We start from the raw sequence: 54,292 nt of genomic DNA on the forward strand, positions 1-54,292 counted from the left end.
GTTTGAGGCCGAAAGACCCCACGCCGGGGGCAAATACGGAATCGCCGTCGTTGGCGTCGACCAAGGCGTCGACCGACCATGTTCCCGCGTTGGTTGCCGGGCCTGCCGCGGACCGGGGCCGCTTGTGCGTCAGTTCCGCAGGGAGGGGTCGCCCAGCAGCTCGTCCACACGCGCCGTGGCACGCTGCTGGGCCGTGCGGGTCGGCGGGACCGGGTCCCTGACCCCGTCGCGCGCGAGACCCTCGGCCTCGACGGCGGCGGAGACCGGGTCATGGTTCGGATCCACTGCGGCCCCGGCCTTCGCCGACTTCGCCCGGGACGGGTGGGGTACGGTCACGGCCACCAGCAGACCGAGCGCGAGCGCCGCGATCCCGATGAGTCCGATACCGACACCCGACTCCGTGTCGGAGAGCAGCAGCATGGCGAGGGTCGAGAAGACGACGGTGACCGAACCGTAGGCGAGCTGTGCAGCAGTGATGCGCGGCATGTCGGTATCCGTCCTCGGGACATCGGATGGGCAGTCACTCGACCCAGTCGCACTGTCGAGCGACTCTATGACGGTGGATGCCCGAGAGGAACGAGCGGTAAGCGTCGCCTAACCCTCAATACCGGTGCACGGGGGGCGCACGGAGTCATCCGGTACCTCGCCCATGAGGCATGACGCGCCGTCACTTGCTCCGTGAGTGTCCGAATATCGGAATCTGACTCCTGCATAGTGCACTTGGCCTGTGCAAGTCAAGGTCTGTCTTTTTTCGTTTAACTCCGATCGAATGGCGTCACTTGTGACGCGTACCGCGCGCGGCCCCTCCTTACCATCCCCCGGCCGCAGCCGCGGGCGCCGGGGAGGACTGCATCACGTGACCACGAAGAGACAGGCGCTTCGCGCCGCGGCGGTTGTCGCGGCCATGGCAGCCACGGCCGCCACGGCGTCGGCATTCGCCACCGCGCAGGCGGATGAACATACATCAGGTACGAAGGCCTCGGTAGTGGAGCGCCGCGACCCGGGCTCGGCCAAGGGCGACTCGCACAACCTGGAGGGTCCCTTCAGCGAGCAGCAGGACGCCCAGCGTCAGGCCGCTCTGGAGCAGGTCGTCGCCGGCGACAAGAAGGTGTCGACGCGCAACGGCTCCAAGGTCGTCAAGCTCGACGACAAGAAGTACGTCGAACTCGGCCGCGAGAAGACCGACAAGATCTTCACGGTCCTCGTCGAGTTCGGCGACCAGGTCGACAACACGACCATGTACGACCCGGACGGCAGCGGCCCCGAGCCGGCCGAGGTGAAGTACGGCGGCACGGCCGGCCCGCAGCACAACCAGATAGCCAAGCCGGACCCGGCGAAGGACAACAGCACCGCCTGGAAGGCCGATTACAACCAGGCGCACTTCCAGGAGCTCTACTTCGGTACGGGCACCGGCACGAACTCGCTGAAGACGTACTACGAGAAGACGTCCTCCGGGCGCTACTCGGTCGACGGCGAGGTCTCCGACTGGGTCAAGGTGCCGTACAACGAGGCCCGTTACGGGTCCAACTACTGCGGTGCGACCAACTGCTCCAACGCCTGGGACATGATCCGGGACGGCGTGAACGCCTGGACCGCGGACCAGAAGGCCAAGGGCCGGACCACCGAGCAGATCAAGACGGACCTCGCTCAGTACGACCAGTGGGACCGTTACGACTACGACAACGACGGCGACTTCAACGAGCCCGACGGCTACATCGACCACTTCCAGATCGTCCACGCCGGTGAGGACGAGTCCGCGGGTGGCGGCGTCCAGGGCACGGACGCCATCTGGGCGCACCGCTGGTACGCCTACGGCACCAACGTCGGCGCGACCGGCCCGGCCGAGAACAAGGCCGGCGGCACCGAGATCGGCGACACCGGTCTCTGGGTCGGCGACTACACGGCGCAGCCCGAGAACGGCGGCCTGGGTGTCTTCGCCCACGAGTACGCCCACGACCTGGGTCTGCCCGACCTGTACGACACCACCAACCGCGCCGAGAACTCGGTCGGTTTCTGGTCCCTGATGTCGGCCGGCTCCTGGCTCGGCACCGGCAAGGACGAGATCGGTGACATGCCCGGCGACATGACCGCCTGGGACAAGCTGCAGCTGGGCTGGCTCAACTACGCCGAGGCCAAGGCGGCGACGAAGTCCACCCACAAGCTGGGCGTGTCCGAGTACAACACCAAGGACAAGCAGGCGCTCGTCGTCACGCTGCCCGACAAGGCCGTCACCACCTCTGTCACGAAGCCCGCCGAGGGCTCCAAGCAGTGGTGGAGCGACATGGGTGACGACCTGAACAACACCCTGACCCGCTCGGTCGACCTGACCGGCAAGTCCACGGCCTCCCTCGACCTCTCGGGCTGGTGGGAGATCGAGAAGGACTACGACTTCCTCTACACCGAGGTGTCGGAGAACGGCGGCGCCAGCTGGACCGCCATCGACGGCACGGTCGACGGCCAGGAGATCCCGCGCGACGCCAGTGACAAGCCGGCCCTGAGCGGCAACTCCGGCGCGTACAAGTCCCTCTCCTACTCGCTGGACGCCTACGCGGGTAAGAAGATCGACATCCGCTTCCGTTACACCACCGACGGTGGCCTGGCCTACACCGGCTTCGCCGCGGACTCCCTCACGATCAACGCCGACGGTGCCGTGCTCTTCTCGGACGACGCCGAGGGCGACGACAACGGCTGGACCGCCAAGGGCTTCACCCGCGTCGGCGAGTCGTTCACCAAGGACTACCCGCAGTTCTACATCGCGGAGAACCGTCAGTACGTCAGCTACGACAAGACCCTCGAGGTCGGCCCGTACAACTTCGGCTTCTCCACGACCCGTCCGGACTGGGTCGAGCACTACTCGTACCAGACCGGTCTGCTCATCTGGCTCTGGGACACCTCCCAGAAGGACAACAACGTCTCGACCCACCCGGGTCAGGGCCTGATCCTGCCGATCGACGCGCACGCCACGCCGCTGAAGTGGGCGAACGGCACCGTCATCCGCAACAAGATCCAGCCCTTCGACGCGCCCTTCAGCCTGCACGCGACCGACAGCTTCACGCTGCACAACGCCGACGTGCCGGTGCAGATCAAGTCGCAGCCCGGCGTCCCGGTCTTCGACGACCACAAGGGCACGTACTGGTACGAGGAGAACAAGACCGGAAGTGTTCAGGTCGCTGACACGAACACCCGGATCTCGATCGTCAACGAGGCCCGTGATGGCTCGTCGATGATCGTCAAGGTGGGGGCCTCGCAGAAGTAACCCCGTAACACCGCAGGTCAGAGCGTGATCGGCCGTCGCCCTCTAGCGGGCGGCGGCCGATCGTGTTTAGGTGCGTCTTATTCGGATGCTTATGGACACGACGTCTCACGGGGGAGCGCGGAACATGGCAGGCGGAGGGTTCAGCACGTTGCCGAACGGCCGGGTGGTGGTGGCGATCACCCTGACCGGCCCGGTGGACGGCCCGGGGCCGGGCATGCCCGTCCGGGTCCTGGTGCACGCGGCCAACCGGGCCCGCGCGCTGACCCGGCTGCGCAATCTGGGACTGCGCGCCGTCTACCTGCGCGGCAACGCGGAGCCACCCACCCCGGACGAGATCACCGCCGTGCTGCACCACCCGGACGGGGTGCTCTGGCGGGCGAGACCGGAGCGGGCCCAGGAGCTCTGGCACCCCATCCGGGCCCTGTTCCGCCCACCGGTACCCGCCTCCCGCCCGGCCTGATCCGACAAAGCGGACGAGAGGCCCTAGACCACGGGCGTACCGGAAAGGTGCGCGCCGGCCCCGCGGAGCTCCTCCAGGGCCCGCTCCGTGGTCTCCTTGGCGACTCCGGCGGTCAGGTCGAGCAGCACATACGTGGTGAAGCCTTCCCGGACCGCGTCCAGCGCCGTCGCCCGCACGCAGTGGTCGGTCGCGATGCCGACCACGTCGACCTCGGTGACGCCGCGGTCCCGCAGCCAGTCGGCCAGACCCACGCCGTTCTCGTCGAGGCCCTCGAAGCCGCTGTACGCCGCGGCGTGGGCGCCCTTGTCGAACACCGCGTTGACCGCCCCCGAGACGACCGCAGGGGCGAAATTGGGGTGGAAGCCCGCCCCCTCGGTGCCGGCGACACAGTGCGCGGGCCAGGAGTGCTCGAAGTCCGGGTGCTCGGAGAAGTGGTCGCCCGGGTCGATGTGGTGGTCACGGGTGGCCACCACATGGCGGTAGCCGGCCTGGGCCGCTCCGATCAGGTCGGTGATGGCGGCGGCGACGTCCGCGCCCCCTGCCACGGCGAGGCTGCCGCCCTCGCAGAAGTCGTTCTGAACGTCCACGACGATCAAGGCGCGATGCATGACGGGTGTCCTTCGGTGAGGGACGGTCGGTGGTCGAGGGGGGCTTCTTCGGGTCCGGGTTCTTGGAAGCGGTTCGCGGGAGGGGGCGCGGCCGGGTCCACCCTCGGGTGGCCCCGGCCCGGCGCCGGTCACGCCTCCCTCACATGTACTCCGTGGGGATCACGGGCTCCCCGCGGGACAGCTGGATCGCCGACATCGGCAGCGCCGCCCGTGCCGCGATGTGCCGCTCACGGGCCGTGTCCAGTGGTTCACGGGCGACCGCCACACCATCCCGGACCAGTTCGACCAGCAGCTGCAGGTCGGCCAGCTCCGGCGGTACGGGGCCGGTGCCGACCACCTCCGCCTCGGCCACCCCGTGCTCGTCCAGCCGGCGCGCGGCCCACTTGCGACCGCCCACCGAGCTCTTCGCGCCGAGCGACTTCTTGGCGACCGGACGCAGCGGTTCCGTGGGGTCGGCGGACCCGGCGCGGGCGACCAGCTTGTAGACCATGGAGCAGGTGGGGTGCCCACTGCCGGTCACCAGCTGCGTGCCGACCCCGTACGCGTCGACCGGCGCCGCGGCCAGCGACGCGATCGCGTACTCGTCGAGGTCAGACGTCACCACGATCTTCGTCTCGGTGGCGCCCAGCGCGTCCAGCTGCTGCCGGACCCGGTGCGCGACCAGCAGCAGGTCCCCGGAGTCGATCCGTACCGCCCCCAGGTCGGTCCCGGCGATCTCCACCGCCGTGCGGACCGCCTCGGTGACGTCGTACGTGTCGACCAGCAGGGTCGTGTCCCGGCCCAGCGAGTCGACCTGGGCCCGGAACGCGTCGCGCTCGGTGTCGTGGAGCAGGGTGAAGGCGTGGGCGCTCGTGCCCACGGTCGGGATGTTGTAGCGGAAGCCCGCGGCCAGGTCGGAGGTGGCGTCGAAGCCGCCGATGTACGCGGCACGTGCCGACGCCACCGCGGACAGTTCATGGGTACGCCGTGCACCCATCTCCATCAGTCCGCGGCCGGCCGCCGCGGCGGACATCCGCGATGCGGCGGCGGCGATCGCCGAGTCGTGGTTGAGGATCGACAGGATCACCGTCTCCAGCAGCACGCATTCGGCGAAGGAGCCCTCGACCCGCAGGATCGGCGAGCCGGGGAAGTACACCTCGCCCTCCGGGTAGCCCCAGATGCTGCCGCTGAACCGATAGTCGGCCAGCCAGGCGAGCGTGGGCCCGTCCACGATGTTCTGTTCGCGCAGGAAGGTGAGCATCTCGTCGTCGAAGTGGAAGTTCTCCACCGCGTCCAGCAGCCGTCCGACGCCTGCGACGACGCCGTAGCGCCGCCCCTCCGGCAGTCGACGGGTGAACACCTCGAAGACCGAGTTCCGGTCGGCCGTACCGGCCTTCAGTGCGGCCTGCACCATCGTGAGCTCGTAGTGGTCGGTGAAGAGCGCGGTCGACGGCACACCGACCCGTCGCCCAAGGTCCGAAGAGTTCATGCTCTGGATGCTACCCCTATTTCGTCAGAGTGACGAGATCTCGGGTCGCTTGTGCACCGCCCCCTGTCGAGTGGCAGCATGGGGTGGGTGAGCGTCGCCCCCACAGAGATCGAGCGTCCCGAATCGGCCGAGGAGAGTGTCGTCGTCCCCGAGCCCGATGTTCCCTGGGTGACGCTGGTGCACAACGACCCGGTCAATCTCATGAGCTATGTGACCTATGTCTTCCAGGCCTACTTCGGCTACACCAAGGACAAGGCGCACAAGCTGATGCTGGACGTCCACCAGAAGGGCCGCGCCGTCGTCTCCAGTGGCACCCGCGAGGAGATGGAACGCGACGTCCAGGCCATGCACGGCTACGGGCTGTGGGCCACCCTCACACAGGACCGCGGCTAGGGGATGGCCTGTGGATCGCGGGACGCGCACATCGTGACCCGGCCGAATCCACCGGACGCCCTCCTGGTGCCCCGGCACCGGTCCGCCCTTCCCCGACCCGCCCGACCCACCATCGGAGAAAACCCATGGCCGGCCACTTCGAGGCCACTCCCGGCGGCGGCGCGGCCGTCGCGCTCGACGAGGTCGAGATCGCCATCCTGCGGTCCCTCGCCGTCCAGCTGCTGGAACTGATCGGACCCGGCGACGAACCCGACGAGGGCGCGGACCCGCTTGCCGCGCTCTTCGCCGAGGGGCCCAGCGAACCGCCCACCGACCCCGCCCTGGCCCGCCTCTTCCCCGAGGCCTACGGCGACGAGGACGGTGAACTGCGCGCCGCGTCCGCCGAGTTCCGCCGCTTCACCGAGAACGACCTGCGCGCCCGCAAGCGCGACGACGCCCTCACGGTCGTGCGCACCCTGGACGCCCTCACCATCTCCGGGGACGGCGGCGCCGTGCTGGAGCTCACCGGGGACGAATGCCGCAAATGGCTCGGTGCGCTCAACGACCTCCGGCTCACCATCGGCACCCGGCTGGAGGTGTCCGAGGAGGACGAGGGGCAGGAGGGCTCGCTCTACCGGCTCCCCGACAGTGATCCGCGCAAGCCGATGGTCATGGCCTACCTCTGGCTCGGTGCGCTGCAGGAAACCCTCGTGGAAACCCTGATGCCGTAGGGCGTGTTTCGAAAGTCCCGCCTGCTCGGCGACGCCTGGCACGCACGCGCTGGCCGCGGCACCCGCCTGCCCGGTCGCCCGCGTACCGGTCCACCCGGTCGCCTGCCTCGCACGTCCGGTCCGCTCCGAAGAGGGTGAAGACCGTCTCACCTGAACGGTGCCTGTCGTGGCGACAGGAGGCCGCTGCCCGCTTTCTCTGATTCCGAGGGCGCAAGGGCCTTTCGTTCGGATCGGGCCGGATCGGGGCCCGATCCCCGGCCCCGAAGGCGCGGACCGGCGTGGAGAAAGGCGCAGCACATGACATCGGCGCAGGTCGACAACGGGCAGGACGACCGCCGAGCCGCAGTGGCCGCGGAAGGCGGCACGGCGGGCGAGGGATACCGGAGGGCGCTCGGCGCCCGCCAGATCCAGATGATCGCCATCGGCGGGGCGATCGGAACCGGTCTCTTCCTCGGTGCGGGAAAGGCGATCGCCAAGGCCGGACCGAGCCTCGTCCTGGCGTACGCCGTGGCCGGCCTGGTGATCTTCTTCATCATGCGCGCCCTGGGCGAACTCCTGATGTACCGCCCGGTGTCCGGCTCCTTCTCGGAGTACGCGCGCGAGTTCGTCGGCCCCTTCGCCGGATTCGTCACCGGCTGGACGTACTGGCTGTTCTGGGTCGTCACCGGAATCACCGAAGTCACCGCGGCAGCCCAGTACATGACGTACTGGTTCGCCATCCCGCAATGGGTGTCGGCACTGGCCTTCACGGTCATCCTGTACGGCGTGAACCTGATCTCCGTGAAGCTCTTCGGAGAACTCGAATTCTGGTTCGCGATGGTCAAGGTGACCGCCATCGTCGGCATGATCCTCATCTGCGCCGGAATCCTGACCCTCGGCTTCTCCGACGCCGGGGACACCGGCTCCGTCACCCATCTCTGGGGCAACGGCGGCTTCTTCCCGCACGGCATCACCGGCACCCTGATGACCCTGCAGATCGTGATGTTCGCCTTCCTCGCGGTGGAACTCGTCGGGGTCACCGCGGGGGAGTCCAAGGATCCGCACACCGTCCTGCCGAAGGCCATCAACACCGTGCCGTGGCGCATCGCGGTCTTCTACGTCGGCGCCCTCGTCATGATCCTCTCCGTGGTTCCGTGGACCGAGTTCCAGCCCGGCGTCTCGCCGTTCGTCGCGGCCTTCCAGAAGATGGGCCTCGGCATCGGCGCCGGCATCGTGAACTTCGTCGTACTGTCCGCCGCGCTGTCCTCCTGCAACTCCGGCATGTACTCCACCGGCCGCATGCTCCGCGACCTCGCCCTCAACGGCCAGGGCCCGCGGCTCTTCACCCGGCTCACCACGAACGGCACCCCGATCGCCGGAACCACCTTCTCCGGTGCCCTGATGCTCGTCGGGGTCTGGGTCAACTACCAGTGGCCCGGCGACGCCTTCACCTACGTCGTCTCCTTCGCCACCATCTCCGGCATGTGGGCCTGGATCATGATCCTCGTCTGCCAGCTCCGCTACCGGGACCTCGCGGACCGCGGCATCCTCCCGCAGTCCCCCTTCCGCGCCCCCGGCGCCCCGTTCACCAGCGTCTTCGCCCTGGCCTTCATCGGGCTGGTCGTCGTGATGATGGGGATCGACGAGGACACCCGGATCTCGCTGTACTGCGCTCCGCTCTGGGCGGCCCTCCTCGGCGTCTCGTTCCTGGTGCTCAGGGCCCGCAACCCCGGGAACAGGGCCTTCGCCAGGAACTGACGGGCCCGGGGCTGCCCCGGTCAGCCCCGGAGGCCGAAGTGTCCACCATGTGGTCCGCCCCGTACCACGCCTCGGTACGGGAGGGGCGCATGCCTATCCTGGCGCCATGCTGACCATCACCCAGGCACTCCACGACCAGATCGTCGCGCACGCCCGCGCCGACCACCCCGACGAGGCGTGCGGCGTGGTCGCGGGACCGGTCGGAACCGGCCGCGCCGAACGGTTCATCCCGATGCTGAACGCCGCCCGCTCGCCCACGTTCTACGAATTCGACTCGGGCGACCTGCTCAAGCTGTACCGGGAGATGGACGACCGGGACGAGGAACCGGTGATCATCTACCACTCCCACACCGCGACCGAGGCCTACCCCTCCCGCACCGACGTCACGTACGCCAACGAACCCGCCGCGCACTACGTCCTCGTCTCCACCGCCGACGCCGAGGAGGCGGGCCCCTTCCAGTTCCGTTCCTTCCGGATCGTCGACGGCGAGATCACCGAGGAAGAGGTCGAAATCGTCGAGGCGTACGAGCCCGCCTGACCCCCTCGGGCGCGGGCGACCGGCCGGACGGGACCGTGACCACCGCGGTCCCGTCCACCTGCCGAACGCCAACCATCCAGCAACTGAGATCACACTCCGGGTCACCAACCGGGAATCGATACGATGACCGCATGGTTCCCCATGACGTGAGCGAGAAGACGCCGGGCACGCTGCTCGTCGCGCGGCTGCACGTCGACCTGTGCAGGCTCTCCAGCGCGATCTGTAGGAGCCGCCTGCGCACCGGCCGCCAGGCCTAGAGCCGGGCCCGTGGCCCGATCGTCCGTTCGTCATGCACCACCCCCGCGCGGGGGCAGAGCCGCGCGCCCCACGCCACCTCTCCGCTTTCGACAGGAGCGCACACCATGGCCATCGAGGTCCGCATCCCGACCATCCTCCGCACCTACACCGACGGCGCCAAGGCCGTGGAGGGCAACGGAGAGACCCTCGCCGACCTCTTCACGGACCTGGACAGCCGCCACAACGGCATCCGTGAGCGCATCGTCGACGGCGACCAGCTCCGCCGCTTCGTGAACGTCTATCTCAACGACGAGGACGTCCGCTTCCTCGACGGCATCTCCACCAAACTCAACGACGGCGACAGCGTCACCATCCTCCCGGCCGTCGCGGGCGGCATGCACTGATGAGGTACGACAGCCCGCTCGCCGCGGTCGGCAACACCCCGCTCGTACGACTGCCCCGGCTGTCGCCGTCCGAGGACGTCCGTATCTGGGCCAAGCTGGAGGACCGCAACCCCACCGGCTCGGTCAAGGACCGCCCCGCGCTCCACATGGTGGAACAGGCGGAGAAGGACGGCCGGTTGACGCCCGGCTGCACCATCCTGGAGCCCACCAGCGGAAACACCGGCATCTCGCTCGCCATGGCGGCCAAGCTCAAGGGCTACCGCATGGTGTGCGTCATGCCGGAGAACACCTCCCAGGAGCGGCGGGACCTGCTCGCCATGTGGGGCGCCGAGATCATCTCCTCGCCGGCCGCGGGCGGGTCCAACACCGCCGTCCGCGTCGCCAAGGAACTGGCCGCCGAGCACCCCGACTGGGTCATGCTCTACCAGTACGGCAACCCGGACAACGCGGGCGCCCACTACGCCACCACCGGCCCGGAGATCCTCGCCGACCTGCCGTCCGTCACCCACTTCGTGGCGGGTCTGGGCACCACCGGCACGCTCATGGGTGTGGGCCGCTACCTGCGCGAGCACAAGCCCGACGTCAGGATCGTCGCCGCCGAGCCGCGCTACGACGACCTGGTCTACGGGCTCCGCAACCTCGACGAGGGCTTCGTGCCCGAGCTCTACGACGCCTCGGTGCTCACCACCCGTTTCTCCGTCGGCTCGGCGGACGCCGTCACCCGCACCCGCGAACTCCTCCAGCAGGAGGGCATCTTCGCGGGCGTCTCCACCGGCGCCGCACTCCACGCCGCGATCGGCGTGGGGAACAAGGCCGTCAAGGCGGGGGAGACGGCCGACATCGTCTTCATCGTCGCCGACGGCGGCTGGAAGTACCTCTCCACGGGCGTCTACACGGCCCCGACGACCGAGGCGGCCATCGAGACCCTGCACGGCCAGCTCTGGGCGTAGCAACCGCATCGCCGGGCGGGCCGCGCGCCCGCCCGGCGCCCGGGGGAGCCGGGCCGGGGACGCCCCCTCACCCCAGCTTCCGCACCTGCTCCCACACCCCCGGGTCCACCGCCCCCACCCGACGCCGGAACAGCCGCACGGTGACCTCGCGCAGCTCGTCCGTCTCCAGGAAGCTCGCCCGCCCCCGCGCGTCCCCCACCGCCCCCGCGGGCAGCGCGATCACCCCGGGCCGACCCTCGTGGTACTTGCTGGTGATCTTCGCCACGCGAGCCGAGTCCCCCCGCACCGACAGCACCAGACAGGGCCGGTCCTTCGCCCCGGGCCCGTCCTCGTACGGCACCTCGGCCCACCAGATCTCACCGGGCCGCGGCTTCTGCCCCGCACCACGGCCCTCACCGCGCCCCGGCCCCGCCGGCGGACGCGTCCGCCCACCCGGACGTGCACCGACGAGCGACCCCGCCGACCCGCCGGAACGGCCCTTCGGCCGCCGCCCGCCCCGCCCCCGCCCATCGGAAACCGCCGCCACGAGTGCGAGCAGCACGACAACGGCGAACGCGATCCACCACGGCATGTCCATGCCCCGACCGTACCGGGGCCCCCGCCTCTTCCGTCGAACCGGTGACAGAGCAGGTGAGTTCCCCCACAACGGACGGCCACGGAGGAGCGACCGGCTGTTTCGCCCCTTACGCTCGACGAACCGCTCAACAGCCCGCACGAACCCTCCCCGTTCCCATGTCCCGGAGGTTCACGCTCCATGAAGCTCACCGTCGTCGGCAGCTCCGGCTCGTTCCCCTCCGTGGGATCAGCCTGTTCGAGCTACCTCGTGGAGGCCGACGGCTTCAGCCTGCTCCTCGACATGGGCAACGGCGCCCTCGGCGAGCTGCAGCGCCATGTGGGTCTCTACGACCTCGACGCCATCTTCCTCAGCCACCTCCATGCCGATCACTGCATCGACATGTGCGCGTACTTCGTCGTCCGCTACTACCGGCACGACGGCGGACGTCCCAGCCCGATCCCGGTCTACGGTCCCGACGGCACCGAGCAGCGGCTGATCACCGCACACGCCGACCTTCCGTCCGAGCACGCGATGAGCGAAGTCTTCGACTTCCACACCCTGAAGCCCGGTTCGTTCGAGATCGGCCCCTTCTCGGTCCGCACGGAGAAGGTCCGTCACCCGGTCGACTCGTACGCCATCCGCATCGAGCACGGCGGCCGCTCGCTGACGTACTCCAGCGACACGGGCGTGTGCGAGGCCCTGAGCGATCTGGCCGAGGGCACCGACCTGTTCCTCTGCGAAGCCTCGTTCGTCCACGGCAAGGAGGACATCCCCGACCTCCACCTCAACGGCCGCGAAGCCGGCGAGATCGCCGCCCGTGCCGGGGTGGGACGGCTCGTCCTCACCCACATCCCGCCGTGGACCGACGCCGACCGCAACCTCGCCGACGCCCGCCTGCTCTACGACGGCCCGGTGACCGTCGCGGTACCGGGCGCCGTCTACGAGATCTGACCGACGACAAAGCCCTCGCCTCCCGGCCACCGGGAGGCGAGGGCTTCGTGCGGTACCGCTACTTCGTCAGGTCCTCCTCCAGCTCGTCGGGCTCCCGGCCCGGCGTCTGGAGGTTGAACCTGGTGATCGCGAACCGGAAGATCACGTAGTACACGGCGGCGAAGACCAGACCGATCGGGATGATCAGCCAGGGTTTGGTCGCCAGGTTCCAGTTGATGACGTAGTCGATCAGACCCGCGGAGAAGCTGAAGCCGTCCTTGACCCCCAGCGCCCAGGTCACCGCCATCGAGACACCGGTGAGCACCGCGTGGATCGCGTAGAGCAGCGGGGCGACGAAGAGGAACGAGTACTCGATCGGTTCGGTGATGCCGGTCACGAACGAGGTCAGGCCGACCGAGAGCATCATGCCGCCGACCGCCTTGCGGCGATGCGGCTTGGCGCAGTGGTAGATGGCCAGCGCCGCCGCCGGGAGCGCGAACATCATGATCGGGAAGAAGCCCGAGGTGAACTGACCGGCCGTCGGGTCGCCCGCCAGGAACCGGCTGATGTCACCGTGCACGACCGTCCCGTCCGGCTTGGTGAAGTCACCGAACTGGAACCAGACGAAGGTGTTCAGGAACTGGTGCAGACCGATGACCAGGAGCGCGCGGTTGGCGATACCGAAGATTCCGGAGCCCGCCCAGCCCAGGTCCGCCAGCCACTCCGAGAAGCTGGTCAGACCGTCACCGATCGGCTGCCAGAGCCAGGCGCAGAGCGCCGCGAAGCACAGGCCGACGAACGCCATGATGATCGGGACGAGCCTGCGGCCGTTGAAGAAGCCCAGCCAGTCCACCAGCTTGACCCGGTGGTACCGCTGCCAGAACCAGGCGGACAGCAGACCCATCACGATGCCGCCGAAGACTCCGGGGTTCTGGTAGGCCGCGGGGGTGACCACCGCGTCGGTGGTGACACAGGTACCGGACCAGATGCCGCCCGGAGTGAACGTCGAACCCGGCGCACAGTCCACCGGGAAGGCGTGCAGCACCGCGTAGTAGACGAGGAAGCCGGCCACCGCGGCGAGTGCGGTCGAACCGTCCGACTTCTTCGCCATCCCGATGGCGACCCCGACGCAGAACAGCAGCGGAAGGCCGAGCCCCGAGTCGAGCAGCACGCCGCCCGCCGCGGCGAAGACCTTGGCGACGTTGGTCCAGCCCAGCCCCTCGTCGCCGAATACATCCGGTTGGCCCAGCCGGTTGAGGATGCCTGCCGCCGGCAGGACGGCAATCGGGAGCTGGAGGCTGCGCCCCATCTTCTGAAGACCCTGGAAGAAGCCGTTCCACCAGGTCTTGCGCGGTACTGCGGTACTGCTCGAACTCATCGGCGTCCTCCCCGGAACTGGGTGCTTTCGGTGGTGGTGCGCAGTGGCGTCGGCCAGTCGGGTACGGGGTGTAACCCGCCTGGCCGACAGAGCACTGATGATCGTCATCATTGGGGAGGAAGCGAACACTCGCCCGTGAAGCTGGGCCAAACGTGCGTTACGGTGACGAAACGGACCCGTGGTGGGCCGTCACATCCAGGGGAACAACCAGGGAGAAGGCCATGGCCAGCAAGGCTGAGAAGATCGTCGCCGGGCTCGGCGGTATCGAGAACATCGACGAGATCGAAGGGTGCATCACGCGCCTGCGCACCGAGGTCCACGACCCCGCCAAGGTCGACGAAGTCGCCCTCAAAGCGGCCGGAGCCCACGGAGTCGTCAAGATGGGCACCGCGATCCAGGTCGTCATCGGCACCGACGCCGACCCCATCGCCGCCGACATCGAAGACATGATGTGACCAGCCGCCCCACCCCTCGCTGAGCCACCCCGCTCAGCCACGCCGCACAGGCCCCGCCCCTCGCGCCGGGGCCTGTGCCGCCCTCGGCCGGCAGCCGCACCGGCAACCAGGCCGCCGAGCCGGCTGCCGGCCGCCCGGCACCGCACGAAAGCCGCACCCCGACGCCGCCGAGCACCCGAACGGCCGCCGCCCCCACACCCGATACAGTCGACGCCATGTCTCGTATCGACGGCCGCACCCCCGAACAACTCCGTCCCGTCACCATCGAACGCGGATGGAGCAAGCACGCCGAAGGATCCGTACTCATCTCCTTCGGCGACACCAAGGTCTTCTGCACCGCCTCCGTCACCGAGGGCGTCCCCCGCTGGCGCAAGGGCAGCGGCGAAGGCTGGGTCACCGCCGAATACTCCATGCTGCCCCGCTCCACCAACACCCGCGGCGACCGCGAGTCCGTCCGCGGCAAGATCGGCGGCCGCACCCACGAGATCAGCCGGCTCATCGGCCGCTCCCTGCGCGCCGTCGTCGACTACAAGGCCCTCGGCGAGAACACCATCGTCCTCGACTGCGACGTCCTCCAGGCCGACGGCGGCACCCGCACCGCCGCCATCACCGGCGCCTACGTCGCCCTCGCCGACGCCATCACCTGGGCCCAGGGCAAGAAGCTCGTCAAGCACGGCCGCAAGCCGCTCACCGACACCGTCTCCGCGATCAGCGTCGGCATCGTCGACGGCACCCCCCTCCTCGACCTCTGCTACGAGGAGGACGTCCGCGCCGAGACCGACATGAACGTCGTCTGCACCGGCGACGGCCGCTTCGTCGAGGTCCAGGGCACCGCCGAGGCCACCCCCTTCGACCGCAAGGAACTCGGCGCCCTCCTCGACCTCGCCACCGCGGGCTGCGCGGAGCTCACCGTCCTCCAGACGAACGCCCTGGCCCGCACCCTCGGCGCATAGCCCCCACACCCGGCGTTGGTGCTGGTGGGCTCGCGTATTCACCCGTCGCGAGTTGACCCCTCTCGCTCCGGCACTGCTACTGAGCGTGAGAGCTTGGGGGGATTCTGGGTGTCAGGGGCATCCGGTGGGATGAGCGCGTGACTGTCTATGACGTAGCTCGCCGGCTCCCTTCCGGCCGGCGAGCGCCACCCCACCCCGCTGGGGCAGGCGTTCGCCGAGTACGGGCGGATCGCCAAGACCCTCGCGCGACCCGGACGCCGCGGCGCTCGACGACGAAGACGACGGTGTAGCGGAGTGAGCGTCCCGGTCAGCCCTCCGCAGCCGCAGCCGGTCGCAGACTTCGCTTCGGCGGCTGCCGCCGAAGGGTCGGCGGCCTACTCGTGGTCAGTGCAGAGGTGGGCAATCAGGGCCGCGCAGGCCCACTCCTCCCAGGCGTCGGGGGACCAGCCCCGGTTGCGGACAAAGATCAGGTACAGCTCCGGGCTGAGAAGCCCGTACAGCAGGTCGGCGGCGCGGGCGGTGTCGACGTCGGGGCGGGCGTCGGGCTTGGAGGCCAGTGCCTTCGCTGCGGCGTGCTGGACGGTGTAGCGCGGATCGGGGCCGGCGGGCCACTGCGCGGCGATCTCCGGGTCCGTGGCCGCGGCAGCCGCGATCAACGGCATGATCGGGGCGACACGGCCGAGGATGTCGCGTACACCCCGTACGTGGGCGCGCAGCTGCCCGGCTGCGGTGGGCTCGGCGCACGCGGCGCGGAACCAGTCGCGGTCCATCGTGGCGACCGGTTCGACGTCGCCCGCGATGGACGTGTCGACGACGTCTTTGAACAGCGCGCGCTTGTTGCGGAACACGAAATACACGGTCTGGACGGCCACACCCGCGCGATCCGCAACCTCCTGAAGGCTTGTCGCGCCGTACCCCTGTGCGACGAACAGCTCCCGCGCCGCCGCAATGATCTTCTCGCGGGTGCGCCGCGAGCGCTCGGCCCGCTTGTCGGGGCGCTTGGCGTTCTGTCCGTCGGATCCCTTGACTGCATCCATGCCGGGAGTTTATCTCTAGAGTCAATCATTAGAGATGGACTCTAATTTCTTGGAGGGGCAGCGATGAGTGAGACTCGAACGGCTGTTGAGCTCGACCAAGAGGCTGCTGTGCGCCGCGAGTTGGAGGACTTCTACCGGGCCGGCAGGCCGCCGTGGGACTGCGGTGTCACCCCGCCCGAGCTGGTAGCCCTGGTAGACGGGCCTGACGCACTGATGCCGGGCCAGGTCCTCGAACTCGGCTGCGGCACCGGGACCAACGCGGTGTACCTGGCCCGGCACGGCTGGCGGGTGGCGGCCGTCGACCTGGTAGACCGCGCGGTCCGGCAGGCGAGGGAGAAGGCCGCTGCGGCCGGAGTGGACGTCACGGTGCTGTGCGGGGACGCCACCCGACTCGACGAGGTGGGCGTGCCCGGCCCGTACGACCTGTTCTTCGACCTGAGCTGCTACTGCGGGATTCCACCGCACCGCCGCGACGCCTACGCGGCCGGCCTCACGAAGCGTGCCGCCCCCGGCGCACGACTGCTGATGTTCGGCTACGGGCCCGAGGCTTTCGACGACCCAATCTCCGGCGTCACCGCCGACGAACTCAGCGCCAGGTTCGCTGGGTGGCAGCTGGCCGACGTGACGCCCGGCACGAACCCGGTCCCGACTTTCTGGTTCACGCTGCACCGCGCCGCCGCCGCGGCGTGAGCTTCAGTCGCACCGGGCAGCTTCGGGCCGCGGACGTCGCGCGCGGCGTGCCGGCATCTACGACCCCAACGGCATGGGTGCCATGTTCTTCGCCGTGCTCGCCGTCGTGGGGCAGATAAAGCGCTACTCCATCCGGGAGAAGCCCCTCGAAGGGCAGGTCGTCGCTGCGTTCGAGGGCAACCACGGTGGGCGGCCGAAGGCCATCGACGGCGACATGCTGACCTCCGCCGTCGCGCTTAAGGACAAGGGCGTCCTCGTCCCCGACACCACCCCCGCGAAGACGCAACCGCACCGGCACGGCCACGCGTCGTCACGAGTACGGGCGCACGGGTCGAACCGTGCGCCCGTCCGCGTATCCGCACCCGGGGAGGAACCCGCGCCATGACCGAGGCCGCCCGCCGTCGCCGCAGCACCGTCGTCCCGACGCTCGCCCTGGCCTCGCTCGCCCTCACCGCCGTGGTCGGCTGCGGCAGCATCGACAAGGCGCTCGACTGCGTCCGCACCGCTGACGCCATCGCCACCAGCGTCGACAACCTCCAACAGGCCGTCTCGAACGCTTCCAACGACCCCACCCAGGCATCCGAAGCCCTCGACGAGATCGACCGGGAACTCGGCAACCTCGGCGACCGGACGGACGACGCCGACCTGTCCAAGGCCGTCGACCACCTCCGGACCGGCGCCCAGAACGTCCGTGACTCCATCGACCGGGGCGACAGCACCCCCGACCTCTCCCCGGTCACCGAAGCCGCCCAGGAGATCGGCCGGGTCTGCACACCCTGACCACCCCCGATACTGGGGGCATGACCCGCTTGATTCTCGCCACCCGCAACGCCGGGAAGATCACCGAACTCCACGCGATCCTCGCCGCCGCGGGCCTCGACCACGAACTCGTCGGCGCGGACGCATACCCCCACGTCCCCGACGTCAAGGAAACCGGCGTCACCTTCGCCGAGAACGCCCTCCTCAAGGCCCACGCCCTCGCGAAGGCCACCGGCCACCCCGCCGTCGCCGACGACTCCGGCCTCTGCGTGGACGTGCTCGGCGGCGCCCCCGGCATCTTCTCCGCCCGCTGGGCCGGCACCCACGGCGACGACCGGGCCAACCTGGACCTGCTCCTGGCCCAACTCTCCGACATCGACGCCCCCCACCGCGGCGCCCACTTCGCCTGCGCCGCGGCCCTGGTCCTTCCCGACGGCACGGAACACGTGGTCGAGGGCCGACTGAGCGGCACCCTGCGCCACACGCCGGCCGGCACCAACGGTTTCGGCTACGACCCGATCCTTCAGCCGGAGGGCGAGACGCGCACCTGCGCGGAGCTGACCGCCGAGGAGAAGAACGCGATCAGCCACCGGGGCAAGGCGTTCCGCGCGCTGGTGCCGGTGGTGCGGGAGCTGGTGGGGTGACAGCACGATGCCGGGCACCTCGGAGGTGCCCGGCATCGGTTTCGCATGGTGCGCCCGGTCGGACTCGAACCGACACAAACACGACTACCTAAAAGTCGCCGCTCACCAGTTGGCGTACGGGCGCAAACCAAAGCAATGCTACTGCTTCCTGAGGGATGAACGGGAGCGATTGGCGAAGGTCTCCGTCTGGCTGTGGCAGGACGGACACAGGTACCGCAGGTTCTCGCGGCGGTTGCCCAGCCGGTCGCGGCCAGTGAAGTGCTCGGTGAAATGCTGTGGCTTCGATGCTGCACTTCAGGAGAGCGCGACCGGCGTCGTTGTCGATGCGGCCGCCTGCCTCGGCACCGTATCGGGCAGGGCGCCGAGTGTGAGAGCGGGTTTGTCCACGTTGCGGCGGCGGCCTCCTCGGCACCAGGTATCGGTGATGGCGTGGCAGTTCGGGCACAGCAGGCGAAGGTTCTTGGCGCGGTCGTCGCTCCAGTCGCCGTTGATGTGGTCCACCTCCAGAGTCAGGGTTTTCCCTTGCCAGTGCGAACTGGTTCCACACTCCGCGCACCTCTCGGGTACGCCGATCTCGGCGAGTGCCCGGCGCAGCATCGTGGTTCTCGTGCGACGCGTGCCGTCGTGCTTCACCAATACCTCTTCGGGGCGCTTGGTGGGTGTCGTGCCCGGCAGGCCACGCTGGTGGGCCTGCCCCAGAAAGTGTGTGGTGGTGAGTCGTTCTGCGCTGATCCACTTGCGCAGCAGGGCTCGTTGGCGTCGGTTGTCAGGGCGGTCGAGCTTGCGGAGCAGTTCGGCAACGGAACGAGAGCCCGCTACAGCCTCGCGGAGAGCCCTTGACGAGGGGCGATCTCCGGCAGTGTCCGAGTCGCGCCTGCGGAAGTGAGAGATGTCGATGTCGAAATGAGTGAAACGTCGTAGCAGGTACGTCCTGAGCTGGGCATAGGGGCGCGTCCCGAAGAAGGCGATGACGGAGTCGATGTCGGAGCACTGTTCCGCCGCCTCGATCAGCCGCTCACGTGTGTACTCGCGCCGCTGGCTCATGCGCCACCGATTCCTGCGCCCTGCCCCTTGGCGCGACCACGATATGTGTCGGTTACCGAGTGGCAGTTCGGACACAGCAGCCGAAGATTTTGCAGCCGGTTGTCGCGCCACTTGCCGTTGATGTGGTCCACCTCGAGCGGGAGCGGCTGACCGCGCCAGATTGGTTCTGTGCCGCAGAGTGCACACCGCTGCGCGACGCCGAGCGCCACCATGGCGGGCTTGAGGCGGGCTCCGGGAATGCGGCGTGCGTGTGGTGAACAGTCCTCGACCAGTAGTTCTCGGGGCGTGCGGCGGAGCTTTTTCGTCCCGCTTCTCGACGGCTGGGCGAAGTGTGAGGTGTCGAGGCCGTACGCCTTGATGCGGCGACTGATGTTGGTGTGGTGGCCGCCCACCGCCTCAAGACCGAGGCGTCGCAGCACCTCATGCACGCTCTTCGAGGCAGCGACCACGGGTTCAAGAATCTCCCTCGTCCAGCGGGATCCCTCGCGCTCGAAGTGCCTGGTGTCTATGCCCATCTTCCGCATACGTTCGCGGATGTAGCCCCGTGTCGAGCTCCTTGGGTCCACTCCAAGTCTCGTCAACATCTCGGACAGCGTCCGAGACGATGAGGCGGCCTTCGTGAGCCGCTCCCGCGTGTAGGGGCTTACCGGCATGATTCCTCCGCATCCGACCGTGCGTTCGTGGCCTCGTACGGAGCAACGAACCGTTTGTCGGAGGGTCACGTCCGATATCCGAAAAGATGCGGAATTGTTCGGACCGTTTCGGCGTCAGTTGACGCCGGTCATGCCATGTCGCGTGGAGTGCGACCGCCCTGGGGCAGAACCTGGCGGCCGCAAACCGAATCGCGGGCCGATGGAGATGGCTCTCACGTCACCCGCGAGCTCCGCGGAGTTTCCGGTGGGCCCGTCGTCAGATCCCGAGGTCCTTGATGATCTTGGCGACGTGACCGGTGGCCTTGACGTTGTAGAGGGCCCGTTCGACCTTGCCCTCCTCGTCCACGACGACCGTGGAGCGGATGACGCCGGTCACCGTTTTGCCGTAGAGCTTCTTCTCGCCGAAGGCGCCGTAGGCCGCGAGGGTCTCCTTGGAGGGGTCGCCGACCAGGGTGACCTTGAGGTTCTCCTTCTCGCGGAACTTGGCGAGCTTCTCGGGCTTGTCCGGGGAGACGCCGATGACGTCGTATCCGGCACCCGCGAGCAGGTCCAGGTTGTCGGTGAAGTCGCAGGCCTGCTTGGTGCATCCGGGCGTGAGGGCGGCCGGGTAGAAGTAGACGATGACCTTGCGGCCCTTGTGGTCGGCGAGGGAGATCTCGTTGCCGTCGGCGTCGGGGAGGGTGAAGGCGGGGGCGGTGTCGCCGGGCTGGAGTCGCTCGCTCATGGTTCTCCTCAGGTGGCACGTGAGCTGTACGAGACCGAGGGTAATAGGGGTGCCGCCGGGTGCGCGGGCGGCCGAGCTGACAGACTGTCGATGAAGGATTACCGGACAAGGACCACGGAGGCGGCGCAGTGTCGGATGCCAGGACCCCTGCGCAGATCGAGGCGGACATCATCAGCAGGCGTGAGCAGCTTGCGGTGGTGCTCGACGAGATCGGGGTGCGGGTGCACCCGAAGACGATCATGGGTGATGCGAAGGCCAAGGCCGCTGAGGCCGTGGACCGGACGGCCGGGCGCGCGTTCGTCGCGGCGAACCGGACGGTGTCGGACGTGAAGGCACAGTTCGTGTCCGAGGAGGGCGCTCCGCGGCTGGAGCGGGTGGTGCCGGTGGCGATGCTCGCGGTGGGTGTCGTGGGGCTGCTCGTGATGGCGAAGCGGCGGCGGGGGAACTGATGCCGCGGACCGTGTACCCCGGAGGCGCAGGGATCCGTGGCGAGCAGGTAGGTTGCGGGGCGTGAGCGAGAACACCGACGACAAGCTGCCCATCCGCATGCTGCACGACCGTGTGCTGGTCCGGTCCGATCTGCCGGAGGGCGAGCGGCGCTCGGGTGGCGGCATTCTGATTCCGGCGACGGCCGCGGTCGGTCGCCGGCTGGCCTGGGCCGTGGTGGTTGCGGTGGGTCAGAACGTGCGGACGGTGGAGCCGGGTGACCGGGTGCTGTACGACCCCGAGGACCGTGCGGAGGTCGAGGTGCGCGGTGTCGCCTATGTGCTGATGCGTGAGCGGGATCTGCATGCGGTGGCGGCGGACCGGTTCGAGGGATCGGTGGATTCCACCGGGCTCTATCTGTAGCTTTCCGTGTCGTGAAAGGCCTGGTGACCGTTGTCACCAGGCCCTTTGCCTTTTCTTTGCTAAGCTGGAGTCATCCCGACGAGACGCGCCGTACCGGGTTTTGCAAAGACGACGCACCCGTGTGGTTCGCGTGTTCTGTCTCGTCGGAGGTTCTGTCATGGCGTGGGTTCTGCTGGTGGTCGCCGGTCTTCTGGAAGTGGCCTGGTCGATCGGGATGAAGTACACCGAGGGGTTCACCCGGCTCTGGCCGAGTGTGTTCACGGGCTTCGGGATCGTGGCGAGCATGCTGCTGCTGTCGCATGCGGCGAGGACGCTGCCGATCGGTACGGCGTACGGCGTATGGGTCGGGATCGGTGCGGCCGGTGCGGCGGTTCTCGGCATGGTGGTGCTGGGTGAGCCGGTGACCGCCGCCCGGATATTTTTCGTCTCCCTGCTGTTGGTGGCCGTGGTCGGGCTGAAGGCGACCTCGGGTCACTGAGTGTCGGCCGGGTGACCCGGGGTCGCCCGGTCAGGGACCGGCCATCGGGCTCGCGGACGGTGTGCCGGGGGCGCGCGTGGCCGGGGCGGCCGAGGGAGCCGCGGGGGCCGAGGAGCCCTGGGGGCCCGGGAGGCCGTCACCGTCCCCGCTGCCGCGGCCGTCTTCGCCCTGGTTGTCGTTCCGGTCTCGCCAGCCGCCCGTGTCGGGTTCGTTCTCCGCGCCGGGCGGGACGCTCTCGGAGGTGGTGGGGGACCAGCCTGACGGTGACGGTGTGCCGGGGCTGGTGGTTCCCTCGGTGGGCAGGGCGGTCTGGCCGGTGCCGCGTTCGAGGGTCAGGTCGAAGTTCTTGACCGCGGTGCCCCGCAGTGCGGCTTCGGTGTACTGGGCCCAGATCCGGGCGGGTGCGCCGCCGCCGTTGATGCGGGCCAGTCCGAGGGCTCCGTAGAGGGGTTTCTGCGCACCGGTGTCGGGGTCCTGTCCCATGACGGCGACGACGGTGGTGAGGTCGGGGGTGTAGCCGGCGAACCAGGCCGCCCGGTCCTCCTCGGCGGTGCCGGTCTTGCCCGCGGCGGGCCGCCCGGCGCCCTGGGCGGCGGTGGCGGTGCCGCCCTGGACGACGCTCCGCAGGACGGCCGTGGTGGTGTCGGCGGCCTTGCGGCTGACGACCTGCTCGGTGCTCCGGCCGGGGAGTTCCAGGTCCTCTCCGTGCTTGCTGATCCGGTCGACGAGGACGTATGCGCCGTGCCTGCCGTGGTTGGCGAGGGTGGCGTAGGCCTCGGCCATGTCCAGGACGCTGGCGGTGGCGACGCCGAGCGCGATGGACGGAGTGGCGGTGAGGTCGGGGGTGTTCTCGGGGATGCCGAGGTCGACGGCGGTCTTCCTGACCTTGTCGGGGCCGACGTCCTGGGCCATCTGGGCGTAGACGGCGTTGACGGACTTGTCGGTGGCGGCGGTGACGGTGAGGGGCCCGTGGCTGACGTCGTCCTCGTTGGCGGGGGCGTATCCGGTGGGTCCGGCGGGGCCCTGGACCATGCGTTTGTTGGTGCCGTCGTACACGGTGTCGGGGGTGATGCGCCGGCCGTCCTGGGTGGTGGAGCCGTGGTCGATGGCGGAGGTGAGGACGAACGGCTTGAAGGTGGAGCCGACCTGATAGTCGCGGCGGGTCGCGTTGTCGACGTACTGCTTGGTGTAGTCGATGCCGCCGTACAGGGCGACGACGCGGCCGGTGTCGGGTTCGACGGAGGCGCCGCCGACGCGGACGTTGCGGTCGGCCTCGCGCTCCGGGCTGGTCTGGGACATGACGTTGTCGTCGACCGCTGTCACGAGTGCCTTCTGTTTCTTCTTCTCCAGAGTGGTGGTGATCCGGTAGCCGCCGGTGGCCAGGGTGTCCTCGTCGACGATCTTGTTGCTGGTGAGGTAGTTCTCGACGGCCTGGACGATGTAGCCGCGCTGACCGGACATTCCGGTGGGCGGCTTGGCCTTGCCGGGTACGGGGAATTCCATGGCGGCCCGTTCGCCGGCTCCCAGCCACCCTTCCTTCACCATGCCGTCGAGCACGTAGTTCCAGCGGGCGACGGCCGCGGCCTTGTTCTCGGGGTGGGTGACGATGTCGTAGGCGCTGGGGGCGTTGAGCAGTGAGGCGAGGTAGGCGCCCTCGGCGGTGGTGAGCTCGCCGACGTCCTTGCCGTAGTAGGCCTGTGCGGCGGCCTGGATGCCGTAGGCGTTGCGGCCGAAGTAGCTGGTGTTGAGGTAGCCCTCGAGGATCTGGTTCTTGGGCTGTTCGCGGTTGAGCTTGACCGCGATGAAGAACTCCTTGATCTTGCGGACGACGGTCTGTTCCTGGACGAGGTAGTAGTTCTTGACGTACTGCTGGGTGATGGTCGAGCCGCCCTGTCTGCCCTTGCCGGTGACGGTGTTCCAGGCGGCCCGGACCATCCCCGAGACGTCGACGGCCCGTTCGGAGTAGAAGTCGCGGTCCTCGGCGGCGAGCACTGCGTGCTGGACGGGGAGCGGTACCTCGGCGAGCTTGACGTTCTCGCGGTTCACGTCGCCGGAGCGGGCGATGACGCTGCCGTCCTTGTAGAGGAAGACGTTGGACTGCGCGGTGGCGCTGGCGTTGGCGGCCGGGATGTCGACGAGCTGGTACCCGGCGATGAAGCCGACGATCAGGAGCAGGGCGAGCGCGACCACGGAGCCGAGGGTCATCCGCCAGGTGGGGACGGCGCGACGCCAGCCAGTGCGTCTGCGGCCCTTCGTGGCGCCACCCCCGCCCGCCCGTTCGTTGTCGGTGCCGTGGGCGGCCGGGTCTCTGGCGTCCCAGCCCCGGGGTCCGTGTTCCCCGTTCGGCTGCTGTGGCTCGTCGCTCATTCGGTGCAGACTCCTCGGCCGCGGTCAGTACCCCCAATATTGCCCTTTTTCGCGGAATGCGCCCTGGATCGACCCTTGATATGCGGTAGCGGGCGCCGAGTCCCCTGGACTAGGGTCGTGCGCTTTGGTGCCCGACGGCGTACGACGCCGTCGGGCGCCCGAGCGAGGAGGGGGGGTGGATGCGGTGCGGCTGTACGCGATGGTGGCGGCGAGCGGGTTCCGGCGCTACGCCACGTACCGGACCGCGACGTTGGCGGGAGTGTTCACCAACACCGTCTTCGGTTTCATCATGGCGTTCGCCTATGCGGCGCTGTGGGACGAGCGTCCGCAGCTCGGCGGTTACGACCTGTCCCAGGCGCTCACCTACGTATGGCTGGGCCAGGCCCTGCTGATGACCTGCGCCATGATGGGCGGCGGCTTCGAGGACGAGCTGATCGAACGGATCCGGAGCGGCGACATCGCCATCGACCTGTACCGGCCGGCCGACCTCCAGCTGTGGTGGCTCGCCGGTGACATGGGCCGCGCGGCCTTCCATCTCCTCGGCCGCGGCATCGTGCCGATGCTGCTGGGCGCGCTCGCCTTCGATCTGGCACTGCCCGCCTCGCCGGGGACCTGGCTGGCCTTCCTGGTCTCGGTGGCACTGGGGGTCCTGGTCAGCTTCGCGATCCGCTATCTGGTGGCGCTGTCCGCGTTCTGGCTGCTGGACGGGGCGGGAGCGGCGCAGATGGCGCATCTGGCCGGGATGTTCTTCTCCGGGATGCTGCTGCCGCTGACGCTGTTCCCCGGACTGCTGGGCGAGGTGGCCCGGGTGCTGCCGTGGTCCTCTCTGCTCCAGGTGCCGGCCGATGTGCTGCTCGGCAGGCGTACCGGGTGGGGGCTGGTGGAGGCGTTCGCCTTCCAGGGCGGCTGGGCGCTGACGCTGCTGCTGGTGGGGCGGCTGGTGCAGTCGGTGGCGACGAGAAGGGTGGTGGTTCAGGGTGGCTGAGACGGTCCGTACGGTGGAGGCGGCCGCGGCGACGGAGCCGTCCGGGGTGGTGTTCGTCGAACGGCCGGCGCTCGTCGAGGGGGTCCGGGCATATGGCCTGATCGTGGCGATGTGGCTGCGCTCGACGATGGCCTACCGTGCCTCGTTCGTGATGACGGCCTTCGGCAACTTCGCGGTCACCGCCTTCGACTTCGTCGCGATCCTGCTGATGTTCTCGCACGTGGACGCGCTGGGCGGCTACACGCTGCCGGAGATCGCGCTGCTGTACGGCGCCTCGGGGACCGCGTTCGGTATCGCCGACCTGGTGATGGGCTCGATGGACCGGCTGGGGCGGCGGGTGCGCGACGGCACGCTGGACACCCTCCTGGTACGCCCGGCGCCGGTGCTCGCCCAGGTCGCGGCGGACCGGTTCGCCCTGCGCAGGCTCGGGCGGGTCACCCAGGGGGTACTGGTCCTCGGGTATGCGCTGGTGACGCTGGACATCGCGTGGACACCGCTGAAGATGATGACGATCCCGCTGATGCTGCTGAGCGGGGCGGCGATCTTCGCGGCGGTGTTCGTGGCCGGGGCGGCGTTCCAGTTCGTCGCGCAGGACGCCTCCGAGGTGCAGAACTCCTTCACGTTCGGCGGGAACACCCTGCTCCAGTACCCGCCGACGATCTTCGCGAAGGACCTGGTGCGCGGGGTCACGTTCGTGGTGCCGCTGGCCTTCGTGAACTGGTTGCCCGCGCTGTACGTACTCGGCCGGGACTACCCGCTCGACCTTCCGGACCCGGTGGCGTTCCTGCCTCCGGTGGTCGCGGGCCTGTGTTGTCTGCTCGCGGGCCTGGCGTGGCGCAGGGGCCTGCGCGCGTATCGCAGCACCGGAAGCTGACGGAACACCGGACAAGGCAAGGGGCAAGGGCATCGGACATGAACGCAGAGACCAACACCGCCGCCGACACCGACACCGAAATCGACGCCGACTTCATCGCACTCGACAAGGTCGAGAAGGTCTTCGACGTACGCCGCAGGACCGGCTTCCTGCGCAGCGAACGCCACCAGGTGCGCGCGGTCGACTCGCTCAGTTTCCGTGTCGCACGCGGCGAGATGGTCGGCTACATCGGCCCCAACGGTGCCGGGAAGTCGACCACGATCAAGATGCTGACCGGCATCCTCACCCCGAGCGGCGGCCGGCTGCGGGTGGCGGGCATCGACCCGTCCCGGGAGCGGACGAGGCTGGCGCACCGGATCGGTGTGGTGTTCGGCCAGCGCACCACGCTCTGGTGGGACCTGCCGCTGCGCGACTCCTACCGGCTGATGCACCGGATGTACCGGATCCCCGACGCCCGCTACCGCGAGAACCTGGCCCGTTGCGTCGAACTCCTCGACCTGGGCGAGCTGTTGGACGTACCCGTACGTCAGCTCTCGCTGGGCCAGCGGATGCGCGGCGACATCGCGGCCGCGTTGCTGCACGATCCCGAGGTGTTGTATCTGGACGAGCCGACGATCGGCCTGGACGTGGTCTCCAAGGCCAAGGTGCGCGGGTTCCTCAAGGACCTGAACGCCGAACGCGGCACGACCGTGCTGCTCACCACGCACGATCTGACGGACATCGAGCAGCTCTGCAAGCGGGTGATGGTGATCGACCACGGCCGCCTGATGTACGACGGGGCGCTCGCCGGACTCCATGAGGTGGGCCAGAGCGAGCGGATGCTGGTGGTCGACCTGGAACGCCAACTCCCGCCCATCCAGCTGGAATCGGAGCCGTCGGTGCGCACGGTGAAGGTCGAGGGGCCGCGTCAGTGGCTGGCCTTCCCGGCCTCCCAGTCGGCGGCCCCGCTGGTCGCCCGGATCGCCGCGGACTACCCGCTGGTCGACCTGTCGGTCCGGGAGCCGGACATCGAGGCCGTGATCGCGAAGATGTACGCGTCGGCCGGTGGCATGTAGGGAGGTGCTCGCGCGAGCGGGGCGGCCGGCGAGGGGTGGGTGGAGTGGCCGCTGGCGCGGCCATCCGCGCCTGGGCCGAATCCAACGGGACGGAAGACCTGCTCGGTCTCATCGACCAGGCCCTTGACGCCCTGCACACCGAGATTGGCACGTGACGGATGACGTTCTCGGCACGTGCCGCCGATGCCGCCAACCGTCAGCCGCCGGGTCCTCCACTGCCGAAAGCCCCACCGCTCTTTTCCTTGGGTATGTCCTTTTGCGAAGAGGGCCGGTTGATCTCATAGGGGCTGAGACCTTCCCCGAAATCATCTGCTGCCCTCAGGTTCTCGCTGGTTCGGGAGGGATGTTCGATCCGTGGTCCCTGCTGTCGTGCCCGGGAGCGGCGGCGCGCGTCCCACCAGAGGAGGCCCAGCAGAATCGCGACCACGACCACTGCTATACCGACGGGGAATATCCAGCGCACATCCGAAGCGGCCAGTGTGATGTCGCCGAGGGGCACCTGGCTCGCGAGGTGGCTCATCTGGACCACGTCCTTCCTGAGGGGATTCCACCGCTCACCGAGCGAGGCGGAGGCTTCCGCTCATGGGAGAGAGGGCCCGCAATGGCTGGAGCCGGGGAAACTCCACTCCCGCCGTCCCTGACGGGATCAATCTCGCGGGGCCCGCGAGAACGGGACGTCTGGCAAGGCTCAAGCTCCCTCACAAGTCTACGGCGGGGAGCGTACGCGGGGGATCGCTTGGTGCGCGGCGGGTGTATCAGTGGCCGGAGAGCCCTCTGTACGGGAGTGAGTGCAGGCCGGTGCCGATCTCCGTGAGGGCGTTCCACCGTTCTAGGGCTTGTGGTCCGGCACTGACTCGGGCAGTCCCGCGTACCAGCCCTGGACGGCCAGCCAGAATCCGGCCAGCGCCATGGCGACGAGCGCGACGCGGCCTGCGTACTTGGCAACGGACGGTCCGATGATCCATCGCCGGGGCAGCAACCACGCTGACAAAGCGGCTGCCGCTCCGATGAGAACGGTCAGCGGAAGCTCCGCGTACAGCACGCTCCAGTCCGGGCCTGCTTCGAATCCGGCGCGCGCCCGGAGTTCGGCATCCGCGGCCCATCCCAGCAGCCCGACGAATCCACCGGCCAGGGCCACCCCGGTACCACTCAGCGCTTCCACACGTTCCTTCATGATCACTAAAGACGTCGGCTACTGAGCGGGAGTTCCCGAAGAACCGCACGATTCTCCGTCGCGAGGCAGGAAGGCATTCGGTCCGGTCGACCGCGAACCGCGCCGACAGGTCCACGAGCGAGCAAAGGTATTCCGCACGCCGGGTGTACCGGAAACTGCGCGGCTCGCCGCCGCGAGAATCGGGCCCGTTGTGTCGAACTCCTCGATCCGGTCGAGCTGTTGGACGTATTCGTACGGCAGCCGAGTCGGTGACGGGAGCCGTTCGCGTTCAATACGCTGAGCGCATGACAAGTGACCTTCCGGACATGCGTGCTTCGGATGCCGAGCGTGAGCGTGTTGCCGAGGCCCTGCGCGAGGCGGTGGCCGAGGGACGGCTGGAGATGGACGAGTTCGAGCAGCGGCTCGAAGCGACCTACAAGGCACGTACGCACGGGGAGTTGGAACCGCTCGTCCGTGATCTTCCGGCACGGGGCACGCCACTGGCCCCGGTGGGTCCGGCCCGGACGGCCGCGGTGGCCGGTTCGGCGGTGCGCTGGGCGGACCGTGTCGGTGGCCCTGCCACGTCGCGCGGCGCGTTTGCGTTCTGGGGAGGGTTCCGCCGCAAGGGCAACTGGACGGTGGGCCGGAAGTTCACCGCGTTCGCGATGTGGGGCGGTGGTCAGATCGACCTGCGCGAGGCCCGTTTCGAGGACCGCGAGGTGGTCATTCGCTGCTTCACGCTCATGGGCGGTCTGCAGGTGACCATCCCGCCGGAGCTGAACGCCGAGGTCAGGGGCATCGGCATCATGGGCGGCTTCGGCGAGCACGGGAGCGACGAAGGCGCACCGTCCCCGGACTCCCCACGTGTGCGGATCACCGGCTGCGCCTTGATGGGCGGCGTCGGGGTGAAGCGCAGGCGGAGCAAGGCGGAGAGGCAGCGGCTGAAGGACGCGGAGCGGGAGTTGGAACGGGAGCGCTCGCGCGAGCGGGGCCGGCTGGAGAAGGGCGAGTAGCGCGGCGAGCAGCCCGGCCCCGAACGTTCCCACCCCGAACGTTCCCACCCCGAACGTTCCCACCCCGAACGTTCCGACCTCTAACGCTCCACCCCCGAACGCTCCGGCCCCGCCGCTTCCGCGGCCTGCCCGCGGTCACAGCTCGTCGGAGGCGGGCCCGCGGTGCTGCAGCGCCGACAGGTCCACCAGCGAGCCCAGCCGCTGGTATCCCGCGTCGTTCAGATGGAGATGGTCGCCGCAGTCGTAGGCGGGCAGCAGCCGGGTCGGGTGGTTCGGGTCGCGGGCCGCCTGGTCGAAGTCGATGACCGAGTCGAAGATCCCGCCTGCCCGGATCAGCTCGTTGACGCGTTCCCGTACGGCGTTCTGTGCCGGGGTCCAGCTGGGGTACCCCTCGTACGGCATCAGCGTCGCCCCGACGACCCGCAGCCCGCGCGCGTGGGCACGTTCGGTCAGGGAGCGCAGGGCGTCCGCGATGCGTTGCGGGTCGGTCTCCTGCGGGGACTGCTGCACATCGTTGATGCCGAGCGCGATGACGACCGTCCGCACCCCGGCGACGTCCAGCACGTCGCGGTCGAAGCGGGCACTCGCCGCCTCGCCGCTGCCGTCGCGCAGGATGCGGTTGCCCGCGATGCCCGCGTTGGCCACCGCGTAACGGCCGCGCAGCCGGTCGGCGAGTACGTCGGGCCAGCGGCCGTTCGCGTCGAGGGTGGATCCGCTGCCCGCGGTGAGCGAGTCACCGATCACCGCGATCGTTCCGGCGGCGCTCTCGTTGTGGACGTCGACGGCGGTGAGATAGCGCCAGTCGGCGGTGGACCAGGTGCCCCGCTCGTCCTCCACGTACGACGTCTGGTGGGTGTTCGGGTGGAGGGTGACGGGGCCCTGGGCGGTGGGGGTGCGCAGGGCGACGACGAGATCGGCGTCGGCGGCCACCGGCACGACGACCGGGTCGCTGACCACCTGCCCGCCCGCGGCGACGGTCACGGCGGCGACGCCCTCGAAGGTCACCGGGCTGGTGGCGACCGTGGCGTGGTCCACGACCAGCGGGTGGGTGCCGAAGAGGTTGGACAGGGTGATCCGGGCCGCGTCACCGCCGATGCTGGTGTGTACGACGTTACGGATGGTGCGCCGGGTCAGGTCGCCCTCGTACGACTCGACCACCCCGGCCGTGGGCGCCGCCGTCCAGGTCGCGACCCAGAGGCCGGTGGAGTGTGCCGGGGCGGCGGGCGTGCGGGCCACCGCCCCGGGGGCGGGTGCGGAGACCCGCGCCGACCGGGTGCCGGAGCCGGGGGCGAGCAGGGAGCCGGCGAACGCCACCCCGGCGGCGAGCGCGGCGGTGCCCGCCACGAGGGCGATGAGCAGGGCGTACCCCTTCCTGGGCATGGGCGGTGCGTCTCCTCGTGTGTGGTCGGACCGGTCCATCATGGGGCAAGGCGTCGGGAACTCGGCGCCCGGCCCGGGAGTAGGTCAGGTAAGGACAATGCGTACGGTGCACCGGGGGCGACACGTACGCGGACGGGTGGAGCGGATGGAACGGATCGACGGGCCCGGACCCGGGGAGCAGGACACGGGGCAGCGGGAGCGGTCGGCGGGCGCGGCCCATGCCATACCAGGTGGCCGCCCGGCCCCTCTCGCCTCCTTCGCGTACACCGCGGCCGACGAGGAGAAGCGGCGCGGTGTGCGCCGGATGAAGACCACGGCCACCGGCCTCCTTCTGCTGGTCGCGCTCGTGTACGTGCTCGCCACCTGGGCGAGGCACGCGGGGGTGAGCGGCTGGCCGGGCTTCGTCGCCGCGGCCGCCGAGGCGGGCATGGTGGGGGCGCTGGCCGACTGGTTCGCCGTCACGGCGCTGTTCAAGCGTCCGATGGGCCTGCCGATCCCGCACACCGCCATCATTCCCACCAAGAAGGACCAGCTCGGAGCCTCCCTGGGTTCCTTCGTGGGCGAGAATTTTCTTTCCGGCGATGTGGTGCGCGGCCGTATCCACGCCCTGGGTGTCGGCGGCCGGGTCGGTGCCTGGCTGGCCGAGCCGGACCACGCCGACCGGGTCACCGCCGAGCTGTCGACCGCGCTGCGCGGTGCGCTGACGGTGCTGCGGGACTCCGATGTGCAGGCCGTGGTGGCCGAGGCCATCACCCGGCGGGCCAACGCGGCGGAGATCGCTCCCGGCCTCGGCAAGATGCTGGAGCAGATCGTCACCGACGGCGGCCACCGCAAGATGGTGGACCTGGTCTGTGCGCGCGCCCATGACTGGCTGGTGCTGCACGGCGACTCGGTGATGAACGCGGTGCAGGGCGGGGCCCCGGGCTGGACGCCCCGGTTCGTCGACAGGCGGGTGGGGGAGCGGGTCTACAAGGAGCTGCTGCGCTTCGTCACGGAGATGCGGGACATGCCGGGGCACCCGGCGCGCGGTGCGATCGACACCTTCCTCACGGACTTCGCGGCCGACCTCCAGACGGACTCGGACACCCGGGCCCGGGTGGAGCGCCTGAAGTCGGAGATCCTGGGACGGAGCGAGGTCCAGGACGTCATCGCGTCGGCCTGGTCATCGTTGCGCACGATGATGCTCACGGCGGCGGAGGACGAGCAGAGCCAACTGCGGCTGCGGGCGCGCGCCTCACTGCTGGCCTTCGGTGCGCGGCTGGCGACGGACGGGCGGATGCAGGCCAAGCTGGAGGGCTGGCTGGAGGATGCGGCGGCCCATGTCGTCACCCGGTACCGGACCGAGATCACCTCGCTGATCACTGAAACGGTCGCGGGCTGGGACGCGCATCAGACGTCGAGGAAGATCGAGGCGCACATCGGCCGTGACCTGCAGTTCATCCGGATCAACGGCACGGTGGTGGGTGCGCTGGCGGGGCTGCTGATCTACACGGTGTCCTGGGCGCTGGGGGCGTAGCGCCCCGGAGCGCCGTCGAAGGCCCGTATCCGTCCTGTCGTACGGATACGGGCCTTCGTCGTACGGACGCGCATGACGCGTCCGACCGCCTCCGGCCGTGCCCGTCGGCGGTCCGTACGCCTCAGGCGGCCCGGCGGGTGACCGCCCAGGACGCGGCGGCCACACTGCCCGCCACGCTGAAGACGGCCGGCCAGGCGCCGATCTTCTTGGCCAGCGGGTGCGAACCGACGAACGCGGCGACATACGCGCCGGTCAGCCCGATGGCCGCACGCGACCCGGCCTGCCGGTTCCACTCGTACGCGGCGACGCTGCCCGCCGCGGCGAGAGCGACCCCGCCCAGCGGCCGCTTCTTGGTCCACCGGGCGACGGCGTAACCGCCGACCAGTCCGCTCGCCGCCACCGCCGCTGCCGGAACCTTCGCCATCACAGCCACCTCCGCCTTCTGTCCGTGCCGTCCGGCACGCCCGTGTCATCCGGTACGTCCGTGCTCGTCGGCCCCATTCGTGTCGTCCGGGCCCGAAGCCCGGGAAGTCGAGGCTAACGCGGCATCCGGGCTCACTGTCGCGGAGGGGGTGCACAAGCGTTTACCCTGACGGGTGAACATGCGTGCACCCCTGCGCCAGGTCTGTAGACGAGGAAGACACGGAGATCCATGCCAGCGGACATAAGCTCCCCCACCGCAGCCACGGAGAAGTCCCCGCAGTCCCGGTTCGCCGTCGGCGTGCTGGCCTTCTGCGGTGTGGTGGTCGCGGTGATGCAGACGATCGTCGTACCCCTGCTCCCGCACATCCCGGCCCTCACCGGCGCCACGCCGGCCGCCGCCAGCTGGCTGGTCACCATCACCCTGCTCACCGGCGCCGTCTTCACCCCGGTCCTGGGCCGGGTCGGTGACATGTACGGCAAGCGGCGGGTGCTCGTCGCCTCGCTCGGGGTGCTGGTGGTGGGCTCGGTCCTGTGCGGCATCAGCTCCCACATCGGGGTACTGATCACCGGCCGCGCCCTGCAGGGCGCGGCACTCGCCGTCGTACCGCTCGGCATCAGCATCCTGCGCGACGAACTCCCGCCCGAGCGCGTGCTGTCCGCCGTGGCGCTGATGAGCTCGACCCTCGGCATCGGGGCGGCGGTCGGGCTGCCGGTCGCGGCGCTCGTCGTCGAGAACTTCAACTGGCACACCATGTTCTGGGCCTCCGCAGCGATCGGCGTCCTCGACATCGTGCTCGTGCTCTCGTGCGTACCGGAGTCCCCGCTGCGCACTCGCGGCCGTTTCGACGCGGTCGGCGCGCTGGGCCTGTCCGGGGCCCTGGTCTGCCTGCTGCTCGCGGTCACCCAGGGCGCCGACTGGGGCTGGACCTCGACCCGCACCATCGGTCTGCTGGTGGCCGCGGTGGTCGTGGCGCTGCTCTGGGGGGCGTACGAGCTCCGAGTCTCCGCGCCCATGGTCGACCTGCGGATCTCGGCCCGCCCGACCGTGCTGCTCACCAACGTCGCCGCTCTGCTGATCGGCTTCGCCTACTACGCGAACTCCCTGGTCACCGCGCAGATGGTGCAGGAACCGAAGGCCACCGGCTACGGGCTCGGCGCCTCGATCGTCGTCAGCGGACTGTGTCTGCTGCCGGGCGGCGTGATGATGGTGGCCCTCTCCCCGTTCTCGGCCCGGCTGTCCGCGAAGCGCGGCCCCAAGGTCAGCCTCGCGCTCGCCGCGGGTGTGATCGCGGCCGGCTACGTGGTGCGGTACTTCACCACCCACAGCCTGTGGATGATCATCGCCGGCGCGACGGTCGTCGCCTCCGGCACGGCCATCGCGTACTCCGCGCTGCCCGCACTGGTCATGCGGGGCGTACCGGTCAGCGAGACCGGCGCCGCCAACGGCCTCAACACCCTCATGCGCTCGATCGGACAGGCCTTCTGCAGCGCGACGGTGGCCGCGATCCTCGCCAACCTCACCTTCGTCGCGGGCGGCCGGACCGCCCCGACGCTCCACGCCTACCAGGTGGTCTTCCTGATCGCGGCGGGCGCGGCGGCCGCGGCGCTGCTGGTCACCCTGTGCCTGCCGGGCGACCGCGCACCCGCGGTGGGTACGGTCGAGGAGAGCCGTACCGTCCCGGGCGACCGGAAGGACGGTGCACGGACGACAGCGATCCAGGAGGGCGCATGACCAGCCGCGAGGCCACCGTTCCGGCCGCGGACCCGGCCGCCGACGACCCGGGCACGGGCCGCGTCGCGATCCTGCGCGCCGCCCGCCGGGCGTTCACGCAGCGCCCGTACGCCGAGGTGACCATCAGAGGGATCGCGGCCGACGCCGGAGTCAGCCCGTCCCTGGTCGTCAAGCACTTCGGCCGCAAGGAAGAGCTCTTCAACACCGTCGCCGACTTCGGCCCCGCCGCCGCCGAACTCTTCGACGCACCGCTCGACGAACTGGGCCGCCACATGGTGGTGACCCTGGTGCGCCGCCGCCGGGAGACACAGTCCGACCCGCTGCTGCGGGTCGTCTTCTCGCTCGGCAACCGTGACGAACGTTCCCTGCTGCGCGACCGCTTCCACGAACAGGTCACCGACTCCCTCGCCGCCCGCCTCACCGGGCCCGAACCCACCCTGCGCGCCGAACTGATAGCCGGCCACCTGCTCGGCCTCGGCGCCACCCTCGGCCTCCACCGCGAGGGCGCGGGCGCGAAGGTTTCTCCCGAACACATCGCGGATCTGTACGCGCCGGCCGTGCAGCACCTGATCACTGGTTGAGGGGACCCGGGCGCCGGTCGGGGGGTATGGTCTGGACCCATCGGACGAGGGGGGTCCTTCTCATGTCATTCCGTATCCGCATGCGCGCCACCGCGACGACCGTGGCCGCGGTGGCGGTTCTCGGGGCGCTCCTGGCGGGCTGCTCTGGCACCGACACCTCGCAGGGGGCGGGCGACGACGCACCCGCTGTGGCGCCGTCCGTGAACGCGGCGGCAGCGTCCGAGTCGGCCGAAGCGGAGGCGAACGCGGCGGCGGTCGAGGCCGCCCGGAACAGGCCGGAGGCCGTACGCGACGCCTTCGCCGGTCTCCAGGCCACCCTGAACGACAGCTGCACCCCGGGTTCGGCGAACTGTGCCTACTTCCTGGGCCGGGTCAACGACGAACTGGCGCGCCTGGAGAAGTCGATGAAGTCGGACACCCAGCGGGGCGAGGAACACTTCAAGGAGCCGCTGGCCTGGATCAGCGCCCTGCACAGGACGCTGGACGGTGACACCTCCACGGACAACCTGGAGAAGCACCGCTCCGAACTGCTCGGCACCCGCGACCGCATCAACACCTGGATGCAGGGCCACCCGGAGGACTACCGCTGACGCGTGCAGCCCCGGCGGTCGGCGGGTTCCGGGGTCGGCGCGTCCCCCGGGCCGAAGCCGGCCGCGGGGAACGCACCCCTCACCTCACAGCCCCACCGGGCCCCGGTCACCCGTCACTTGGTGAAGACGAAGTACTTCCAGGCGCCGTGCGTCGTCGAGTTCACGGAGTCCCCGGAACCGTCGTTGATGTACGACGAGCGCACCCGGGCGCGAATGCCGGACTGGCCGGAGTGCCCCAGGTTGACGATGGACTTCCCGCTGGTGCCGAGCTTGAAGTACTCGGTGGCACCGTCGTACCACTTGCCCTGGTAGTAGATCTGGAGCTCAAGGCGCTGGCTGCGGCCCTTGTAGTAGCTCATCGTCGTCGTGGAGATGACGTCGGTGTTCTTGTGGTAGTAGCGGTAGGTCGTGGAGCCGATCCTGCCGGTCTTGTAGTACTTGGACAGCGTCGTGGAGACCTTCACCTTGGCGTACGCCGTGGACGTGACCGTCTTCGGGGCGTAGCGGGCGTCGCCCTTGAACACCGCGGTGACCTTGGTGTCGCGGGTCATGTGGACGGTGGTCGACAGATTGCCCTTGGAATTCACCTTGCCGGTCTTGACCAGCTTCTTCGGCTTGTCCGCACCGAACGGGTCCACCCACAGCTCGACGGTCCGGTTCTTGTACGTGGTGCCGAGGTGCGCGGTGAACGAGACATCGGTGCCGTAGGAGTAGGTCGCCTTGTTGCGGTTCAGGGTCAGCGTGGGGGTGGCACGGGAGACGTTGACGCTGTCCGAGGCGGTTGCCGGGGCGTGCGCGGCGTCACCGGCGTACGTCACCTTGTAGGTGACCTTGCCACCGGCCGGCGGGGTGTCCGTGAAGGAGAACTTTCCACCCGTGCCGAGGGACTTGGTACCGAGCGACTTTCCGTTCGGCGATTCCATGTCGGTGCGGGTGACGGTCAGCGGCGTACCGGCGGGCAGTGCGAGGCCGGAGGTGAGCGTTCCCTTGACGGTGAGGGACTTGGCTCGGGTCGCGGATGCGGGCGCGTCGGCGGTGAGCGTGGTGACGTAGGTGCGCGGCGCGTCGATCGCGTGGAACCGGGTGGAGGTGTTGGACCCGCTGAGCACGAACAACTGCGCGCCGTCGGCCGACCAGTTCATGGAGTGCCCCAACCACGGCATCCACTCGTGCGACAGGTTGCGGACGCTGGCGGGCTGGTCGGCGCCGCCGGTGAACACGTAGGTGTCGCCGATGTCGTCGGTGTCGAGGACCGTGGCCGCCACGGTGCCGTCCGGTGCGACGCTGACCGTCTCCGGCTGGGAGAGGACCGGGTAGGTGCGCACCTCCTCCAGGTCGGAGAGCCGGTACTCGGTGAGAGCCCTGGTTCCGGGCCCCGCCACGACGACCGACTGACCGTCCGGGGTGAGTGCCGCGTCCTTGTAGAAGCCGCCCTTCTCGGCGGAGACGCGGATGACCGGAGTGCCGGAGGAGATGTCGTAGACGACGATCGGGGCGGAGCTGATGTGACCGTCGAGGGCGAGCAGCGTCCCCGGGTTGTCGGGGCCGGCGTAGAGCATCGGCGGGCTGGACCAGTCGTGGCCGGCTGCCAGATCCAGCGTCACCGTCGGGGTTTCGGCGGTCAGGTCGACCGCGCCGAGCCCGGAGTCCCACTGGTCGCCGTATCCGAACCAGAGCTTGCCGTCCGCCCAGGCGAGCCGGGAGGGGATGGTCTTGTCGCCGGTCGGGTACTCGGCGGTCTGCGTGAGCGTCGCCGTGTCGAAGGCGACGATCTTGTCGGCGCCGTAGAGCGCGGCGTACAACGTGCTGGAGTCCGGGCTCAGTTCCAGGTCACGGACCTGGGGGAGGTCGGTGAGCGTGGCGACGGCCTTGCCGGTGTTGTCGGTGACGACGATCCGGTTGTTGGAGCGATCGCTGAAGTACAGCCGCTGGTGGACGCCGTCGACGACGGTGTCGGCCGCGTCGGAGACCGCGATGGGCCTGATGGTGTCGGCCGAAGCCGGTGCGGCGGCGAGCGCCGCGGAGCTGAAGAGGACCGCCAGTGCGGTGGCGGCCGGGAGTGCGCGCAGACGCGCCATGGTTCGAACCCCCCGGAACGAGTGTGAGGCCGACGGGTGCAGAGGGCAGGCGGCAGCTGATGTGCACAACCTGTGCCGCACGCGTGGCGATTGAGGGAAGAATAAGTCATGCCACCGTCAAAGGTGATCATGCCCCCTGGGGGTGCCTGGGACGTCTGCGGCAGCCCCGGGCCGTCACCGCGGACGAGGGTGGCAACGGCCGCACCCGCATCCCCGCTGGACGGCGGTCCGGGAACGCCTCGCCCCCGCGACGGCCTGCGTTACGGCTCCGGTGTGCGGAGGGCCGCAACGGCCTGTGGGCCGTGACGGGGGCGACGGGACGTGTTCCCTTACGGGTGTCAGTTGGCGGGCGCCTGGTAGAGACCCCGGCCGGCGCGGTGTGCGCGGGAGGTGGCGACGAGCCGGTCGAGGGTGCTGCGCACGGTGTTGATGCTGCTGGCGGTCAGCTCACGCCCCAGCGCCTCCGTGACCTCGCGGGCGCGGACCGGGGTGTCGCCGAACGTGGCGAGCACCTTCACGGCCATCTCGGTCAGGCTGCCGCTGTCGTCGGCGGCCGGTGCCGCGGGCGCCGCCTTCTTCGGCGACTGGGCCTTCTTCGGCGCCTTGGCCTTGGCGGACGCGGCGGCCTTGGCCGGAGCAGCGGTCTTCGCGGCCTTGGCGGTCTTGGCCGGGGCGGCCTTGGCGGGGGCGGCCTTCTTGGCCGAGCCACGCTCGCTCTTCGGCTTGGCGGCGGCCTGCTTGCGGCCCTTGGACGCCGGCGCCTTGCGCGCGGCGCGGCGCGCCGGGGCGGCCTTCTCCTGCGGGGCCTCAGCCGGAACGGCGGCGTCGACGGGCTCCTGGGGCTCCTGCGCCTGCTGCGGAATCCGGAGGGCGGCAGCGCTCTCCGTCTCGGCCTTGGCGTCGCCGGCCGGAGCCTCGGCCGCCTCGGCGTCCTCCGCCTCCGTGCCCAGCTGCACAGCGAGGAAAGGGGTGTTGGACAGCGTACGCAGCGCCGTCAGAGCGGTGCGCACCGACTCCAGGCGTGCGGTGACGGTGGCGAGCTCGCCTTCCAGGTCCTGCTGCTGCTGCTCCAGACGCGGGAGTTCCGCCTCCAGCACAGCGGTTGTTGCGTCGATGGTGCCGAGCGTATTGGTCTCGGAGGTCATGTTGTCGCCCTTCTCTTCCGGCCGACCTTCGGCGACCGTTGTGGGGGCAGCGTACGGTGCGGTGTGTTGTGGCCGGAAATCGACCTTCGGTAGGAAAGGTCGGGATCCGTTGCGGTACTGACTTCCAGTCTTCAGAAATTCGGCGCCGCGCGCCCCGTGGACGACTCGCTCAACACTCTTTCGGACGTACGCGGCTTGGCCCGGGCGAAAGCACACCGGCCGCCAGGGACGGTGTGTCCCCGGCGGCCGGTGAGGGCGGCGGCGGGCGCGTGACCGCTGCCGGCCGGGTCGGACGGTCGCGTCAGGCCGTGGTGCAGGCAGCGCCGTTGAGGGTGAACGCGGTCGGTGCGGTGTTCGTGCCGCTCTGGCCGGCGGTGAAGCCGATGGTGACCGAGCCGTTGGCGGCGATCGTGGTGGTGTACGACGCGGGGGCGACGCTGACCGAACCACCGTTCTGGGTGGGGATGCCGCCCCACATGTTGGTGAGGGTCTGGCCGTCGGCGAAGGCGAAGCCCAGCGTCCAGCCGTCGATGGCCGTCGTACCCGTGTTGCGAAGGGTGATCTCGCCCTGGAAGCCGCCCGGCCACTCGCCGACCACGTGGTAGCCGACGGAGCAGCCGACACCGGGCGTGGTGCCGCCCTCGTCCGTGGTCACGTTCACCGTGGCCGAGCGGGCCGACCGGTTCCCGGCCGCGTCGCGTGCGTAGACCGCGAAGGTGTACGCCGTGTCGGCGGTGAGGCCGGTGACGGTCACGGAGTTGGTGGTGGAGGCGGCAACCGTGGTCTCGGTGCTGCCGTCGACCCGGACGACGTCGTAACCGGTGACGGCGACGTTGTCGGTGGCGGCGGTCCAGCTGAGGGTCGCCGAGGTGGCGGTCACGGCGGAGGCGGTGGGCGCGCCGGGCGTGGTCGGGGCCTCGGTGTCGGCCGTGGTGCCGCCGTAGACGGTGGCCTCGCGGGAGGTCTGGGCGATGCCGTTGGCGCCGTGGAAGATGCGCTCACCCCAGGAGCTGAGCTGGGTGGGGTCGAAGTCGATGGTCAGGTCGAGGATCGGGTCGGTGTTGCCGCTCCAGGACCAGGCCAGGTAACCGAGCTTCAACTCCTCGGCGGTGGCCATCATGGTGTCCTCGTCCGGGTCGCCGTACTGGTCGGCGGGGCCGCCGAACTCGCCGATGACGAGCGGCAGTCCGGCGTTCACGAAGGCGTTGAGGTAGTCGGTGACCTTCTGCGCGGTGTTGTAGACGCTGTACATGTGGATCGAGAAGAGCAGGTTGCCGGTGGAGTCGGCGTCGTAGACCGACTGGGCGTTGTCCCGCATGACCCCCTGCCAGTCCTGCCCCCAGTTGGGCGCGTCCACCATGATGGTGTGCTGGAACCCGGCGGTGCGCAGCTTCTGGATCGCGGCGATCGTGGGGGCGGTCCAGCCGGCGGGGTCGGTGTTGCCCCAGGGCTCGTTGCCGATGTTGATGAGGATGTAGTCCTCCTGGCCGTCGAGGACGTCCTTGAGGCTGATCCAGTAGTCGGCGGCGTGGTCGAGCGTGCCGGCTGCGGAATCCTCGCCGTAGCCGGTGGTGTCGTGCACCTCCAGTACGCAGATCAGCCGGTTGGCCTTGCACTGGGCGATGACGGCGGCCACGTCCTCCGCGCTGTTCCTGCTCCAGCGGTAGCCGTCGGAGAGGACCACGCGCACGGTGTTGGCGCCGGTCGCCTTGATGTCGGCCAGCGACTGGGTCTCGCCCGGGTACCAGGTGTGGGCGTGGTTGACCCCGCGCATGACGAAGTCGTTGCCGTTGCCTTCGAGCAGGCGGCCGTTGCTGATGTGGAGGCCGGTTCCGGCGGAGGCGGTCGCTGCCGCTGCGGGCTGTGTCTGCACCCGGGCCTGGGCGGTGGCCGGGGCGAGGAAGCCGAGGGCGAGAAGCCCGAAGACGGCGGTGAGTACGGTCAGGAGGAGGGTGACGGGGGTCGTGCGCGCGGTGCTTCTTGCTGTTCTCACTGCGGCTCCAGGAGGTGGGGGCGACAAGAAGGCTGAGCTTCGGAAGGTGATGGATGGGAGCGCTCCCATATGCGCGCTCCCATCAAGCCATCTAGTCAGGGGCACGTCAATAGATGGCGCACGACCGCCGCGCGGGGAACGTGACGCGCCCCCATGAACTCCGTAACTACCGCACTGACGTGGGGAGTTCGGAGGTACCTGCTCGGTCATCCATCAGCGCAGGCGGGGGCGGCGTTCTAGAGTGGCGCGGTGACGACACAGGTGATTGTGCTCAACGGTGGCTCCAGCTCCGGGAAGTCCGGCATTGTCCGGTGCCTGCAATCCGTGCTGCCGGATCCTTGGCTGGCCTTCGGGGTGGACACGCTGGTCGACGCGATGCCCGCATCCATGCGGGCAACGGACTCGGGCATCGAGTTCGCCCCGGACGGCGAGGTGGTGGTCGGTGCCGAGTTCCGCAGGCTGGAGGCGGCGTGGATCGAGGGGATTGCCTCGATGGGCCGCGCGGGAGCCAGGATCGTCGTCGACGAGGTCTTCCTCGGCGGAGCGGCCTCCCAGCAGCGGTGGCAGAAGGCGCTCGTGGGATTGCAGGTGTTGTGGGTCGGCGTCCGCTGCGACAGCGCGGTTGCCGCGGCCCGTGAGATCGCGCGCGGCGACCGGGTCACGGGCATGGCGGCGGCACAGGCGGAGGTGGTCCACCACGGCGTGGTCTACGACCTGGAGGTCGACACGACACGCAGAGAGTCCCTGGACTGCGCGCGGATCATCGCCGACCACATCACGCGAGGCGTCACGTGATGCGTCATGTGGCGCACGGGGATTCGGTCACAGGGGCTGCCGTCGCAGCGGGTGCAGTCCTACGGGGTCGCGCTCGCCACCACCGGCCACGGCACTACACCCGCCCGTCGAGCTCCAGCTCGCCGACGACCTCGTCACCGCTCGTCTCGCCGGTCAGCTGGAACCCCAGCTTGAGATAGAACTTCTCGGGTCCGTGCGCCCCGGGAACCCAGGTCACGGTCGTACGGCTCTGCCCCCGTCGCCGTATCTCCTCGCACACCGCTTCCACGGCGAAACGGCCGTATCCGCGCCCCTGTTCATCGGCCGCGATGTTCAGTCGCCAGAGTCCGGAGCGGAGCCGGTCATCCGGACGGTCCGGAGAGAACTGGACGTCGAAGAAGGCCATGACGAAGCCCACCAGCCGCTCACCGTCGAAGATCAAGCGGGGCCAGGCCACCTCGGGTGCGGCGTACGCCTGTGCCAACGACCAGGCGACCGGCTTCACGAGCCCTTCCTGGTCGGGGCGTACGTTCAGGAGGCAGGCGGCCTCGACATTGTCGGACGTGACCTTTTCGAGGCGCAGCGAGAAAGACATCCCGGCAATCTACCGAGCGTGCCGGGAGCCTGCCGAGAATAAGCGCCGCCCCCCGATTCGGGGTGCCTCCGGTCCTGCCGGTCCCGCACCTGGCAGGCTCCTCGAACCGACCCAGGTGGTGTGCGCCCTCGGAGGGCGGACGGCCCTGCCGCGCCGCCCGCCGAGGGCGCGGCTCAGCCGCAGTAGCTCCAGGTGCCGCTGACGTAGTCCAGATTGTCCGAGGACATGTAGCCGATCTCGTCTACGGTGTCCCCCGCGACCCTCCCCAGGAACCACAGCACACCCGAGTCCGGGTTTCTGGCCCCGCACCACACGTAGAAAATTTTGCCCTCTGCCACTGAGCGGAGGTTGCCGCAGACTGAGCCGACGCCGTCCTTCAGGTTGTACGTGCCGTTCATCTTTGTCTTGAGGGAGGAGTTGTTCGTCTTGTCCGTGCTCCAGCAGGTTGCGGTCGCTGCCGCCTGCGCCGTGGTTGCCGTGGCGATGCTGGACCCGCCTGCCAGGAGCGCGGTGGCCGCGAGCACGACCCCGGCCTTGTGCTTGATTCGCTGCATTCCCATGGTGACTCCTTCGTCCTGAGATCCGTGGCCGTCTTCTGGCGGGTGAAACGGGCGAGGCCCGGCTCGCAGTCGACCGGGAGCACCACACACGGATCACCCATGCCGGGCATGTCATGTCCACCCCGGCCGCGTTCCGGGATGACTCTCCCCGAGGGAGGGGCGGAAGTCGTTGACGGTCCGCGCAGGGTCCTTGGCGCTGAGTGCACTACGTCGAGCGCTGAGCCTGCTCCCGGTAGTCCCGCGGCGGCATTCCGTGGGCGGCGCGGAACGCGCGGCTGAACTCGGCTGGGTGCCGGAAACCCCACCGGGCTGCCACGCTGTGGAGCGGCTGCTGACACAGCAGGGGGTCGGTCAGGTCCCGCCGACATCGCTCAAGTCTGCGGTGGCGGATCCAGGCGGACACGGTGGTACCGCGCTGCTGGAACAACAGGTGCAGGTATCGCACGGAGATGTGATGGGCGGCGGCGATCGTGGCGGGCGACAACTGCGGATCGCCCAGGTTGCGTTCGATGAAGGAGTGGATGCCGACCAGCAGGGCCTGCTGACGGTTTTCCGGGGGAACGGTGCCGGCTGCGTCCACGTGCTGCGCCAGGAACGCGGTGACCAGGTCAAGGGTGACCGCCCCCAGGCGGACGGCGTCTTGCGGCCCCAGGCCGGCGGACTCGGCGGCCAGGCGAGTGAGGAACTGGGACAGCAACGCCCCCACGCCTGCGTCTGCCGGCAGCGGTGTCGCCAGGAGGCGGTCGACCTTCGCCTCCGGAAGAGGAAGTGCCGCACGGGGCACGTTCACGATGATTCCTTCGACGGCGCCCCCGTGCCCGGGGAAGACCTGGGCGTCGGCCGGATGGGAGCTGTCGTACAGCAGCAGGTCACCGGCCCCCACCGACGCGTCACGACCGCCTTGGGAGAGGGTCTGCCCGCCCGTCAGCGTCAGGGACAGGTGATACAGCTCGGGGTCGGAACGGCGGATCAGGGCCGGTGTGCGAAGGGAGCGCAACGACGGGTAGGACAGCACTGACGCCTGCGTGACCCCAAGCTCCAACAGGCGGAGACCGGCCCGGAAGTCATCGGCGTGTTCGCTGGTGATCGTCATGGGCGTAAGCGCCCGCGAGGTCAGCTCCCGCCACCACTCAAGCCGATCGCCGACCGGTAACTCATCGCTGCGGAAAACGGTTTCGATCACCTGACATCCCCCATATCGCCATGATCACGTCGAATTCGCGGAACGCACCCGATGTCGAGCCTGTCGGACAGTGAGGCTCACCTCGCGCTTTCGCGAGGTGACCTGTCCAAGGCTGATTACACATGCGAGACGCGCTCCTGGCCCGAAGCGCAAGGACTGTGGAGGGTCCAGACCGTTCCGTGGAAAGAAGCACTTCTCAGGCGAAACGAGCGAAACGACGTATGCCGAAGGTCTCTGCATCCAAGGGTGCCGGGCGGCATCCAAGAACAGGAGCAGGCACCCGACAGAGTGTCCGCATGCAAGCAGGAGTCACAGGGGGAGCTTCAACGCCTGGTCAGAGTTGGGCGTGGACACTCGGGCCGGGTCGTGTCTCATTCGTTCCCCGCACCGCTGCCGTGCGAGGCGGCCTCGGCCATGCGGGCTGTGGTGCTGGCGCCATCCAACGCCTCACGGATGATGTCGGCGTGCCCGCTGTGGTGGGCGATCTCGCGGAATACATGCAACAGCACGTGGCGAACGGTCCACGTGATCGGCTCCGGCGGAGACCAGGGGTAGCGGGGGAGTGTCACCACACGGTCGAGGTCGGGCTCCTGCTGCACCGTCCGGTCGAACTCCGCAGCCGCCGCGTGGAATGAGTCGAGCAGCCCGGTCAGGGTCTCGCCCTCGGTCATCCGGCTGCCGTCCGGGTCCAGATCTGCCCAGCGGACCTCGCTCGGGGCGGTACCGTCGACCACCGCGAGCCATGTCCGTTGGACGGTGCAGAGATGTTTGACGAGGCCACCGAGTGTCAACTCGCTGACGGTGGTGCGGATACGGGCCTGCGGCTCACTGACGCCGGTGACGGTGTAGAGAAAGTTGGTGCGCTGATCGGCTACGAGCGCGAGCAGGTCCTCGCGTTCCCCGGCCTGTGAAGCGGCGGTGGACGTAGGGCCCATGAACGTGGCCTCCTGCGCTATGGGTGGGGTGCCACTCTAGGAGCCGGAGCTCACCGCGTTGCGTCAAACGGCCAGGTTCAGTGTCAGGTGCGTACGGGGTGATTCCTCGGCGAGAAGCTCCGGACCACGGCGAGGCCCATGCGCCCCGAGCCCGTTGTGACGTAGACGTCCGCGTTCCTTGCCGCGGGCGGGTGCGTCGATGGCGTCCCACCCCAGGCGGCTCCGGCTCGGTTCATCGTCATGGCGCGAGGCGTGGCCGCGATCGACCCATGGCAGGCATCCGACCTCTCCCGCAGGGACCAGGTATGCCAAATCGCCCGTATCGGTGTATCGGCCAGGTTTCCGGTCTCAATCGTTACCTGGGACTGATACGGCAACTGGTGCGTAATCAGACATACGTTGCCAGAGGGAAATTGACGGGCGCATGGCGGTAGCAGGAGGGTGGCTTCAACCCCCCCACGGTAGTCCTTTCCTTCAATCGTTGGATTGCCCATGCGTACAGTTGCTTCCGCAAGCACGTTCGCGGCCGCCGTCACTGCGGCCCTTCTGCTTGCCCCTACGGCACACGCCACCCCTGCTGGTGACAACGGCACCGTGAAGATCCATGACGCCGCGACCGGCGAGGAACTTCGTAAGAACGAGCCTCACGTGTGCACCTTCTATCTCGACGCCTTCGGTTTCGATGCCGGCCAGCAGGTCGACTGGCACATCGAAACCTGGGCCCCGTCCGCCGGAGTCAAGGGCGAAACCGTCAAGTCCGGTTCGCTGGAACTCGACTCCGACGGACACCGCCGCTCGGAGGATCAGTCCCTGTCCGACGGCCACTACAAGTTGTTCTGGAACTTCGACGGCGAGAAGGGCAAGGCCAAGCACAAGGTCTTCTGGGTCGACTGCGAAGACGAGAACCCGGAGAACCCCGGCACTCCGGAGAACCCGGGCACGCCGGAGACTCCCGGTACCCCGGAGACTCCCGGTACCCCCGAGAACCCGGGCACCCCGGAGACTCCCGGCACCCCGGAGAACCCCGGCACCTCCGAGACCCCGGGCAGCTCCGAGACTCCCGGCACCCCGGGGCAGTCGACCGGCACCCCCACGTCGTCGACCTCTGAGGGTGCGGCCCCGTCCGCGGACGCCGCGTCTCCCGCGTCCTCGCAGAGTGGCGACCTCGCCTCGACCGGCACCGGCGCACCCGTCGGCCTGCTGTCCGCAGCGGCCGCCGTGCTCGTCGCGGCCGGCGCCTTCCTGGTGATCCGTCGCCGCAAGGCTCAGCAGCACTGACGTAGCGAAACCCTGGTGCCCCCGTACCCGTCATCAGTGACGGGTACGGGGGCACCGTGCTGCCCGGCCGACCGCCACCCTTGCGCGCGCGAGACGTGAAATCCCGTTCACATGGTGGGAGATGGCGGCGATGCGGTACGGTGACGACGTCATCACGCTCTGTGTGTACACGCACGCATGGAGCAGCCCCCGGCGGTGCGCCAACACCAATCCGAGGGCCTACACCACCAGTGGAATGGAGCCACCGGGAATGATGCGTCATGCTATCGCGCCCTCCAGGCGCTACACCAAGGCGTCACACGACGTCGTACGCCATCCGCGTCTGAACAGCGACGCGAAGATCCTGATCCTGTACGTCCAGGGCCTCCCCGAGGACGACATGTACAAGCCGTTGAGTGAACTCGCCCAGAAAGTGGGCATCAAGGGCCGCGCCTACCAGAAGGCGAAGCAACAACTCATCCAGCACGGCTATGTGCACGAGTGGCGAGGCCAGGGCCCCGGAGGCCACTGGTTCACCGATCAACTCGTCGCGAACAGCCCCCTGACGACCGAGCAAGCGGGACACCTGCGCCAGGACTCGCCCACCCTCGCCCCCACCCCGCCACCGAGTACGCACTCTCCGACCGTCGGTGAACCGACTCCCCGGACGGTCGGTGACTATCAACCGTTAGAAGACCACAGTGATAAGACCACTCCCCACCCACCCTCCGAACCGCAGCCCGCGGCCACGACCGCCGATCCGGCCCAACTGGTCCGCGCGGAACGGCTCCTGCTCTCCCTGCGCCACTCCCGCCGCGAACTCCACCTGGGCGTGAGCGAGGCCCGCGCACTGGCCGTGGAGGCCGTCAAGTGGCTGGAGCACGGCCTGAGCGAGTCCGACCTGCGCCAGGCCCTCCTCGCCGAACGCCCGGAAGGCGGCGTGCGCTCAGCCGTCGGCTTCCTGCGCTACCGCCTCATCCAGAAACTCCCCGAACCGCAGCCCCTGCCCGGACCCGACGGCCCCTCGCTCGTCCGCGAACTCCAGGAGTGCGAGGGCCCGGGCGAGAAACACGTCTTCCGCCCCCTGGCCGACGAGACGGAATGCCCCCCGTGCCGCAGGTCCGCCGCACACACCGCCCACCGCGGCGCCCCCGCACCGGATCCCGGCCGCGTCCCCTGGCGGGAACGGTTCGCACGGATCAACGGGGCGCAGACGGCTCTGGTGGGTGAGGGGTGACCTCACTCGCGGCCGGCACCAACTGTTCGGAGCACGGGCTTAGTTGGATCACCACTCTCCGGTGTTCACCACGGGCACGGACTGCCGCAGGCTCCGTATGAACTCCAACCAGGTGTTTCGTTGGAGCTCCATCCGGGGCCCCCGGGGTCGCTTCGAGTCGCGCACCCCGATGGCGCCGGCCAGGGCGGTTACCTCGACACACTCGGTACCGCTGCCGCCGCTGTACGACGACTTGATCCAGTGCAGCTGTTCCTGGTCCATCAAAGCTCCCCACAGACCCGACGCAGGAGCGCGGCAGACAGGTCGATATCCAACGCCTGCGCACGCAGGTACTCGAACGCCAATTTATAGCGCGCGAGTTCCTGCGGCTTCTCCATGAAGAGCCCACCGCCGATGATGTCCACGTACACGACGTCGAGTTCGGGGGCGGGGCCGCCAAGCATGACGAAACTGCCCACCGCTGCGGCATGGGCGCCTGATTCGAACGGCAGTATCTGAACGGTGATATGGGGCAGGGCGGCCTGCGCGCAGAGATGCTCCAACTGCTCGCGCATGACAGCGCGGCCACCCACGATGCGCCGGATGACTGCTTCGTCAATCACCGCCCAGATGTGCGGAGGCTCGGTGCGCGCGAGTAGTTCCTGCCGTTTCATGCGGATGTCAACCATGTGGCGGATCTCTTGGTCGGTGCACCGCATCTCTGAGGCGCGATGCACCGCTTCTGCGTACGCGCGTGTCTGGAGCAGGCCAGGCACGTACATGCAGGCGTAGTGGTCCTGGCTGACCACTTCGTTTTCGAGAGTCAGCATGAGGTTCATCGACTCTGGGATGGGGTCCGCGAGCGAGCGCCACCAGCCCTGAATCCGCGCGCCCTTGGCCAACTCGATCAGCGAAGCACGTTCCTGATCCGAGGCGCCATACTCACGGCAGAGGGCATCGACGGCTGGCCACTTGACCGTGCCATCCTTCGTTTCGTAGCGGCTCAAGGTTGCTTTGGAGATGCCCACTCGCGTCCCAGCCTCTTCCAGCGTGAGTCCCTTGTTTTCGCGGAGGCGGCGTAGATCAGCGCCGAGTTGGCGTCTACGGGTGGTTGGTCCGACTGGCATGGATGCGGTCCTTCAGGTTGATCCTCACGAGCGTGCACGGTGCGGGGTGCATCGAGCAAGACAGCGCACTCCGGGGGCGCGCGTCGGGCTGTGTGCTCCCAGCGCTTCCTCATGAGAGTTCCATTTTGAGAGTTTCACTGCCACTGTAAGTGAGGAAGTGGACGCATGTAGTGATCGTCTGGTGGTGGAGGAGTGGTCGGATTGGATGGGTGTCGTTTCAGCGTGGACAGAAAGCCTTGGGATCGCGCGTTTCTGGCAGAAGCAGAGGAGCTCGCCGGTCTGCGACGAGTGATGCGGTTGCGCCTGGAGCTCTGGGGATTGCCAGAAGTCGTCTACGCGGCACAGGTCTGCGTAACGGAGCTGGTCGCAAACGTGATCAAGCATGTAGGGCCCGGCACCCCGTCGTGTCTCGCCGTGTCCATGAACGGAGACCGGCTTCGCATCGAGGTAAGTGATCCCGACGTCCAGGCCCTCCCTACGCTCCTCACGGCAGCGGGGGAGAGCGCGGCGGGGCGGGGTATGACCCTTGTGGACGGTATCGCCGATCGCTGGGGTGTCATCCTGCGCGGTGACTCCAAGGTCACCTGGTGTGAGATGGCCACCGGCCTCCGGTCATCAAACGATCACGTTGATGGGCCGCAAGTCGCGAAGGCAGAAGCGCTGTTGGGGCTTTGCGGGCTTGGCAGCATCTCGGCAGACTCTCGTCGTGAACGGCTGAGCCTGGCCTTGGGGAGGGAGGTGGCGATCGATCTCATCGTCGACCTTCTCCATTGGTTTCGTGCGCACGGCTGCGATCCGGATGAGGCCCTCGAATGCGCACAAACGCACTTCGATGCCCAGGTGGCCGATACGGCGTGAATTGACCTATGCCGGGGCATTGTCAACATCGTTGAAGAGTTGTGTGACTTGGAAGCGGGCTGCGATGGGACGGATACGTCCAACCTGTGGTGCCTGGTGTGCGCCGCACAGCGTTGCGGCCCCACCGGCGGTGCTCGCAGCCCGAGGCGCCGGAGGACTCGGACAGTCGTCGATTTTAGGTCAAGCGCCGGACAGATTAGGCCACTTAGCTGCGCGGGGCGACTGGAGGGCTCGAAGGAGTTCGAGTGGCCGGAAGTATGTTCGCATGGCTGCGTACAGAGCTTTCTTCGGGCATGTGGATGAGTACCTTCCGGGCGCACATTTTGGATCCCGGCAAGCTGTCAAAGATGCCAAACTTCACAAAGAGCGCGAGGCGGGCATCTCGTGGGGACTTGACGCCAACGGGGAGAGGGCTGCCGATGCCATCGTGCTGAATCAGGGCTATGAAGATGATCTCGATGGGTGGGACGAGGTCATTTATACAGGTGCGGGTGGTCGAGATCGCAACACTAGTCGGCAGATAGAGGATCAGAATTGGGAGAACCGTGGGAACGCGGGTCTCCGGAGGAGTCGGATATCGGGCAACCCTATACGGGTCATCCGCGGCAGTGAAGGTGAGCGAGATTATTCGCCCGTAAGCGGATACCGGTATGACGGTCTCTACCAGATTGTCGAAGAGTGGACCGAGGTCGGTAAGGCAGGCTTCCGGATCTGTCGGTTTAGGCTGCGCCGCCTCCCAGCTGGAATGCAGGAACTGACATCCCTTGAGCAGCAGGTTCGAGACATTCTTGACGGCCGCGATCAAGGCGGCGCTGATGAGAACAGCGCTGACGTTCCCGAAATGACTACCCAGCGACGGAAGTCCACGGTTGAACGTATCGTCCGCGACACAGCTGTCGTACGCCGGGTCAAGCGATGGCATGCGTACACGTGCCAGATCTGTGCTCAGTCGTTGACGGTTGGGGCTGGGGGTGAGAGCTATGCCGAGGGGGCTCACATACAAGCGCTTGGGGGCTTGGTTGGGGGCCCTGATGTCGAAGGGAATGTGCTGTGTCTATGCCCCAACTGCCATGTGCGACTTGATCGCGGCGCCGTCTATCTGACCGATGACTTCCACGTTGTGGATCGCTACGCGAAAGGTCTGAACTCGCGAATGCTTCCGTTGAGAGTGGTGGAACAGCACCGCATTGGAAAACGCTTTCTGCAAGCGCATCGCCGCTTCTGGCGTATAAGCGATCTGGATCGCTAACCTGCGGCAATCGCTGAATATATCCATACGTCAGCAGGGATCTCATGACCAGGTTCCAGGCAATGCCCATGGGCTTTCCGTCTTGGTGCTCTTCTTCTCGCGGGTCTGGTAACGGATGCTGGTGGGTATGTCTCGGAGATCTGCTTCGGGGCTTGCGATGACTCACTCATTGTCCTAGCCGCTTCGCCTTGCTATCTACGAAGAACGGCTTGGCGATCTCCTTAATGATCTCGCCGCGTCGAATTCTACGTGCGCGCTCATTGCTGCCGGAGATCACGTCAACTCGATACTGCTCGGCGCTCTCCTTGTACGTTTTTGGTGAGATCCCTGCTGAGATTCCATCCACCTCGGCGTAGAAGGAAGCTAGGGCTGCACCCAATCCGGAGATGTCGGTGCAGCCGTTCGGGCCGAACCCGACGATCTCAACGAGTAGTGTGAATAGATCGTTCTTCTGCCAGATGCGACTCTTGCTGTCAACGTTAAACTTCTCGATCAACTCGGCAGCGGCAGCGATATCACCCTTCACTTCTTCGGATTCGGGGAATTCGCTATTGTACTGCTCCAGGTATTCCTCGTGCTCGGTGTCGCGACTGAAATATCCAGAGATGAGCGTGATGATCAGAGTGAGGCACCACTTGATGTCGTTCATTCGGCGAATATCGGCCGCATTGAAGACGCGGTGATTATCGAAGAATGACCATTCGCTAACATCCTGCGCTGCACGTTTGAGTGCCCCATCAAAGCGGGCGTTATTTACCTCCATGGCGTTCAAGGCGTAGTTTGTCGCGTTCATTCGGTAGAAGACCTGACGAACCTCTTGATCGCTTAGTTCGCCGAGATCTCTAACAACCACGTCGTAGTTGAGGAAGTCGAGCTTTTCCTTGTCCTCGAGCTCTTCGTAGGGTGTGAGGGAGCCGATGGGAAGCTCCGAGGAGCCCGTAAAATACTGATAAAGAGTAGTAATTCTCTGTTGCCCGTCAACGAGCTGCTGACTTCCCGCACCAGTCGTCAGGTCGACGTGTCCGTCACAGAGGAAGATCTCCGGGAATGGGAGGCCTTCTAGGACCGTTCTGATGAATTCCTGCTTGTTTTTAGTTGTCCAAACTAGTCGGCGTTGAAAGTCTGGTTGCAGAACCAGGCTGCCCTCTCCTATCGCAGTCAGGAGTTGACGTACCTTCTTGTTGGTCGCGGTAGTCTTCACAGTCGATCGTTCTCCTGGCAGGCGGACACGGATCGAGCTTGGTAACTTTCGAGAGATTCCATTTCGCTCCAAACGGCAAATGTCACCTTATAGGGGCCAGCGGCTCGAACGCGTTGAAGAGTGCGCCCCAACTCCCAAAGTTTTTTCTGGGTGGGTATAAGGGGGGATACTGGAAGGTCGGTCAAGTGGATTGACCCCCAAAAGTGCCGAATTTTGAACATGTCCTCAAAATTCTTCTTCCAGAGGCCCTTGGAGTCCTTGAAATTGCGCACCTCCCGCCAAAGGTCTGTGTAAATTTTTGGCGAAACCACGGCAATGTCGACATCTGAAGTGTCGCTAAAGGATCGGAAGCGGGCGTGTGGCTTTATACTGAACCCTAGTTTCGCCGATCCCACTGTGTACACGTCGCGGTTAGGGTGAATGTCTAGCGAATCGGCTACTGTCTCGCGAAGTGCAGCGTGCGTGCCTCGGTCGATTGCCACGCAAGGTCCGTGCGTAATGAACTCACGAACAATTCTCAGCGGGTCGTCATACCGCTTGAGTCCTTCTTGGAAGTCGGCAAGTGAACTCGCAATGGCATCGTCAAGTCCACTCTCGGTCGCAGTCTTCAAATGCCCCCCTCGGCAACGCATGGCAACCGCCTAGCTAGTGAAGACTCCTCCGTCTCCACTTCACTACTACGTCCTACTGACGGCCAAGGGTCAAGCCGAGTGTTGTCTCGAGGGATCGAGGCTGACGCTAGGTCTCACACGGTCGAGCAAGCCAAAGGCCGTCCTGAGTCTCTCACGCGACCGGGGTGAAGGTGCTGAGACCGGCGGCACTCAACGTCTGGTAAGTACAGAAACCGGTGCCGCTTCATATGTAAAGTCGTTGGGGATGACCGATTCCCTATTTATCGTCACCTACGCGTGCAGGTCTACCAAGTCAGGTCGACTTGCGTGATTCCTCCCGCGACTTGGAGCGGTCCTTGCTATTCACCCTGGGCCACGCAGAGTCTGTCCAAGTCTCGTAGGTATCCCCGCCCCGGGCGCCCGCTCAGCAGCACCTCCTCGTCGGTGGCAACGAAACCGGCCCGGGTCAGCACCGTTTGGGAGGCCGGGTTGTCGAGGGTGGTCGCGGCGCGCAGGGCGGTCAGGCCGTACTCCTCGGCGGCCAGGACGCACAGGCGGCGGACGGTCGCTGTGGCCAGGCCGCGGCCGGTGGCCTTCTCGGCGACGCGGTAGCCGAGGTCGGCGGCACCGTTGGCGACGTCCACCAGGTTGAACCGGCCCAACACCTCACCCATGCCGTCCACCAGTAGATGGAAGTGGCAGATACCGGCGGCCTGTTCGGCGATCCGGGCGGCGTGCTGTACGTCGAACTGGGCGAAGTAGTCGTCGCCCCGATCCGGTACCGAAGCGGCGAAGAAGGCACGGTTCTCCCGCTCGAAGGCGAGCACGGCCGGGGCGTGGTCGGGGCGGAGGCGCTGGAGGTCGGGCATGGCAGAACCATACGGTCGCCTGGCGGGCGAAGGAGGCTGACAGCATGCCGGTCGACCGATCGGGTTGGGGCGCGCCCCTGTCCCGTATCGGCTGGGGTCACGGTGGTGGCGTGTGGTGTCGGCGGAGGTGGGCGCGGCTCCGGATGCCCGTTCGTGCAAGGGGTGGTGACCGGAGAGGCAGCCCGTCCCCCTCTTCCGGCTTCTTCTCTTCCACCGTTCCTCCCGAGCTTCGTATCGTCCCTCTTGGTGCGCGGGCTGACACAGCTGAGAAGCGGTAGCGGCAACGGGAGGGCGCATGAAGGCGGTTCCGGAGAAGGACGCTGCCCCTGCGACCGACCGCCGGGGGAACCCTCATCGTGACGATGTGAACGTCACGGACGGCGCGGCGCGGTTACGGCCGACTGACCCTCATCGTCCGCCTGGTGCTCGTTCCGTACCCGGTGCGCGTGATCTGCAGCGGTTGCAGCGTGTGGCGGGGAATGCGGCGGTGTCGCGTCTGGTGGCGCAGCGGTATACGGCTCCGGTGAAGCCTTCTGCGGCGCAGGCGGCGGGGTTCCGCAAGGTGAAGGCGGACGTGGCGGCGAAGCGGACCAGGATGGCTGTCCATGTTCCTGCCGCGTCCGAGTCGAAGTCGGCGCAGGATGCGGCAGTGGCGCCGCCGGATGACAAGGAGGCGCAGGGCAAGGCGGCGAACGCGGAGAAGATGAATGCGGCGAAGCCGGGTGAGTTCAACAAGCAGGCGTTCATCGATGCGGTGAACAAGGCGATCGATGCGCAGGCGCCGAAGAACCTGAATGACGCGGACAAGTTCTCCAAGTCCGGCAAGGCCGACACGATCAAGTCGGAGGTGGACGGGAAGGTCAAGGACGGCAAGGAGTCCTCGGCCAAGGACATCGATACGGCGACGAAGGCCCCGCCGGACACGTCGGCGGCCAAGGACAAGCCGGTCACCCCGATGGTCCCGGACCAGCCCCCGGCCAACCCGGGTGCCCCGTCCGCGGCGGACGCGATCCCCGAGAAGCAGCCGGCCGCGGTGACGGACTTCTCCGAGGGTCCTGCTG

General features: G+C 68.2%; 57 protein-coding genes, 1 tRNA gene, 1 pseudogene and 1 riboswitch (1 of these 60 cut by a window edge). Of the genes and pseudogenes, 33 read left to right on the plus strand and 26 right to left on the minus strand.

The window, feature by feature from the left end; all coding sequences use genetic code 11:
* Positions 1–129: 129 nt before the first annotated feature.
* Positions 130–486: a hypothetical protein gene (locus tag AB0L71_RS30915; RefSeq protein ID WP_365249413.1), complete on the minus strand. Its 357-nt coding sequence runs from the start codon at positions 484–486 to the stop codon at positions 130–132.
* 370 nt (positions 487–856) lie between these two features.
* On the opposite strand from AB0L71_RS30915, the gene AB0L71_RS30920 reads away from it, so the two are divergent.
* On the plus strand, positions 857–3,256 hold the full coding sequence (locus tag AB0L71_RS30920) for an immune inhibitor A domain-containing protein (protein ID WP_365249416.1): 2,400 nt from the start codon (positions 857–859) through the stop codon (positions 3,254–3,256).
* A 124-nt stretch (positions 3,257–3,380) separates the two neighbouring features.
* A complete protein-coding gene (locus AB0L71_RS30925) occupies positions 3,381–3,716 on the plus strand; it encodes a hypothetical protein (protein WP_365249419.1) in 336 nt (111 codons plus the stop codon).
* Between the two features lie 23 nt (positions 3,717–3,739).
* On the opposite strand, the gene AB0L71_RS30930 is transcribed toward AB0L71_RS30925, so the two are convergent.
* The gene (locus tag AB0L71_RS30930; protein ID WP_365249422.1) at positions 3,740–4,324 is read right to left on the minus strand and encodes an isochorismatase family protein; all 585 of its coding nucleotides are present in this window, start codon (positions 4,322–4,324) and stop codon (positions 3,740–3,742) included.
* A 139-nt stretch (positions 4,325–4,463) separates the two neighbouring features.
* Positions 4,464–5,792 carry a nicotinate phosphoribosyltransferase gene (locus tag AB0L71_RS30935; protein ID WP_365249425.1) on the minus strand — a complete coding sequence of 443 codons (1,329 nt, stop codon included), beginning with the start codon at positions 5,790–5,792 and terminating at the stop codon, positions 4,464–4,466.
* A gap of 78 nt (positions 5,793–5,870) precedes the next feature.
* Here AB0L71_RS30935 and clpS point away from each other — a divergent pair, with 78 nt between their 5' ends.
* From clpS to AB0L71_RS30970, 7 genes are all read left to right on the plus strand, one after another.
* Complete coding sequence (gene clpS / locus AB0L71_RS30940; protein WP_365249428.1) at positions 5,871–6,185, plus strand: ATP-dependent Clp protease adapter ClpS; 315 nt, start codon at positions 5,871–5,873, stop codon at positions 6,183–6,185.
* A 125-nt stretch (positions 6,186–6,310) separates the two neighbouring features.
* Entirely contained in the window at positions 6,311–6,895 is a 585-nt protein-coding gene (locus AB0L71_RS30945; protein WP_365249431.1) for a DUF2017 domain-containing protein, read from the plus strand.
* Between the two features lie 297 nt (positions 6,896–7,192).
* Positions 7,193–8,632 (plus strand): amino acid permease, encoded by a 1,440-nt coding sequence (locus AB0L71_RS30950; protein WP_365249434.1) that lies wholly within the window; start codon positions 7,193–7,195, stop codon positions 8,630–8,632.
* A gap of 106 nt (positions 8,633–8,738) precedes the next feature.
* Positions 8,739–9,170 carry a M67 family metallopeptidase gene (locus AB0L71_RS30955; protein ID WP_365249437.1) on the plus strand — a complete coding sequence of 144 codons (432 nt, stop codon included), beginning with the start codon at positions 8,739–8,741 and terminating at the stop codon, positions 9,168–9,170.
* Between the two features lie 131 nt (positions 9,171–9,301).
* Positions 9,302–9,427 carry a putative leader peptide gene (locus AB0L71_RS30960; protein ID WP_365249440.1) on the plus strand — a complete coding sequence of 42 codons (126 nt, stop codon included), beginning with the start codon at positions 9,302–9,304 and terminating at the stop codon, positions 9,425–9,427.
* A gap of 105 nt (positions 9,428–9,532) precedes the next feature.
* Complete coding sequence (locus AB0L71_RS30965; RefSeq protein ID WP_365249443.1) at positions 9,533–9,811, plus strand: MoaD/ThiS family protein; 279 nt, start codon at positions 9,533–9,535, stop codon at positions 9,809–9,811.
* Positions 9,811–10,761 (plus strand): cysteine synthase, encoded by a 951-nt coding sequence (locus AB0L71_RS30970; RefSeq protein WP_365249445.1) that lies wholly within the window; start codon positions 9,811–9,813, stop codon positions 10,759–10,761. The genes AB0L71_RS30965 and AB0L71_RS30970 overlap by 1 nt, the downstream gene beginning before the upstream one ends.
* Positions 10,762–10,828: 67 nt before the next feature.
* Here AB0L71_RS30970 and AB0L71_RS30975 read toward each other — a convergent pair whose 3' ends face one another.
* Positions 10,829–11,338: a type II toxin-antitoxin system PemK/MazF family toxin gene (locus AB0L71_RS30975; RefSeq protein WP_365249448.1), complete on the minus strand. Its 510-nt coding sequence runs from the start codon at positions 11,336–11,338 to the stop codon at positions 10,829–10,831.
* Positions 11,339–11,515: 177 nt separating this feature from the next.
* Between AB0L71_RS30975 and AB0L71_RS30980 the strand changes: the two genes are divergently transcribed.
* Positions 11,516–12,268: an MBL fold metallo-hydrolase gene (locus AB0L71_RS30980; protein ID WP_365249450.1), complete on the plus strand. Its 753-nt coding sequence runs from the start codon at positions 11,516–11,518 to the stop codon at positions 12,266–12,268.
* 58 nt (positions 12,269–12,326) lie between these two features.
* Here AB0L71_RS30980 and AB0L71_RS30985 read toward each other — a convergent pair whose 3' ends face one another.
* On the minus strand, positions 12,327–13,625 hold the full coding sequence (locus tag AB0L71_RS30985) for a PTS transporter subunit EIIC (protein WP_365249453.1): 1,299 nt from the start codon (positions 13,623–13,625) through the stop codon (positions 12,327–12,329).
* Between the two features lie 152 nt (positions 13,626–13,777).
* Between AB0L71_RS30985 and AB0L71_RS30990 the strand changes: the two genes are divergently transcribed.
* Complete coding sequence (locus AB0L71_RS30990; protein WP_365249456.1) at positions 13,778–14,080, plus strand: PTS glucose/sucrose transporter subunit IIB; 303 nt, start codon at positions 13,778–13,780, stop codon at positions 14,078–14,080.
* Positions 14,081–14,295: 215 nt separating this feature from the next.
* The gene (rph, locus tag AB0L71_RS30995; RefSeq protein ID WP_365249459.1) at positions 14,296–15,033 is read left to right on the plus strand and encodes a ribonuclease PH; all 738 of its coding nucleotides are present in this window, start codon (positions 14,296–14,298) and stop codon (positions 15,031–15,033) included.
* Between the two features lie 374 nt (positions 15,034–15,407).
* Here rph and AB0L71_RS31000 read toward each other — a convergent pair whose 3' ends face one another.
* Positions 15,408–16,070 carry a helix-turn-helix domain-containing protein gene (locus AB0L71_RS31000; RefSeq protein ID WP_365249462.1) on the minus strand — a complete coding sequence of 221 codons (663 nt, stop codon included), beginning with the start codon at positions 16,068–16,070 and terminating at the stop codon, positions 15,408–15,410.
* A gap of 63 nt (positions 16,071–16,133) precedes the next feature.
* On the opposite strand from AB0L71_RS31000, the gene AB0L71_RS31005 reads away from it, so the two are divergent.
* The 4 genes from AB0L71_RS31005 to rdgB all read left to right on the plus strand — a co-directional run bounded on the left by AB0L71_RS31005 (position 16,134) and on the right by rdgB (position 18,163).
* Positions 16,134–16,760: a class I SAM-dependent methyltransferase gene (locus AB0L71_RS31005; RefSeq protein WP_365249465.1), complete on the plus strand. Its 627-nt coding sequence runs from the start codon at positions 16,134–16,136 to the stop codon at positions 16,758–16,760.
* A gap of 73 nt (positions 16,761–16,833) precedes the next feature.
* Positions 16,834–17,145 carry a hypothetical protein gene (locus AB0L71_RS31010; protein WP_365249468.1) on the plus strand — a complete coding sequence of 104 codons (312 nt, stop codon included), beginning with the start codon at positions 16,834–16,836 and terminating at the stop codon, positions 17,143–17,145.
* On the plus strand, positions 17,142–17,540 hold the full coding sequence (locus tag AB0L71_RS31015) for a hypothetical protein (protein WP_365249471.1): 399 nt from the start codon (positions 17,142–17,144) through the stop codon (positions 17,538–17,540). The genes AB0L71_RS31010 and AB0L71_RS31015 overlap by 4 nt, the downstream gene beginning before the upstream one ends.
* 20 nt (positions 17,541–17,560) lie before the next feature.
* On the plus strand, positions 17,561–18,163 hold the full coding sequence (gene rdgB, locus AB0L71_RS31020) for an RdgB/HAM1 family non-canonical purine NTP pyrophosphatase (RefSeq protein ID WP_365249474.1): 603 nt from the start codon (positions 17,561–17,563) through the stop codon (positions 18,161–18,163).
* 46 nt (positions 18,164–18,209) lie between these two features.
* Here the strand turns inward: rdgB and AB0L71_RS31025 are convergent.
* The 4 genes from AB0L71_RS31025 to bcp form a co-directional block, all read right to left on the minus strand.
* Positions 18,210–18,287 (minus strand) — tRNA-Leu (locus AB0L71_RS31025).
* 170 nt (positions 18,288–18,457) lie between these two features.
* Entirely contained in the window at positions 18,458–19,207 is a 750-nt protein-coding gene (locus tag AB0L71_RS31030; RefSeq protein ID WP_365249477.1) for an HNH endonuclease signature motif containing protein, read from the minus strand.
* Complete coding sequence (locus AB0L71_RS31035) at positions 19,204–19,860, minus strand: HNH endonuclease signature motif containing protein (protein WP_365249479.1); 657 nt, start codon at positions 19,858–19,860, stop codon at positions 19,204–19,206. The genes AB0L71_RS31030 and AB0L71_RS31035 overlap by 4 nt, the downstream gene beginning before the upstream one ends.
* Positions 19,861–20,116: 256 nt before the next feature.
* Positions 20,117–20,584 (minus strand): thioredoxin-dependent thiol peroxidase, encoded by a 468-nt coding sequence (bcp, locus tag AB0L71_RS31040; protein WP_365249482.1) that lies wholly within the window; start codon positions 20,582–20,584, stop codon positions 20,117–20,119.
* Positions 20,585–20,712: 128 nt separating this feature from the next.
* On the opposite strand from bcp, the gene AB0L71_RS31045 reads away from it, so the two are divergent.
* The 3 genes from AB0L71_RS31045 to AB0L71_RS31055 all read left to right on the plus strand — a co-directional run bounded on the left by AB0L71_RS31045 (position 20,713) and on the right by AB0L71_RS31055 (position 21,911).
* A complete protein-coding gene (locus tag AB0L71_RS31045; protein WP_365249485.1) occupies positions 20,713–21,033 on the plus strand; it encodes a DUF3618 domain-containing protein in 321 nt (106 codons plus the stop codon).
* A gap of 61 nt (positions 21,034–21,094) precedes the next feature.
* Positions 21,095–21,433: a co-chaperone GroES gene (locus tag AB0L71_RS31050; protein ID WP_365249488.1), complete on the plus strand. Its 339-nt coding sequence runs from the start codon at positions 21,095–21,097 to the stop codon at positions 21,431–21,433.
* Positions 21,434–21,482: 49 nt separating this feature from the next.
* A riboswitch (guanidine-III (ykkC-III) riboswitch) is annotated at positions 21,483–21,551 on the plus strand.
* A 39-nt stretch (positions 21,552–21,590) separates the two neighbouring features.
* Complete coding sequence (locus AB0L71_RS31055; RefSeq protein WP_365249491.1) at positions 21,591–21,911, plus strand: multidrug efflux SMR transporter; 321 nt, start codon at positions 21,591–21,593, stop codon at positions 21,909–21,911.
* Between the two features lie 30 nt (positions 21,912–21,941).
* Here the strand turns inward: AB0L71_RS31055 and AB0L71_RS31060 are convergent, their stop codons facing one another.
* Complete coding sequence (locus AB0L71_RS31060; RefSeq protein WP_365249494.1) at positions 21,942–24,278, minus strand: transglycosylase domain-containing protein; 2,337 nt, start codon at positions 24,276–24,278, stop codon at positions 21,942–21,944.
* A gap of 184 nt (positions 24,279–24,462) precedes the next feature.
* Here AB0L71_RS31060 and AB0L71_RS31065 point away from each other — a divergent pair, with 184 nt between their 5' ends.
* Genes AB0L71_RS31065 through AB0L71_RS31075 form a run of 3 tightly spaced genes read left to right on the plus strand, consistent with a single transcriptional unit; the run spans position 24,463 to position 27,192 of the window.
* On the plus strand, positions 24,463–25,263 hold the full coding sequence (locus AB0L71_RS31065; RefSeq protein WP_365249564.1) for an ABC-2 family transporter protein: 801 nt from the start codon (positions 24,463–24,465) through the stop codon (positions 25,261–25,263).
* A 46-nt stretch (positions 25,264–25,309) separates the two neighbouring features.
* Entirely contained in the window at positions 25,310–26,137 is an 828-nt protein-coding gene (locus AB0L71_RS31070) for an ABC transporter permease (protein WP_365249566.1), read from the plus strand.
* Between the two features lie 38 nt (positions 26,138–26,175).
* Positions 26,176–27,192 (plus strand): ATP-binding cassette domain-containing protein, encoded by a 1,017-nt coding sequence (locus AB0L71_RS31075; RefSeq protein WP_365249497.1) that lies wholly within the window; start codon positions 26,176–26,178, stop codon positions 27,190–27,192.
* 196 nt (positions 27,193–27,388) lie between these two features.
* Here AB0L71_RS31075 and AB0L71_RS31080 read toward each other — a convergent pair whose 3' ends face one another.
* Complete coding sequence (locus AB0L71_RS31080; RefSeq protein ID WP_365249500.1) at positions 27,389–27,712, minus strand: hypothetical protein; 324 nt, start codon at positions 27,710–27,712, stop codon at positions 27,389–27,391.
* Positions 27,713–28,021: 309 nt separating this feature from the next.
* A complete protein-coding gene (locus AB0L71_RS31085) occupies positions 28,022–28,366 on the minus strand; it encodes a hypothetical protein (RefSeq protein WP_365249502.1) in 345 nt (114 codons plus the stop codon).
* A 305-nt stretch (positions 28,367–28,671) separates the two neighbouring features.
* Between AB0L71_RS31085 and AB0L71_RS31090 the strand changes: the two genes are divergently transcribed.
* A complete protein-coding gene (locus tag AB0L71_RS31090) occupies positions 28,672–29,358 on the plus strand; it encodes a DUF1707 domain-containing protein (RefSeq protein WP_365249569.1) in 687 nt (228 codons plus the stop codon).
* Positions 29,359–29,493: 135 nt separating this feature from the next.
* Here AB0L71_RS31090 and AB0L71_RS31095 read toward each other — a convergent pair whose 3' ends face one another.
* Positions 29,494–30,738, minus strand: coding sequence for an SGNH/GDSL hydrolase family protein (locus AB0L71_RS31095; protein ID WP_365249505.1), 1,245 nt, complete (start codon positions 30,736–30,738; stop codon positions 29,494–29,496).
* A gap of 145 nt (positions 30,739–30,883) precedes the next feature.
* Between AB0L71_RS31095 and AB0L71_RS31100 the strand changes: the two genes are divergently transcribed.
* Positions 30,884–32,254, plus strand: a complete 1,371-nt coding sequence (locus tag AB0L71_RS31100; RefSeq protein WP_365249508.1) for a DUF445 domain-containing protein — start codon at positions 30,884–30,886, stop codon at positions 32,252–32,254.
* Positions 32,255–32,375: 121 nt separating this feature from the next.
* On the opposite strand, the gene AB0L71_RS31105 is transcribed toward AB0L71_RS31100, so the two are convergent.
* Positions 32,376–32,678, minus strand: a complete 303-nt coding sequence (locus AB0L71_RS31105) for a hypothetical protein (protein ID WP_365249510.1) — start codon at positions 32,676–32,678, stop codon at positions 32,376–32,378.
* Between the two features lie 228 nt (positions 32,679–32,906).
* Between AB0L71_RS31105 and AB0L71_RS31110 the strand changes: the two genes are divergently transcribed.
* The 3 genes from AB0L71_RS31110 to AB0L71_RS31120 all read left to right on the plus strand — a co-directional run bounded on the left by AB0L71_RS31110 (position 32,907) and on the right by AB0L71_RS31120 (position 35,580).
* Positions 32,907–34,409: an MFS transporter gene (locus AB0L71_RS31110; RefSeq protein ID WP_365249513.1), complete on the plus strand. Its 1,503-nt coding sequence runs from the start codon at positions 32,907–32,909 to the stop codon at positions 34,407–34,409.
* A complete protein-coding gene (locus AB0L71_RS31115; RefSeq protein ID WP_365249515.1) occupies positions 34,406–34,990 on the plus strand; it encodes a TetR family transcriptional regulator in 585 nt (194 codons plus the stop codon). The genes AB0L71_RS31110 and AB0L71_RS31115 overlap by 4 nt, the downstream gene beginning before the upstream one ends.
* A 62-nt stretch (positions 34,991–35,052) precedes the next feature.
* The gene (locus AB0L71_RS31120; RefSeq protein WP_365249518.1) at positions 35,053–35,580 is read left to right on the plus strand and encodes a hypothetical protein; all 528 of its coding nucleotides are present in this window, start codon (positions 35,053–35,055) and stop codon (positions 35,578–35,580) included.
* 113 nt (positions 35,581–35,693) lie between these two features.
* Here AB0L71_RS31120 and AB0L71_RS31125 read toward each other — a convergent pair whose 3' ends face one another.
* From AB0L71_RS31125 to AB0L71_RS31135, 3 genes are all read right to left on the minus strand, one after another.
* Entirely contained in the window at positions 35,694–37,658 is a 1,965-nt protein-coding gene (locus tag AB0L71_RS31125; protein ID WP_365249519.1) for an Ig-like domain repeat protein, read from the minus strand.
* Positions 37,659–37,996: 338 nt separating this feature from the next.
* Positions 37,997–38,803 (minus strand): hypothetical protein, encoded by an 807-nt coding sequence (locus AB0L71_RS31130; protein WP_365249521.1) that lies wholly within the window; start codon positions 38,801–38,803, stop codon positions 37,997–37,999.
* Between the two features lie 301 nt (positions 38,804–39,104).
* On the minus strand, positions 39,105–40,796 hold the full coding sequence (locus AB0L71_RS31135; protein ID WP_365249524.1) for a cellulase family glycosylhydrolase: 1,692 nt from the start codon (positions 40,794–40,796) through the stop codon (positions 39,105–39,107).
* A 249-nt stretch (positions 40,797–41,045) separates the two neighbouring features.
* Between AB0L71_RS31135 and cpt the strand changes: the two genes are divergently transcribed.
* Positions 41,046–41,591, plus strand: a complete 546-nt coding sequence (gene cpt / locus AB0L71_RS31140) for a chloramphenicol phosphotransferase CPT (RefSeq protein WP_365249527.1) — start codon at positions 41,046–41,048, stop codon at positions 41,589–41,591.
* Between the two features lie 94 nt (positions 41,592–41,685).
* Here the strand turns inward: cpt and AB0L71_RS31145 are convergent, their stop codons facing one another.
* From AB0L71_RS31145 to AB0L71_RS31160, 4 genes are all read right to left on the minus strand, one after another.
* Positions 41,686–42,165, minus strand: coding sequence for a GNAT family N-acetyltransferase (locus AB0L71_RS31145; RefSeq protein WP_365249530.1), 480 nt, complete (start codon positions 42,163–42,165; stop codon positions 41,686–41,688).
* A 173-nt stretch (positions 42,166–42,338) separates the two neighbouring features.
* Complete coding sequence (locus AB0L71_RS31150) at positions 42,339–42,725, minus strand: hypothetical protein (RefSeq protein WP_365249533.1); 387 nt, start codon at positions 42,723–42,725, stop codon at positions 42,339–42,341.
* A gap of 205 nt (positions 42,726–42,930) precedes the next feature.
* Positions 42,931–43,818, minus strand: a complete 888-nt coding sequence (locus AB0L71_RS31155) for a helix-turn-helix domain-containing protein (RefSeq protein ID WP_365249536.1) — start codon at positions 43,816–43,818, stop codon at positions 42,931–42,933.
* Between the two features lie 461 nt (positions 43,819–44,279).
* Entirely contained in the window at positions 44,280–44,843 is a 564-nt protein-coding gene (locus tag AB0L71_RS31160) for a DinB family protein (RefSeq protein ID WP_365249539.1), read from the minus strand.
* A gap of 492 nt (positions 44,844–45,335) precedes the next feature.
* Here AB0L71_RS31160 and AB0L71_RS31165 point away from each other — a divergent pair, with 492 nt between their 5' ends.
* The gene (locus AB0L71_RS31165; protein WP_365249542.1) at positions 45,336–46,121 is read left to right on the plus strand and encodes an LPXTG cell wall anchor domain-containing protein; all 786 of its coding nucleotides are present in this window, start codon (positions 45,336–45,338) and stop codon (positions 46,119–46,121) included.
* A 250-nt stretch (positions 46,122–46,371) separates the two neighbouring features.
* Positions 46,372–47,337: a hypothetical protein gene (locus tag AB0L71_RS31170; protein WP_365249544.1), complete on the plus strand. Its 966-nt coding sequence runs from the start codon at positions 46,372–46,374 to the stop codon at positions 47,335–47,337.
* 48 nt (positions 47,338–47,385) lie between these two features.
* On the opposite strand, the gene AB0L71_RS31175 is transcribed toward AB0L71_RS31170, so the two are convergent.
* Both AB0L71_RS31175 and AB0L71_RS31180 read right to left on the minus strand, forming a co-directional pair.
* Positions 47,386–47,598, minus strand: a complete 213-nt coding sequence (locus AB0L71_RS31175) for a DUF397 domain-containing protein (protein ID WP_365249547.1) — start codon at positions 47,596–47,598, stop codon at positions 47,386–47,388.
* On the minus strand, positions 47,598–48,443 hold the full coding sequence (locus AB0L71_RS31180) for a helix-turn-helix transcriptional regulator (RefSeq protein WP_365249550.1): 846 nt from the start codon (positions 48,441–48,443) through the stop codon (positions 47,598–47,600). Before AB0L71_RS31180 ends, AB0L71_RS31175 begins: the two co-directional genes overlap by 1 nt.
* Before the next feature lie 222 nt (positions 48,444–48,665).
* On the opposite strand from AB0L71_RS31180, the gene AB0L71_RS31185 reads away from it, so the two are divergent.
* Both AB0L71_RS31185 and AB0L71_RS31190 read left to right on the plus strand, forming a co-directional pair.
* Positions 48,666–49,301, plus strand: a complete 636-nt coding sequence (locus tag AB0L71_RS31185; RefSeq protein ID WP_365249553.1) for an ATP-binding protein — start codon at positions 48,666–48,668, stop codon at positions 49,299–49,301.
* Between the two features lie 265 nt (positions 49,302–49,566).
* Positions 49,567–50,550: a YDG/SRA domain-containing protein gene (locus AB0L71_RS31190; protein ID WP_365249556.1), complete on the plus strand. Its 984-nt coding sequence runs from the start codon at positions 49,567–49,569 to the stop codon at positions 50,548–50,550.
* 166 nt (positions 50,551–50,716) lie between these two features.
* Here AB0L71_RS31190 and AB0L71_RS31195 read toward each other — a convergent pair whose 3' ends face one another.
* Positions 50,717–51,751 carry a DUF262 domain-containing protein gene (locus AB0L71_RS31195; protein ID WP_365249559.1) on the minus strand — a complete coding sequence of 345 codons (1,035 nt, stop codon included), beginning with the start codon at positions 51,749–51,751 and terminating at the stop codon, positions 50,717–50,719.
* 970 nt (positions 51,752–52,721) lie between these two features.
* Positions 52,722–53,231: a GNAT family N-acetyltransferase gene (locus AB0L71_RS31200; RefSeq protein WP_365249561.1), complete on the minus strand. Its 510-nt coding sequence runs from the start codon at positions 53,229–53,231 to the stop codon at positions 52,722–52,724.
* Positions 53,232–53,754: 523 nt separating this feature from the next.
* Here AB0L71_RS31200 and AB0L71_RS31205 point away from each other — a divergent pair.
* Positions 53,755–54,292, plus strand: a pseudogene (locus AB0L71_RS31205) (hypothetical protein) (its annotated part continues 379 nt past the right edge of the window); the annotation flags it as partial.

The sequence above is a fragment of the Streptomyces sp. NPDC052052 genome, assembly GCF_040680455.1.
In the GTDB taxonomy this organism is placed as follows: Bacteria; Actinomycetota; Actinomycetes; order Streptomycetales; family Streptomycetaceae; genus Streptomyces.

What these genes read in the sequence shown, in the direction of transcription:
- AB0L71_RS30915 (WP_365249413.1), bottom strand. Translation starts at nt 486, where the DNA reads ATGCCGCGCATCACTGCTGCACAGCTCGCCTACGGTTCGGTCACCGTC.
- AB0L71_RS30925 (WP_365249419.1), top strand. Translation starts at nt 3,381, where the DNA reads ATGGCAGGCGGAGGGTTCAGCACGTTGCCGAACGGCCGGGTGGTGGTG.
- AB0L71_RS30930 (WP_365249422.1), bottom strand. Translation starts at nt 4,324, where the DNA reads ATGCATCGCGCCTTGATCGTCGTGGACGTTCAGAACGACTTCTGCGAG.
- AB0L71_RS30935 (WP_365249425.1), bottom strand. Translation starts at nt 5,792, where the DNA reads ATGAACTCTTCGGACCTTGGGCGACGGGTCGGTGTGCCGTCGACCGCG.
- clpS (WP_365249428.1), top strand. Translation starts at nt 5,871, where the DNA reads ATGGGGTGGGTGAGCGTCGCCCCCACAGAGATCGAGCGTCCCGAATCG.
- AB0L71_RS30945 (WP_365249431.1), top strand. Translation starts at nt 6,311, where the DNA reads ATGGCCGGCCACTTCGAGGCCACTCCCGGCGGCGGCGCGGCCGTCGCG.
- AB0L71_RS30950 (WP_365249434.1), top strand. Translation starts at nt 7,193, where the DNA reads ATGACATCGGCGCAGGTCGACAACGGGCAGGACGACCGCCGAGCCGCA.
- AB0L71_RS30955 (WP_365249437.1), top strand. Translation starts at nt 8,739, where the DNA reads ATGCTGACCATCACCCAGGCACTCCACGACCAGATCGTCGCGCACGCC.
- AB0L71_RS30960 (WP_365249440.1), top strand. Translation starts at nt 9,302, where the DNA reads ATGGTTCCCCATGACGTGAGCGAGAAGACGCCGGGCACGCTGCTCGTC.
- AB0L71_RS30965 (WP_365249443.1), top strand. Translation starts at nt 9,533, where the DNA reads ATGGCCATCGAGGTCCGCATCCCGACCATCCTCCGCACCTACACCGAC.
- AB0L71_RS30970 (WP_365249445.1), top strand. Translation starts at nt 9,811, where the DNA reads ATGAGGTACGACAGCCCGCTCGCCGCGGTCGGCAACACCCCGCTCGTA.
- AB0L71_RS30975 (WP_365249448.1), bottom strand. Translation starts at nt 11,338, where the DNA reads ATGGACATGCCGTGGTGGATCGCGTTCGCCGTTGTCGTGCTGCTCGCA.
- AB0L71_RS30980 (WP_365249450.1), top strand. Translation starts at nt 11,516, where the DNA reads ATGAAGCTCACCGTCGTCGGCAGCTCCGGCTCGTTCCCCTCCGTGGGA.
- AB0L71_RS30985 (WP_365249453.1), bottom strand. Translation starts at nt 13,625, where the DNA reads ATGAGTTCGAGCAGTACCGCAGTACCGCGCAAGACCTGGTGGAACGGC.
- rph (WP_365249459.1), top strand. Translation starts at nt 14,296, where the DNA reads ATGTCTCGTATCGACGGCCGCACCCCCGAACAACTCCGTCCCGTCACC.
- AB0L71_RS31000 (WP_365249462.1), bottom strand. Translation starts at nt 16,070, where the DNA reads ATGGATGCAGTCAAGGGATCCGACGGACAGAACGCCAAGCGCCCCGAC.
- AB0L71_RS31005 (WP_365249465.1), top strand. Translation starts at nt 16,134, where the DNA reads ATGAGTGAGACTCGAACGGCTGTTGAGCTCGACCAAGAGGCTGCTGTG.
- AB0L71_RS31010 (WP_365249468.1), top strand. Translation starts at nt 16,834, where the DNA reads ATGGGTGCCATGTTCTTCGCCGTGCTCGCCGTCGTGGGGCAGATAAAG.
- AB0L71_RS31015 (WP_365249471.1), top strand. Translation starts at nt 17,142, where the DNA reads ATGACCGAGGCCGCCCGCCGTCGCCGCAGCACCGTCGTCCCGACGCTC.
- rdgB (WP_365249474.1), top strand. Translation starts at nt 17,561, where the DNA reads ATGACCCGCTTGATTCTCGCCACCCGCAACGCCGGGAAGATCACCGAA.
- AB0L71_RS31030 (WP_365249477.1), bottom strand. Translation starts at nt 19,207, where the DNA reads ATGAGCCAGCGGCGCGAGTACACACGTGAGCGGCTGATCGAGGCGGCG.
- AB0L71_RS31035 (WP_365249479.1), bottom strand. Translation starts at nt 19,860, where the DNA reads ATGCCGGTAAGCCCCTACACGCGGGAGCGGCTCACGAAGGCCGCCTCA.
- bcp (WP_365249482.1), bottom strand. Translation starts at nt 20,584, where the DNA reads ATGAGCGAGCGACTCCAGCCCGGCGACACCGCCCCCGCCTTCACCCTC.
- AB0L71_RS31055 (WP_365249491.1), top strand. Translation starts at nt 21,591, where the DNA reads ATGGCGTGGGTTCTGCTGGTGGTCGCCGGTCTTCTGGAAGTGGCCTGG.
- AB0L71_RS31060 (WP_365249494.1), bottom strand. Translation starts at nt 24,278, where the DNA reads ATGAGCGACGAGCCACAGCAGCCGAACGGGGAACACGGACCCCGGGGC.
- AB0L71_RS31075 (WP_365249497.1), top strand. Translation starts at nt 26,176, where the DNA reads ATGAACGCAGAGACCAACACCGCCGCCGACACCGACACCGAAATCGAC.
- AB0L71_RS31080 (WP_365249500.1), bottom strand. Translation starts at nt 27,712, where the DNA reads ATGAGCCACCTCGCGAGCCAGGTGCCCCTCGGCGACATCACACTGGCC.
- AB0L71_RS31085 (WP_365249502.1), bottom strand. Translation starts at nt 28,366, where the DNA reads ATGAAGGAACGTGTGGAAGCGCTGAGTGGTACCGGGGTGGCCCTGGCC.
- AB0L71_RS31090 (WP_365249569.1), top strand. Translation starts at nt 28,672, where the DNA reads ATGCGTGCTTCGGATGCCGAGCGTGAGCGTGTTGCCGAGGCCCTGCGC.
- AB0L71_RS31095 (WP_365249505.1), bottom strand. Translation starts at nt 30,738, where the DNA reads ATGCCCAGGAAGGGGTACGCCCTGCTCATCGCCCTCGTGGCGGGCACC.
- AB0L71_RS31100 (WP_365249508.1), top strand. Translation starts at nt 30,884, where the DNA reads ATGGAACGGATCGACGGGCCCGGACCCGGGGAGCAGGACACGGGGCAG.
- AB0L71_RS31105 (WP_365249510.1), bottom strand. Translation starts at nt 32,678, where the DNA reads ATGGCGAAGGTTCCGGCAGCGGCGGTGGCGGCGAGCGGACTGGTCGGC.
- AB0L71_RS31110 (WP_365249513.1), top strand. Translation starts at nt 32,907, where the DNA reads ATGCCAGCGGACATAAGCTCCCCCACCGCAGCCACGGAGAAGTCCCCG.
- AB0L71_RS31115 (WP_365249515.1), top strand. Translation starts at nt 34,406, where the DNA reads ATGACCAGCCGCGAGGCCACCGTTCCGGCCGCGGACCCGGCCGCCGAC.
- AB0L71_RS31120 (WP_365249518.1), top strand. Translation starts at nt 35,053, where the DNA reads ATGTCATTCCGTATCCGCATGCGCGCCACCGCGACGACCGTGGCCGCG.
- AB0L71_RS31125 (WP_365249519.1), bottom strand. Translation starts at nt 37,658, where the DNA reads ATGGCGCGTCTGCGCGCACTCCCGGCCGCCACCGCACTGGCGGTCCTC.
- AB0L71_RS31130 (WP_365249521.1), bottom strand. Translation starts at nt 38,803, where the DNA reads ATGACCTCCGAGACCAATACGCTCGGCACCATCGACGCAACAACCGCT.
- AB0L71_RS31145 (WP_365249530.1), bottom strand. Translation starts at nt 42,165, where the DNA reads ATGTCTTTCTCGCTGCGCCTCGAAAAGGTCACGTCCGACAATGTCGAG.
- AB0L71_RS31150 (WP_365249533.1), bottom strand. Translation starts at nt 42,725, where the DNA reads ATGGGAATGCAGCGAATCAAGCACAAGGCCGGGGTCGTGCTCGCGGCC.
- AB0L71_RS31155 (WP_365249536.1), bottom strand. Translation starts at nt 43,818, where the DNA reads ATGACGATCACCAGCGAACACGCCGATGACTTCCGGGCCGGTCTCCGC.
- AB0L71_RS31160 (WP_365249539.1), bottom strand. Translation starts at nt 44,843, where the DNA reads ATGGGCCCTACGTCCACCGCCGCTTCACAGGCCGGGGAACGCGAGGAC.
- AB0L71_RS31165 (WP_365249542.1), top strand. Translation starts at nt 45,336, where the DNA reads ATGCGTACAGTTGCTTCCGCAAGCACGTTCGCGGCCGCCGTCACTGCG.
- AB0L71_RS31170 (WP_365249544.1), top strand. Translation starts at nt 46,372, where the DNA reads ATGATGCGTCATGCTATCGCGCCCTCCAGGCGCTACACCAAGGCGTCA.
- AB0L71_RS31175 (WP_365249547.1), bottom strand. Translation starts at nt 47,598, where the DNA reads ATGGACCAGGAACAGCTGCACTGGATCAAGTCGTCGTACAGCGGCGGC.
- AB0L71_RS31180 (WP_365249550.1), bottom strand. Translation starts at nt 48,443, where the DNA reads ATGCCAGTCGGACCAACCACCCGTAGACGCCAACTCGGCGCTGATCTA.
- AB0L71_RS31190 (WP_365249556.1), top strand. Translation starts at nt 49,567, where the DNA reads ATGGCTGCGTACAGAGCTTTCTTCGGGCATGTGGATGAGTACCTTCCG.
- AB0L71_RS31200 (WP_365249561.1), bottom strand. Translation starts at nt 53,231, where the DNA reads ATGCCCGACCTCCAGCGCCTCCGCCCCGACCACGCCCCGGCCGTGCTC.